The organism is Campylobacter bilis, assembly GCF_016806695.1.
GTDB lineage: Bacteria > Campylobacterota > Campylobacteria > Campylobacterales > Campylobacteraceae > Campylobacter_D > Campylobacter_D bilis.
On sequence record NZ_WUED01000005.1, the window covers coordinates 57,672 to 115,342 of the forward strand.

The 57,671-nt window shown below is 29.9% G+C and carries 56 protein-coding genes (2 of these 56 cut by a window edge); 22 read left to right on the forward strand and 34 right to left on the reverse strand.

Annotation, left to right across the window (positions count from 1 at the left end; translation table 11 throughout):
* Positions 1-1,085, forward strand: the 3' portion of a protein-coding gene (gene metG, locus GRQ01_RS03375) for a methionine--tRNA ligase (protein ID WP_158334429.1). The gene continues 796 nt to the left of window position 1, outside the view; the window shows 1,085 of its 1,881 coding nt (coding positions 797-1,881); its start codon lies beyond the left edge, outside the window; its stop codon occupies positions 1,083-1,085.
* Positions 1,086-1,087: 2 nt separating this feature from the next.
* Positions 1,088-2,029, forward strand: a complete 942-nt coding sequence (locus tag GRQ01_RS03380; protein ID WP_158334430.1) for a hypothetical protein — start codon at positions 1,088-1,090, stop codon at positions 2,027-2,029.
* On the opposite strand, the gene GRQ01_RS03385 is transcribed toward GRQ01_RS03380, so the two are convergent.
* The gene (locus tag GRQ01_RS03385) at positions 2,021-2,473 is read right to left on the reverse strand and encodes a methylated-DNA--[protein]-cysteine S-methyltransferase (protein WP_158334431.1); all 453 of its coding nucleotides are present in this window, start codon (positions 2,471-2,473) and stop codon (positions 2,021-2,023) included. The genes GRQ01_RS03380 and GRQ01_RS03385 overlap by 9 nt on opposite strands.
* 54 nt (positions 2,474-2,527) lie before the next feature.
* Here GRQ01_RS03385 and GRQ01_RS03390 point away from each other — a divergent pair, with 54 nt between their 5' ends.
* The 6 genes from GRQ01_RS03390 (at position 2,528) to ilvA (ending at position 11,204) form a co-directional block, all read left to right on the forward strand.
* Complete coding sequence (locus GRQ01_RS03390) at positions 2,528-5,074, forward strand: bifunctional aconitate hydratase 2/2-methylisocitrate dehydratase (RefSeq protein WP_158334432.1); 2,547 nt, start codon at positions 2,528-2,530, stop codon at positions 5,072-5,074.
* 41 nt (positions 5,075-5,115) lie between these two features.
* Positions 5,116-6,354 (forward strand): ankyrin repeat domain-containing protein, encoded by a 1,239-nt coding sequence (locus GRQ01_RS03395; RefSeq protein WP_158334433.1) that lies wholly within the window; start codon positions 5,116-5,118, stop codon positions 6,352-6,354.
* On the forward strand, positions 6,351-7,100 hold the full coding sequence (locus tag GRQ01_RS03400) for an SDR family NAD(P)-dependent oxidoreductase (protein WP_158334434.1): 750 nt from the start codon (positions 6,351-6,353) through the stop codon (positions 7,098-7,100). Before GRQ01_RS03395 ends, GRQ01_RS03400 begins: the two co-directional genes overlap by 4 nt.
* Complete coding sequence (locus GRQ01_RS03405) at positions 7,097-8,830, forward strand: Na+/H+ antiporter NhaC family protein (protein WP_158334435.1); 1,734 nt, start codon at positions 7,097-7,099, stop codon at positions 8,828-8,830. Before GRQ01_RS03400 ends, GRQ01_RS03405 begins: the two co-directional genes overlap by 4 nt.
* Positions 8,827-9,903, forward strand: a complete 1,077-nt coding sequence (gene trmA / locus GRQ01_RS03410) for a tRNA (uridine(54)-C5)-methyltransferase TrmA (RefSeq protein WP_158334496.1) — start codon at positions 8,827-8,829, stop codon at positions 9,901-9,903. Before GRQ01_RS03405 ends, trmA begins: the two co-directional genes overlap by 4 nt.
* An 89-nt stretch (positions 9,904-9,992) precedes the next feature.
* The gene (gene ilvA / locus GRQ01_RS03415; protein WP_158334436.1) at positions 9,993-11,204 is read left to right on the forward strand and encodes a threonine ammonia-lyase; all 1,212 of its coding nucleotides are present in this window, start codon (positions 9,993-9,995) and stop codon (positions 11,202-11,204) included.
* Here the strand turns inward: ilvA and truA are convergent.
* From truA to glmU, 7 genes are read right to left on the reverse strand one after another with little or no spacing between them, the layout of a single operon-like run.
* Positions 11,201-11,923 (reverse strand): tRNA pseudouridine(38-40) synthase TruA, encoded by a 723-nt coding sequence (truA, locus tag GRQ01_RS03420; RefSeq protein ID WP_158334437.1) that lies wholly within the window; start codon positions 11,921-11,923, stop codon positions 11,201-11,203. The two genes, ilvA and truA, sit on opposite strands and share 4 nt — an antisense overlap.
* The gene (locus tag GRQ01_RS03425) at positions 11,923-12,948 is read right to left on the reverse strand and encodes an LptF/LptG family permease (protein ID WP_158334438.1); all 1,026 of its coding nucleotides are present in this window, start codon (positions 12,946-12,948) and stop codon (positions 11,923-11,925) included. Before GRQ01_RS03425 ends, truA begins: the two co-directional genes overlap by 1 nt.
* Positions 12,945-13,724, reverse strand: coding sequence for a prepilin peptidase (locus tag GRQ01_RS03430; RefSeq protein WP_158334439.1), 780 nt, complete (start codon positions 13,722-13,724; stop codon positions 12,945-12,947). The genes GRQ01_RS03425 and GRQ01_RS03430 overlap by 4 nt, the downstream gene beginning before the upstream one ends.
* Entirely contained in the window at positions 13,721-14,389 is a 669-nt protein-coding gene (uppS, locus tag GRQ01_RS03435; protein ID WP_158334440.1) for a polyprenyl diphosphate synthase, read from the reverse strand. Before uppS ends, GRQ01_RS03430 begins: the two co-directional genes overlap by 4 nt.
* A 3-nt stretch (positions 14,390-14,392) precedes the next feature.
* On the reverse strand, positions 14,393-15,010 hold the full coding sequence (locus GRQ01_RS03440; protein ID WP_158334441.1) for a hypothetical protein: 618 nt from the start codon (positions 15,008-15,010) through the stop codon (positions 14,393-14,395).
* Positions 15,007-16,161 (reverse strand): bifunctional phosphopantothenoylcysteine decarboxylase/phosphopantothenate--cysteine ligase CoaBC, encoded by a 1,155-nt coding sequence (coaBC, locus tag GRQ01_RS03445; protein WP_158334442.1) that lies wholly within the window; start codon positions 16,159-16,161, stop codon positions 15,007-15,009. The genes GRQ01_RS03440 and coaBC overlap by 4 nt, the downstream gene beginning before the upstream one ends.
* The gene (gene glmU, locus GRQ01_RS03450; protein ID WP_158334443.1) at positions 16,136-17,446 is read right to left on the reverse strand and encodes a bifunctional UDP-N-acetylglucosamine diphosphorylase/glucosamine-1-phosphate N-acetyltransferase GlmU; all 1,311 of its coding nucleotides are present in this window, start codon (positions 17,444-17,446) and stop codon (positions 16,136-16,138) included. Before glmU ends, coaBC begins: the two co-directional genes overlap by 26 nt.
* Before the next feature lie 143 nt (positions 17,447-17,589).
* Between glmU and fliP the strand changes: the two genes are divergently transcribed.
* Positions 17,590-18,324: a flagellar type III secretion system pore protein FliP gene (gene fliP / locus GRQ01_RS03455; protein WP_158334444.1), complete on the forward strand. Its 735-nt coding sequence runs from the start codon at positions 17,590-17,592 to the stop codon at positions 18,322-18,324.
* Positions 18,325-18,336: 12 nt separating this feature from the next.
* Here fliP and kdsB read toward each other — a convergent pair whose 3' ends face one another.
* Genes kdsB through GRQ01_RS03475 form a run of 4 tightly spaced genes read right to left on the reverse strand, consistent with a single transcriptional unit; the run spans position 18,337 to position 22,129 of the window.
* Complete coding sequence (gene kdsB, locus GRQ01_RS03460) at positions 18,337-19,053, reverse strand: 3-deoxy-manno-octulosonate cytidylyltransferase (protein WP_158334445.1); 717 nt, start codon at positions 19,051-19,053, stop codon at positions 18,337-18,339.
* The gene (gene thrC / locus GRQ01_RS03465; RefSeq protein WP_158334446.1) at positions 19,050-20,462 is read right to left on the reverse strand and encodes a threonine synthase; all 1,413 of its coding nucleotides are present in this window, start codon (positions 20,460-20,462) and stop codon (positions 19,050-19,052) included. Before thrC ends, kdsB begins: the two co-directional genes overlap by 4 nt.
* Positions 20,459-21,385: a tetraacyldisaccharide 4'-kinase gene (locus GRQ01_RS03470; protein ID WP_158334447.1), complete on the reverse strand. Its 927-nt coding sequence runs from the start codon at positions 21,383-21,385 to the stop codon at positions 20,459-20,461. The genes thrC and GRQ01_RS03470 overlap by 4 nt, the downstream gene beginning before the upstream one ends.
* Before the next feature lie 3 nt (positions 21,386-21,388).
* Entirely contained in the window at positions 21,389-22,129 is a 741-nt protein-coding gene (locus GRQ01_RS03475; protein WP_158334448.1) for an NAD+ synthase, read from the reverse strand.
* A gap of 74 nt (positions 22,130-22,203) precedes the next feature.
* Between GRQ01_RS03475 and GRQ01_RS03480 the strand changes: the two genes are divergently transcribed.
* Positions 22,204-22,800, forward strand: a complete 597-nt coding sequence (locus tag GRQ01_RS03480) for an MBL fold metallo-hydrolase (protein ID WP_158334449.1) — start codon at positions 22,204-22,206, stop codon at positions 22,798-22,800.
* A gap of 11 nt (positions 22,801-22,811) precedes the next feature.
* Positions 22,812-23,114 (forward strand): hypothetical protein, encoded by a 303-nt coding sequence (locus tag GRQ01_RS03485; protein WP_203121170.1) that lies wholly within the window; start codon positions 22,812-22,814, stop codon positions 23,112-23,114.
* Between the two features lie 43 nt (positions 23,115-23,157).
* Here the strand turns inward: GRQ01_RS03485 and GRQ01_RS03490 are convergent, their stop codons facing one another.
* Genes GRQ01_RS03490 through murJ form a run of 7 tightly spaced genes read right to left on the reverse strand, consistent with a single transcriptional unit; the run spans position 23,158 to position 31,735 of the window.
* Positions 23,158-23,937 carry an enoyl-ACP reductase gene (locus GRQ01_RS03490; protein ID WP_158334450.1) on the reverse strand — a complete coding sequence of 260 codons (780 nt, stop codon included), beginning with the start codon at positions 23,935-23,937 and terminating at the stop codon, positions 23,158-23,160.
* Complete coding sequence (dapA, locus tag GRQ01_RS03495) at positions 23,937-24,833, reverse strand: 4-hydroxy-tetrahydrodipicolinate synthase (protein WP_158334451.1); 897 nt, start codon at positions 24,831-24,833, stop codon at positions 23,937-23,939. The genes GRQ01_RS03490 and dapA overlap by 1 nt, the downstream gene beginning before the upstream one ends.
* On the reverse strand, positions 24,826-26,076 hold the full coding sequence (locus GRQ01_RS03500; protein ID WP_158334452.1) for a M16 family metallopeptidase: 1,251 nt from the start codon (positions 26,074-26,076) through the stop codon (positions 24,826-24,828). Before GRQ01_RS03500 ends, dapA begins: the two co-directional genes overlap by 8 nt.
* Positions 26,073-27,131 carry a quinone-dependent dihydroorotate dehydrogenase gene (locus GRQ01_RS03505; RefSeq protein ID WP_158334453.1) on the reverse strand — a complete coding sequence of 353 codons (1,059 nt, stop codon included), beginning with the start codon at positions 27,129-27,131 and terminating at the stop codon, positions 26,073-26,075. Before GRQ01_RS03505 ends, GRQ01_RS03500 begins: the two co-directional genes overlap by 4 nt.
* Positions 27,132-27,163: 32 nt before the next feature.
* A complete protein-coding gene (locus tag GRQ01_RS03510) occupies positions 27,164-28,906 on the reverse strand; it encodes an ABC transporter ATP-binding protein (RefSeq protein WP_158334454.1) in 1,743 nt (580 codons plus the stop codon).
* Complete coding sequence (cysS, locus tag GRQ01_RS03515; RefSeq protein ID WP_158334455.1) at positions 28,899-30,284, reverse strand: cysteine--tRNA ligase; 1,386 nt, start codon at positions 30,282-30,284, stop codon at positions 28,899-28,901. The genes GRQ01_RS03510 and cysS overlap by 8 nt, the downstream gene beginning before the upstream one ends.
* A complete protein-coding gene (gene murJ / locus GRQ01_RS03520; RefSeq protein ID WP_158334456.1) occupies positions 30,284-31,735 on the reverse strand; it encodes a murein biosynthesis integral membrane protein MurJ in 1,452 nt (483 codons plus the stop codon). Before murJ ends, cysS begins: the two co-directional genes overlap by 1 nt.
* A gap of 106 nt (positions 31,736-31,841) precedes the next feature.
* On the opposite strand from murJ, the gene GRQ01_RS03525 reads away from it, so the two are divergent.
* Genes GRQ01_RS03525 through GRQ01_RS03550 form a run of 6 tightly spaced genes read left to right on the forward strand, consistent with a single transcriptional unit; the run spans position 31,842 to position 37,713 of the window.
* Complete coding sequence (locus GRQ01_RS03525) at positions 31,842-33,701, forward strand: flagellar assembly protein A (protein WP_158334457.1); 1,860 nt, start codon at positions 31,842-31,844, stop codon at positions 33,699-33,701.
* A complete protein-coding gene (ruvA, locus tag GRQ01_RS03530) occupies positions 33,677-34,228 on the forward strand; it encodes a Holliday junction branch migration protein RuvA (RefSeq protein ID WP_158334458.1) in 552 nt (183 codons plus the stop codon). The genes GRQ01_RS03525 and ruvA overlap by 25 nt, the downstream gene beginning before the upstream one ends.
* Before the next feature lie 9 nt (positions 34,229-34,237).
* Positions 34,238-35,278: a D-alanine--D-alanine ligase gene (locus tag GRQ01_RS03535; RefSeq protein ID WP_158334459.1), complete on the forward strand. Its 1,041-nt coding sequence runs from the start codon at positions 34,238-34,240 to the stop codon at positions 35,276-35,278.
* Positions 35,279-35,337: 59 nt separating this feature from the next.
* Complete coding sequence (locus tag GRQ01_RS03540) at positions 35,338-35,553, forward strand: type II toxin-antitoxin system Phd/YefM family antitoxin (protein WP_158334460.1); 216 nt, start codon at positions 35,338-35,340, stop codon at positions 35,551-35,553.
* A 1-nt stretch (position 35,554) separates the two neighbouring features.
* Positions 35,555-36,286, forward strand: coding sequence for an alpha/beta fold hydrolase (locus GRQ01_RS03545; protein ID WP_158334461.1), 732 nt, complete (start codon positions 35,555-35,557; stop codon positions 36,284-36,286).
* Positions 36,280-37,713, forward strand: coding sequence for a Mur ligase family protein (locus GRQ01_RS03550; protein WP_158334462.1), 1,434 nt, complete (start codon positions 36,280-36,282; stop codon positions 37,711-37,713). The genes GRQ01_RS03545 and GRQ01_RS03550 overlap by 7 nt, the downstream gene beginning before the upstream one ends.
* Here GRQ01_RS03550 and GRQ01_RS03555 read toward each other — a convergent pair.
* The gene (locus tag GRQ01_RS03555; protein WP_158334463.1) at positions 37,700-38,737 is read right to left on the reverse strand and encodes a fla regulon two-component system sensor histidine kinase FlgS; all 1,038 of its coding nucleotides are present in this window, start codon (positions 38,735-38,737) and stop codon (positions 37,700-37,702) included. The two genes, GRQ01_RS03550 and GRQ01_RS03555, sit on opposite strands and share 14 nt — an antisense overlap.
* Complete coding sequence (locus GRQ01_RS03560; RefSeq protein ID WP_228892777.1) at positions 38,730-39,470, reverse strand: DUF234 domain-containing protein; 741 nt, start codon at positions 39,468-39,470, stop codon at positions 38,730-38,732. Before GRQ01_RS03560 ends, GRQ01_RS03555 begins: the two co-directional genes overlap by 8 nt.
* Positions 39,471-39,643: 173 nt before the next feature.
* Here GRQ01_RS03560 and GRQ01_RS03565 point away from each other — a divergent pair, with 173 nt between their 5' ends.
* Positions 39,644-40,918: an aminotransferase class V-fold PLP-dependent enzyme gene (locus tag GRQ01_RS03565; RefSeq protein ID WP_158334465.1), complete on the forward strand. Its 1,275-nt coding sequence runs from the start codon at positions 39,644-39,646 to the stop codon at positions 40,916-40,918.
* Here GRQ01_RS03565 and purU read toward each other — a convergent pair.
* From purU to GRQ01_RS03630, 13 genes are all read right to left on the reverse strand, one after another.
* Positions 40,915-41,739 carry a formyltetrahydrofolate deformylase gene (gene purU / locus GRQ01_RS03570; RefSeq protein ID WP_158334466.1) on the reverse strand — a complete coding sequence of 275 codons (825 nt, stop codon included), beginning with the start codon at positions 41,737-41,739 and terminating at the stop codon, positions 40,915-40,917. The two genes, GRQ01_RS03565 and purU, sit on opposite strands and share 4 nt — an antisense overlap.
* Positions 41,687-42,853: a tRNA nucleotidyltransferase/poly(A) polymerase-related protein gene (locus tag GRQ01_RS03575; RefSeq protein ID WP_158334467.1), complete on the reverse strand. Its 1,167-nt coding sequence runs from the start codon at positions 42,851-42,853 to the stop codon at positions 41,687-41,689. The genes purU and GRQ01_RS03575 overlap by 53 nt, the downstream gene beginning before the upstream one ends.
* Positions 42,822-43,268 (reverse strand): effector protein CiaD, encoded by a 447-nt coding sequence (gene ciaD, locus GRQ01_RS03580; protein ID WP_158334468.1) that lies wholly within the window; start codon positions 43,266-43,268, stop codon positions 42,822-42,824. Before ciaD ends, GRQ01_RS03575 begins: the two co-directional genes overlap by 32 nt.
* The gene (locus tag GRQ01_RS03585; RefSeq protein WP_158334469.1) at positions 43,265-43,510 is read right to left on the reverse strand and encodes a hypothetical protein; all 246 of its coding nucleotides are present in this window, start codon (positions 43,508-43,510) and stop codon (positions 43,265-43,267) included. The genes ciaD and GRQ01_RS03585 overlap by 4 nt, the downstream gene beginning before the upstream one ends.
* A gap of 77 nt (positions 43,511-43,587) precedes the next feature.
* On the reverse strand, positions 43,588-43,761 hold the full coding sequence (locus GRQ01_RS03590) for a hypothetical protein (protein ID WP_193699215.1): 174 nt from the start codon (positions 43,759-43,761) through the stop codon (positions 43,588-43,590).
* 9 nt (positions 43,762-43,770) lie between these two features.
* On the reverse strand, positions 43,771-44,109 hold the full coding sequence (locus GRQ01_RS03595) for a chaperone NapD (RefSeq protein WP_158334470.1): 339 nt from the start codon (positions 44,107-44,109) through the stop codon (positions 43,771-43,773).
* On the reverse strand, positions 44,102-45,016 hold the full coding sequence (locus GRQ01_RS03600; protein WP_158334471.1) for a WD40 repeat domain-containing protein: 915 nt from the start codon (positions 45,014-45,016) through the stop codon (positions 44,102-44,104). Before GRQ01_RS03600 ends, GRQ01_RS03595 begins: the two co-directional genes overlap by 8 nt.
* A 3-nt stretch (positions 45,017-45,019) precedes the next feature.
* On the reverse strand, positions 45,020-45,529 hold the full coding sequence (locus tag GRQ01_RS03605) for a nitrate reductase cytochrome c-type subunit (RefSeq protein WP_158334472.1): 510 nt from the start codon (positions 45,527-45,529) through the stop codon (positions 45,020-45,022).
* The gene (gene napH / locus GRQ01_RS03610; protein ID WP_158334473.1) at positions 45,526-46,311 is read right to left on the reverse strand and encodes a quinol dehydrogenase ferredoxin subunit NapH; all 786 of its coding nucleotides are present in this window, start codon (positions 46,309-46,311) and stop codon (positions 45,526-45,528) included. The genes GRQ01_RS03605 and napH overlap by 4 nt, the downstream gene beginning before the upstream one ends.
* Positions 46,308-47,048 carry a ferredoxin-type protein NapG gene (napG, locus tag GRQ01_RS03615; protein WP_158334474.1) on the reverse strand — a complete coding sequence of 247 codons (741 nt, stop codon included), beginning with the start codon at positions 47,046-47,048 and terminating at the stop codon, positions 46,308-46,310. Before napG ends, napH begins: the two co-directional genes overlap by 4 nt.
* Positions 47,049-47,063: 15 nt before the next feature.
* Positions 47,064-49,835 carry a periplasmic nitrate reductase subunit alpha gene (napA, locus tag GRQ01_RS03620; RefSeq protein ID WP_158334475.1) on the reverse strand — a complete coding sequence of 924 codons (2,772 nt, stop codon included), beginning with the start codon at positions 49,833-49,835 and terminating at the stop codon, positions 47,064-47,066.
* Positions 49,836-50,070: 235 nt separating this feature from the next.
* A complete protein-coding gene (gene tpx / locus GRQ01_RS03625) occupies positions 50,071-50,604 on the reverse strand; it encodes a thiol peroxidase (protein WP_158334476.1) in 534 nt (177 codons plus the stop codon).
* Positions 50,605-50,884: 280 nt separating this feature from the next.
* Entirely contained in the window at positions 50,885-52,897 is a 2,013-nt protein-coding gene (locus GRQ01_RS03630; protein ID WP_158334477.1) for an ATP-dependent helicase, read from the reverse strand.
* A 123-nt stretch (positions 52,898-53,020) separates the two neighbouring features.
* On the opposite strand from GRQ01_RS03630, the gene GRQ01_RS03635 reads away from it, so the two are divergent.
* The 4 genes in view from GRQ01_RS03635 to GRQ01_RS03650 are tightly spaced (at most 39 nt apart) and all read left to right on the forward strand, a layout consistent with a single transcriptional unit that may run on beyond the window.
* The gene (locus GRQ01_RS03635; RefSeq protein ID WP_158334478.1) at positions 53,021-53,953 is read left to right on the forward strand and encodes a hypothetical protein; all 933 of its coding nucleotides are present in this window, start codon (positions 53,021-53,023) and stop codon (positions 53,951-53,953) included.
* Between the two features lie 39 nt (positions 53,954-53,992).
* Positions 53,993-56,605 (forward strand): valine--tRNA ligase, encoded by a 2,613-nt coding sequence (locus GRQ01_RS03640; protein ID WP_158334479.1) that lies wholly within the window; start codon positions 53,993-53,995, stop codon positions 56,603-56,605.
* A gap of 5 nt (positions 56,606-56,610) precedes the next feature.
* On the forward strand, positions 56,611-57,621 hold the full coding sequence (locus GRQ01_RS03645; RefSeq protein ID WP_158334480.1) for a methionine ABC transporter ATP-binding protein: 1,011 nt from the start codon (positions 56,611-56,613) through the stop codon (positions 57,619-57,621).
* Positions 57,618-57,671, forward strand: partial view of a methionine ABC transporter permease gene (locus GRQ01_RS03650; RefSeq protein ID WP_158334497.1) — the start only. It continues 858 nt past the right edge of the window; only the first 54 of its 912 coding nucleotides appear in the window; the start codon lies at positions 57,618-57,620; its stop codon lies beyond the right edge, outside the window. Before GRQ01_RS03645 ends, GRQ01_RS03650 begins: the two co-directional genes overlap by 4 nt.

Below are 57,671 nucleotides of genomic sequence, written 5' to 3' on the forward strand. Positions count from 1 at the left end.
ATTGGCCTGCTTTTTTAATGAGTGTAGATTTACCTTTGCCAAAATTCATTGGAGCACATGGCTGGTGGACTAAAGAAGGTGAAAAAATGAGCAAGTCTAAAGGTAATGTTATTAAGCCTCAAGAAATCATACAAGCTTATGGCAATGAATCTTTTAGATATTTTTTACTTAAAGAAGTACCTTTTGGTAATGATGGAGATTTTAGTGAAAATATGCTAATTAATCGCATCAATACTGAACTTAGCAATGAATTTGGTAATTTATTAAATCGTATTATAGGAATGAGTGCAAAATATTCTCAAAATAACATTTCAAAACAAAATATTTTAGAATTTTATAATGCAGAATTAAACCAAGCAAAAAACCATTTAAACCTAGCTATAGATTTTTTAGAAAATTTACAATGCAATCGTTATTTAGAAGAGCTTTTTAAAGCTTTAGGTGTTGCTAATTTAGCTATTAGCAAATACGAACCTTGGAAACTTATAAAAGAAAATAAAAACGAACAAGCATATGCCCTCATAGGACTTTGTGCTAATATTTTAGCCAAAGTAAGTCTTTTGCTAAGCCCTGTCTTACCACAATCTTGTCAAAAAGTAGCCAAGGCTTTAAATTTTGAAATTTCATCTACAAATTATAAAAAACTCCTTATAGATAATGAACTTTTAGATTTTAAAACCAATATTTGCGAGCCTTTATTTCCAAAAATAGAAAATCCTCTTTTAAATCAAAAACAAATAGTAATTAAAAAGCAAAATCCTAAAATTAAAATTGATGATTTTGCTAAAATTGAAATTAAAGTAGCTAAGGTGCTTGATTGTCAAAATATTCAAGGTAGCGAGAAACTTTTGAAATTTCAACTTGAACTAGACAATAAAGAAACCCGTCAAGTACTCTCAGGCATAGCCAAATATTATAAAGCAAGCGATTTAATTGGCAAACAAGTTTGTGTGCTAACAAATCTTAAAAAAGCTAAAATTTTCGGACATGAAAGCGATGGAATGATACTTTGTGCTAAAAGCCAAGATAGCTTAGTATTAATCACCCCTCAAAGCCTTGTACAAAATGGTTCTTTAATAGGCTAAAAATGCAAATTAGCAATCTTGGCGAACTTTTAAATGCAAGCTTAATCCACAAAGGCAGCATTTTAAGCGTAGAAGGTTTTGCTATAAATTTAAATAAAATCAAAACAGGCTTTGCTTTCTTTAGTAATAATGAAAAAGAAATTATCCAAGCCGTACAAAAAGGTGCTTATGCAATAATCACAGAAAATACTATAAAAATTAGCGATAAAGAAATTTTTTATTTTAAAGTTCAAAACCTAGAGCAAGCTCTTGTAAGATTATTACGTTTTCTTTGTGAGGATAAAAAATGTAAATTTTTACTTTTTCAATTTTATGAATTAAGCCTTTGTAAGGCTTTTTATTTTAATATTTTAAAAGGTAATATTTTCGCTGATTTTGAAACACTCATACAAGCAAAAAAAAATGCTGTTTTTTGCTATGATGATGAGTATTATTTAAGCAAACTCTGCGCTTATGCTTATAAATTAAAACAAGTTGATTTTACATTATTATCCCATTCTAGTTGCTTTTTTACAACTTTAATTTGTGAAAATTTATATTTTAAAAACCTTCATTTGCCCTTTTTTTATGCTAGTGGTTTTGCAAAAATCATTGCCTTTTTAAAAGAAAAAAAACAAAAAATCATCTTTAATCTTGATAAAATGGATGATTTTAAAATTTACTTTATTAACAATCAATTTAAAATCGTTCCTTTTGGAAGCAGTTCTCAAGCCTTTATAGTAAGTGATAATGAAAATACTTTTGAATTTTGGAAAGAAAAATTAAAAAATATTAAAGGCTTTAAAAATGCTTGTAAAAACTCTTTATTTTGCGATTTTTCCTACAATCAACTCTCAGATTTAAGAAAAATAAAAGATTTTAAATACTGCTTGATTTTTGAAAATTATTATAATTTTGAAAAAGAATTTGAAAATCAAAAAGATCAAATTCCAAGTTTATTTTAAATTATTTTTTTCATGTTCAAGCAAAAATTTTTTAATTTCTACCCCTCCTTTATACCCACCTATTGCGTTATTTAAAACCACTCTATGGCAAGGTATGATAATAGGAATGGGATTTTTAGAATTAGCATTTCCCACAGCTCGAAAAGCTTTAGGATGGTGAATTTTTTGTGCTATTTCCTTATAAGAAATGGTTTGACCATAGGCAAGATCTTTTAAGGCTTTATAAACCTTTAACTCAAAATCCGTACCTTGTAATAAAAGCGGAACGGTAAATTTTTTAAGCTTACCTGCAAAATACCTATCAAGTTCATCAAGTGCTAAATCAAGCACAACACAGCTTTTAGCTTTTGTATTGTCTTTGCAAAAATCAATACGAGTTAAAAATTTTCCATCACTGTGTAAAGATAGGTAACATAAAGACATTTTATAATAAACTTTAAACATTTTTTATCCTCTAAAAAGTTACAATTACAATAAAAGATACTTAAGGAGTTAAAAATGTCTTTTATACAAGAATATGATAAACTTGTCAAAGAAAGAGCGATTTTGGGTATTCCTCCTCTTCCTTTAAATGCGGAACAAACCCAAGAACTTTGCGAACTTCTCAAAACTCAAAATGATCCTAATTTAGTCAATCTTTTACAAAATCGTGTTAATCCAGGTGTTGATGATGCAGCTTTGATAAAATGTGAATTTTTAGATTCTATATTAAAGGGTAAAATCAACGCTCCAGGTATAGATAAAAAACATGCTTTAAAAATGCTAAGCACTATGCTAGGAGGATATAATGTTAAAGTTTTAATAGACGCTTTAAAAGATGAAAGCTTAGCAAAAGATGCAGCCCAAGTGCTTAAAAATATTATTTTTGTACATGATAATTTTCACACCATAGCAGAACTTAGTAAAACCAATCCTCATGCTAAAGAAGTTTTACAAAGCTGGGCTAATGCCCAATGGTTTGATGAAAAAGAAAAACTACCAAAAGTCATTTCCTGTATAGCATTTAAAGTTGCAAGAGAAACCAACACTGATGATTTAAGTCCTGCAAGCGATGCTTTTACAAGAAGTGATATTCCTTTACATGCAAATGCTATGCTCAAAGTAAGGCAACCAGGTTCTTTAGAAAAAATCAAAGAACTTAAAAAAAGCGGTCGTGAGGTAGTTTATGTAGGCGATGTAGTAGGTACAGGATCAAGTAGAAAATCAGCCATTAACTCCATACAATGGCATTTAGGAAAAGAAATTGAAGGCATACCTAATAAACACAGTGGCGGTATTATCATGGGTTCTACTATAGCCCCTATTTTCTTTAATACTGCCCAAGATAGTGGTGCCTTGCCTATTGTTTGTGATGTATCTCAATTAGAAATGGGAGATGAGTTTGAAATTTATCCTTATGAAGGTAAAATCATAAAAAAAGGTTCAGTAATTGCAGAGTTTAAATTGACTCCAAACACCCTTTTAGACGAAGTTAGAGCAGGAGGAAGAATTCCTCTTATCATAGGACGTGGACTTTGTGCTAAAGCAAGAGAATTTTTAGGCTTAGAAAACGAAAATATCTTTATCAAGCCTAAACAACCCCAACAATCAAGCAAAGATTACACTTTAGCGCAAAAAATATTAGGACGTGCTTGCGGCATTGAAGGAGTACTTCCGGGTATGTATATAGAACCACGCACTCTTACTGTAGGTTCTCAAGACACCACAGGACCTATGACTAGAGATGAAATTAAAGAACTTGCAAGCTTAGGTTTTAATGCAGATTTTGTAATGCAAAGCTTTTGTCATACTGCAGCTTATCCTAAAGTTAGCGATTCTAAATTGCATCAAAGTTTACCGCATTTTATAACCAGTCGCGGCGGGGTAAGCTTAAAACCTGGCGATGGAGTTATCCACTCTTGGCTTAATCGCTTTGTATTGCCTGATACAGTAGGCACTGGAGGGGATTCTCACACTCGTTTTCCTATAGGCATTTCCTTCCCTGCAGGAAGTGGACTTGTAGCTTTTGCTGCAGTTACAGGATCTATGCCTTTAAACGTACCTCAAAGCGTTTTGGTACGTTTTAGCGGAGAATTACAAACAGGAATCACTCTAAGAGATCTTGTAAATGCTATACCTTATTATGCTATTAAACAAGGTCAACTCAGCGTTGAAAAGAAAAACAAAAAGAACATTTTCGCAGGAAAAATTTTAGAAATTGAAGGTTTACCTGATTTAAAAGTAGAACAAGCCTTTGAATTAAGCGACGCAAGTGCTGAAAGATCAGCTGCTGCTTGTAGTGTGGATTTAAGTATACAAAGTGTAAGCGAATACATACAATCTAATATTTCTTTAATCCAGGCCATGATAAAAGCAGGCTATGAGAATAAAGCAACCCTTGCTAGAAGGGCTGAGAAAATGCAAGAATGGCTTAAAAACCCTAGTCTTTTAAAAGCCGATAAAAACGCCCAATACGCTTATATTATTGATATCAATCTTAACGATATTAAAGAACCTATTTTAGCTTGCCCTAACGACCCTGATGATGTGGCAACTTTAAGTGAAATTTTAGCTGATGAAAAACGTCCTAAAAACATTGATGAAGTTTTCGTGGGATCTTGCATGACAAATATAGGACATTATAGAGCTTTAGGCGAAATTTTAAAAGACAAAGGCATGTTAAAAACCAGACTTTGGGTAGTTCCACCTACTAAAATGGATAAGGCTCAGCTTATTAAAGAAGGATATTATAGCATTTTTGGTGCTGCAGGCGCTAGAATAGAAGTTCCAGGCTGTTCTTTATGCATGGGAAATCAAGCTAGAGTAGCAGATAATGCTGTGGTTTTTTCAACCTCTACAAGAAATTTTGATAATCGTATGGGCATGGGTGCTAAAGTCTATTTAGGAAGTGCTGAACTTGCAGCAGTTTGTGCAATTTTAGGAAAAATTCCAAGCAAAGAAGAATATTTACAAATTGTAAAAGATAAATTAAATGATGCACATAAAGCCAATATATACAAATATTTAAATTTTAATGAAATTAAAGATTTCGAACTTGAAGATTGATTCCAATCTAAATCATAAAATCAAATTTTCAAAGGAATAAATTGAAATTATTATTTATTTTGCTTTGTTGTTTTGCAAGCTTAATAGCTAATGACGCCATTAAGGGCAATGAAACCACAAACGATAAAACATTTTTTGATAATAATTTAAACACAGAGGATTGTAACGCAAATACAAAATGCAAAGAATCTTTAAAAAATCAAGATTTTATAAAAGAACTTTACCGTATTTCTAATAAAATTAGAGGCGATAATAGCTCTTGTAATGGCATAAGTTATTTATCAAAATTACAAGAATTTGATAAGTTGCTTTTGCAAATCTTTAAAAATCCTCTTGCATATCAAAAAGGCCTTAATACGACTAAAAATCTAGAAAAAAAATATAATATTTTAAAATCTTATTTTAGGTATTGGGCTTATCAAAGTATAGGAAATTTTAGACTTTATAAAGCTTTTTGGCAAGAATATAAACAAGCTAAAAAACCTTTAGAAAAATATTTTGAAAAAAAATTTAATTTCGATGAAAATAAAAGCATTTACTATACTAAAAATGCTTTAAATGAATTTTTAAATTGGGCTGTAGGACAAACAAAAATTTATAAAGACATCACTCCTTTAGCAAAAATCGTAGCAAATCAAAACCATTCTTTATCTTACATACAAGATTTTATCTTTGCAAACAATCCTACTCAAGATGAACTTACTATAGCTTTACAAGCAGCTTTACTTAATCAAAGAAGCCAAGATATTTTAGAACTTTTAATCCATTTTGGAGCTAAGATTGATGAGGGGTATGAAAGTGCTATTTTTTACGCTTTAGAAAATTATGAAAATACGAATTTTCTCATCCAAAAAGGTGCTGATGTCAATCAAGTTAATGCCTTTGGCAAAAGCCCACTTTTTTATGCTATAGAATTCAATCATACTGATATAATACAATTATTACTTCAAAATGGGGCTAATGTTAATCAAAGATATATTAATAATAACGAAAAATTAGCATTAAGTGCCAATATAGGATCCAATACGCCTTATTTTATTACATTTTGTGCTTTAGATCATAGTTCAAAAAGTGTTTTAATGCATGCTGCAACCTACGGTGATGTTAGTATTTTAAAACTTCTTTTATCTAAAGGTGCTGATTTAAATGCTACAGATGATTTGGGTTTTAATGCACTAGATTTTGCCTTAGCAGCCAATAAAAAAGAAAATGCTAATTATCTAAAAAGCTTAGGTTTAAAAGCAAATGAAAAATTATTTTATGGAGGAAATTTAGAATGAAAACTGCATTCATCACAGGTGCGAGTTCAGGATTTGGGGAGGCCTGTGTGGAAGCTTTTATACAAGAAGGCTATAAAGTCATTGCGCTAGCACGCCGTAAAGAACGTCTAGAAAAGCTTAAAAAAACTTATAAAGATAAAATTCACACCCTTTGTATTGATATAAGAGAACAAGATATTCTTTTAAAAAGCATAGAAGAACTCCCTCAAGATTTTAAAGCTATTGATGTTTTGTTTAATAATGCAGGATTGGCTTTAGGAATAGATGAATTTGATAAATTAAGCTTAGAAGATATCAATACCATGGTAGATACTAATATAAAAGGCTTTTTGTATGTTGCTAAAGCTATCATCCCCATACTTCGAAAACAAAAAAATGCCTATATTTTTAATCTAGGATCTGTTGCAGCACGCAATCCTTATTTTGGAGGCAATGTGTATTGTGGAACCAAGGCTTTTGTAAGACAATTTTCATTAGCTTTAAGAAACGACCTTAGAGGAAGCAATATAAAAGTTACAAATATCGCCCCAGGACTTTGCAAAACCGAATTCACCCAAGTACGCTTTAAAGGAGATATCCAAAAAGCAGATGCTGTCTATGAAAACACACAATTTATCAGTGCAAGTGATATTGCTAAAGTAGTTATGTCTATTATTAAATTGCCTAGTCATATTAATGTCAATGAAATAGAACTTATGCCTATAACACAAACTTGGAATGGATTTTATATAGAAAGAGATAAATGAGAAAATTTTTAATTTTATTTTTATTACCTTTAATCGCTTTTGCTAATTCTTCACAAGCAATTGCCAATGCTAATTTATTTGGAGCTTTTACTATCATACCGCCTTTAGTTGCTATCACTTTAGCCTTTATCACAAAAGATGTGATTTTATCACTTTTTGCTGGGGTTTTAAGTGGGACTTTTTTACTTAGCCTTTCTGAAAATATTTTCAAAACAAAAGAACTAGCCTTGATCAATTTTTATCATACTGCTGTAGATTCTTTTTCAAAAATAATTTCTTATATTTTAGGTTCAACCTCTGATCCTATTAATGCAGGCATTATCTTGCAAATCCTTTGTATAGGTGGTTTAGTAGCACTTATCACTAAAATGGGTGGTGCAAAAGCCGTAGCCTTAAAATTTGCTAAAAGATCTAAATCTGCTTTATCAGCTCAAATTAATACTTGGTTTTTAGGACTTTTAATCTTTTTTGATGATTATGCTAATTTATTAATTGTTGGACCTATTATGCGTCCTTTAGCAGATAAATTTAAAATTTCGCGTGAAAAATTTGCCTTTATTATTGATTCTACAGCAGCACCTGTTGCGGGAATAGCTGTGATTTCTACTTGGATAGGACTAGAAGTTTCTTTGATAAAAACCGCTTATGATCACATAGGCATTAGTGATATTAGTGCTTTTGGCATTTTTGTTGAAACCATACCTTATCGTTTTTATAATATTTTTATGCTTTTTTTTGTGGTCATGACTGCAATAATGGGACGCGAATTTGGTTCTATGTATCAAGCCCAAGTGCGTGCAAAAACCACAGGAGAAATCGCTCCTTTATCAAAATCTAGCACCTTAAATACTGCAGAACTTGAAGATCAATTTTTAGCTCCTAAAGAAAACATTAAAATCAGATCCTTTGATGCTATTGTTCCTATTTCTACTTTGATCACTTTAGCTATATTAGGATTTTATTTTAATGGACTTAGCACATTAGAAGGAGAGGAATTAATACAAGCAAAACTCCATCCTTTATCTTTTGAAACCTTTAGAATAAGTTTTGGCAATGCAGATTCTTCAGTAGTCTTATTTCAAGCTGCTTTATTTGCTGCTATTGTAGCAATTTTCATAGGTTTACGTCGCAAAATTTTCAATCTCAAAGAAGCCATAGAAACATGGATTTATGGGTGGAAAACAATGATTTTTACCATTGTTTTACTTTTATTTGCCTGGTCTCTTTCAAGTATAGTAAAAGATCTTGGAACTTCTTTATTTATCACAAGTTTGCTTGCAGATAAGTTACCTGAGTTTATTTTACCCGCTACAATTTTTGCTTTCGCTTCTGCGATTTCTTTTGCTATAGGGACAAGCTATGGAACTATGGGGATTTTAATGCCACTTGCTGTACCCTTAGCTCATGAAATTGCTAAACTCAATGGCATGGATGCTAATGCTATGCATCATTATATGATCATTAATATAAGCTGTGTTTTAACAGGAGCTATTTTTGGAAATCACTGTTCTCCAATTTCTGATAATGTTATTCTTTCCTCTATGAGTGCAAAATGCGATCATATGGAGCATGTTAGAACACAAATTCCTTATGCTTTATTTATTTGTATTATTTCTTTAATCACAGGCTATATTCCTGTGTCTTTAGGGATTAATGTATGGCTTATTATACCTTTAAATTTCATACTTATTGTCATTTTACTCAGACTCATTGGAAAGAAAATTCCATGAGTCTTGAAAAATTTGGAAATTTTACAAGCCTGGAAGAAAAAGCTTCTTTTATAAAAGAATATTTTAAAGAATTTTATCAAAAAGATTTTAAACTTTTTTCTTCAAAAAACAAGCATTATCGTACAAGAGCTGAATTTTCTTTCTACCATCAAAATGATGATCTTTTTTATGCTATGTTTAATCCTCAAAACAAAAAGAAAATCATCGTTGAAAATTTAGAATTTGTAGATGAAAAAATTTATGCTTTCATGCCTAAGCTTTTAAAATATTTGCGTCAACACCCTACTTTAAAAGAAAAGCTTTTTGCAGCGGAGTTTTTAGCTGCTAAAAAAGAACTCAGCACAAGCTTGCTTTATCATAAAAATATAGAAAATATTCAAAAAGATTTAGAACTTTTAAGCCATGATCTTCGTATCAATCTCATTGCAAGAAGCAAGGGCAAAAAATTGGTTTTTAAAACAGAAAATTTAAAGCAAAGTCTTTATATTCAAAATAAAGAAATATTTTATGAAGTTAATAATGATTGCTTTATACAGCCCAATACTGCCATAAATGAGAAAATGATTGATTGGGTATGTGAAATCTTACACACTCAAAAAAGAATGGATCTTCTTGAACTTTATTGCGGATATGGTAATTTTACCCTTGCTTTAGCACAATTTTTCAATAAAATTTTAGCCACTGAAATTTCAAAAAGCAGCATTCATTTAGCCTTGAAAAATTGCCTTATTAATAATGTTTCAAATATCCATTTTGCAAGGCTTTCAAGTCAAGAATTAAGCTCTGCTTTAAAAAAAGAAAGAGAATTCTTTCGTTTAAAAAATATTTCTTTAGATTCTTTTAATTTTTCTCATGTTTTAGTCGATCCACCCCGAGTTGGACTTGATAAAAGCGTAATAAATTTAATTAAAAATTATAAAAATATTATTTATATTTCTTGCAATCCCATCACCCTAAAAGAGAATATAAAAGAATTAAACCTTACACATAAGATAAGTGATTTTGCCCTTTTTGATCAATTTGTAAACACTCCTCATCTTGAATGTGGAGTGTTTCTTAGTAAAACATTATAGTTTTAATTAATTTTATTAAAAAGCCATGTAAAGATTGCAAAAACACTCTATTATGCTAAAATACCATGCTACAAATCCAAGGAGAAAACATGCTAGAATTAAACAAAATTTATAAAGCTAAGCAACAAATTTCAAACTTTATAAACAAAACTCCTTTTATATATTCTTCTTTCTTAAGTGAAATTTGTAAAAGCGATATTTATCTTAAAAATGAAAATTTGCAAATGACAGGAGCTTATAAAATCAGAGGTGCTTATAATAAAATAGCTAATCTTAATCAAGATCAAAAAAAACAAGGAGTAATCGCAGCAAGTGCAGGAAACCATGCCCAAGGCGTAGCTCTTAGTGCAAAGAAATTTGATATTAAAGCCATTATAGTAATGCCTGAATCCACACCTCTTTTAAAAGTATCTGCTACCAAAGCTTTAGGTGCAAAAGTCATACTTAAAGGTGATAATTTTGATGAAGCCTATGCCTTTGCAAACGCTTATGCTAAAGAAAATAATCTTAATTTCATCCATCCTTTCGAAGATGAATTTATAATAGCAGGTCAAGGCACTTTAATGCTTGAAATGCTTGATGAAATCAATGATCTTGATATGGTAATTGTCCCAGTAGGAGGCGGGGGCTTAATTAGTGGTATTGCAAGTGCTGCCAAGCAAATTAATCCTAATATTAAAATCATAGGAGTAGTAGCTAAAGGTGCGCCGGCAATGTATGAAAGCTTTCATGCTAAGAAAATCAAAAATTCTAAAAGCGTGCGCACTATAGCAGATGGCATTGCTGTGCGTGATGTCAATCCTATTAATTTTGATATTATTTTAAAATGCGTTGATGATTTTGTTCAAGTTGACGATGAAGAAATTGCTAATGCTGTGTTGTTTTTGCTTGAAAAACATAAAATCATCGTAGAAGGTGCAGGTGCTACGAGTGTGGCTGCTCTAATCCATCATAAAATCCGTACTCAAAATCATAAAAAAATTGGCGTAGTTTTAAGTGGTGGCAATATTGATGTTCAAATGCTAAATATCATTATAGAAAAAGGGCTTTTTAAAGCTTACAGAAAAATGCAAATTCATGTTACTTTAATCGATAAACCAGGTGCCTTACTTGATCTTACAGACAGTTTAAAATCAGCTCAAGCAAATATAGTAAAAATTGATTATGATAGATTTTCTACCCATCTTGATTATGGCGATGCTATGATTTCTATTACTCTAGAAACAAGAGGCAAAGAACATCAAGAAGAAGTAAGAAAAATTCTTAACCAAAAAGCTTTTAATTTTTACGAAAGTTTTTAATAAGAAATACGACTTAAATAAAGCCCATTTGGCGGTACTAAAAAGCGATTATATTGCTTTTTAGTTTCAATTTGATCTTTAAGTTCTTTTTCACTCATCTTTTCTTCTAAAACCCTCAAAACACTTGCCACACTCAATCTGATTTGCCCTCTTAAAAAACCATTAGCCTTAAAGCAAAATACGCTAAAATCTTTATACGCATAAGCTTTAGCAGAAAAAATTTCTCTTACAGTGCTTTTATTATTTCCTCCGCTTTTACAAAAAAATTTCAAATCTTTTTTTCCTACAAAAAGCTTTAAAAGGTCGTTAGCTTTAACAATGTCAAACTGGGGATAAAAATACACATAAGAAGCCATAAAAGGATTATAAGCTCTATGAGAAAAAATATAACGATACTCCCTACTTTTAACATCAAATCGCACTTCAAAATCGTCTTTTACTTTTTCAATTTTTTTAATATGAATAAAAGGATGGGCAAATTGATTGATTTGCTTTTGCAAATAGATAAAGTCTTTAAAATGCTTCCCGCACTCCACACTTGCTACTGCATAACTTGCATGGACACCTTTATCTGTTCTTGAAGCCATTAAAACAGAAGAAAAAATTCCTAAATGTGATAAAGCCATATTTAAAGTATCTTGAACACTCTTTTTATGCGGCTGCATGGCAGAACCTAAAAAAGCTGATCCATCATAAGAAAAAATAAGCTTTAATTTCATTAATAACGGCTTAAAATGATTTTATTAAAACACAAAAACGAAATCAATAAGCTTAAAGAAAAAATTCCTAAGCAAACCAAAATAGGAGGCTGAGAAAAGGAACTTAAAAGACTAAAATATACAGCAATTACCCCAAACATACCCAAATACACATAGCCTTTTTCGTAGCGGTAAGTTACCAAACCAAAACATAATGCAAAAAGTGCGCTAGCAAGGGGGAATAAAGCTATTGTCACATAAATTACAAATTCTCTTGCTCTTTGGGGATTTTCGTTTAAATCATTCCAATATTCATAAAATTTCTTTGTTTGAAGATCGTCTGCATTTAATTGAGTATTAACCACTAAAGTATCAAATTCTCCGCTAAAAACATCTTGTCCTTGCTCAAAACTATACATTCTGCCTTGATTTAAATTAAAAGCAAAACCATCATCTTTTCTTTGCACATATGCTTCTTTAGCGATAATTAATTGTTCTTTATCTTCTGCTTGATGTTTAGGTCTATACATAATGATATTTTCGTATTTATCATTATCTTGCTTTTCTATAAAAATCATCCAATCTAAAAATTTCTGCCCAAACTCACCTGTTTTATAATTAAATTTCACTCGAGTACTTTTATAATTTATAAAATTATTTTGAAGTTCAAATACTATAGGTATCATCACTAAAGCTACAATAAGCATCAAAGCACTAATTAAACCTGCGATTTTAAGAAAGAATTTTACCAAAATCATAGGAGAAAAACCCAAGGTAAAAAGTACTATGCTTTCATTTTCTTTAGAAAGTCTAAATAAAGCCAAGGTTAAAGAAATAAAAAAAGAAATAGGTAAAGTAAAAATTAAAATTCTAGGCAACATAAAACTATAAAGTTTTAAAAGATCTAAAAAGCTAATTTCTATACTTGAAGTGAGTTTAGCAAGCTGGATAAAAAACACCATAGAAACAATGGTAAAAAGCACAAAAAAAATAGATAAATTAGTACTTAAAAATTGATTTAAAACATATCTTAAACTAAGTCTCATGAAAATAATCCTGAATTTTTATAAAATAAAACTACTATAAAAGCAATGTTTAAAAAAGGTATCATAGCAAGTTCTTGAGTTTTGAGGGCTTTATTTTTTAAAAAAACAAAAAAAGGCAGGGTTAAAAGTGAAGCTAAAAAAAGTGTTAAAAAACCGTATTCAAAACCTAAAATTCCAGCTATACCTGCCATAATGATAATATCTGCATCGCCTAAATTATCAAAAATTTCATTTTTATTTTGAAAATGTTTTAAATAAAACACAAAGCTCTTAAGTAAAAATATAAATCCTGCAAAATTAAAAGCATTTAGAAAAAAGCCTTCTTTTAATTCTTTAAAAATTAAAAAATACTCTATTTCACCTGGCTTAAAACTATAAAATAAAGCAAATAAAAAAGCACTCCAAAGCAAGCTTTGAGGCACGGCTTTTAATTGCATATCAATTAAAGAAAGTAAGAAAAAATTAAATAAAAATAAAGATAAAAGCAAAAAATCATACAAACAAAAGCTTAAAAAATATACTAAAACAAGTAAAATTATGCCCAAAATTTCGTTTATAAGCAAAGAAAAAGGCAAAGCACATTTACAATTGCTACACTTTGCTCTTAAAAAAACATAAGATAAAATAGGAACAAGCTCATAAAATCTTATCTTCTTTCCACAAGAAAAACAAAAAGAATGCAATGTAAACAAAGGCTTTTTCTCCACTATTCTAGAAGCTAAACTCGCACAAAAAGAACCCAAACAAGCCCCTAAAATCATAATAAAAATAATCATTTACCAAATGTTCTTTCTCTATGATGAAATTCTTGAATGATTTTTTTAAATTCTTTTTTAGTTAAGGATGGAAACAAAGTCTCGCTAAAACAAATTTCAGCATAAGAACATTGCCAAAGCAAAAAATTTGAAAGTCTTTTAGCATTGCCTACGCGTAACATCAAATCCACATCTAAAGGCAAATCTAAATTCTGAGTTATATTTTCTTCATTTAATTCAAGGCCTTTTTCAACCACACGCTTAGCCGCTCTTATGATTTCATCCCTTGATCCATAGCTTATGGCCAAATTCACACAAAGTCCATTGCAATGTTTTGTTTTTTCTTCAACCAAGGCTATTTTTTGCCTTATTTTTTCATCTAAACGCAATAAATTCCCTATAGCTCTTAAACGCACATTGTTTTTTTCAAATTTTTCTAAAGCTTCATTTAAACAACGATCTAAAAGATCAAAAATGAAATCAATCTCATCTTTAGGTCTATTCCAGTTTTCTGTACTAAAAGCAAAAAGGCTTAAATGGGAGATTTTTTCCTCCACGCACACTTCCATAAGTTTTTGCATGGTTTTAACCCCCTGAGAATAGCCTAATTTACCCAAAAATCCTTTAGATCTAGCCCAACGCCTATTTCCATCCATAACAACAGCAAGATGTTTTAATTGATTCATTTTTTATCCTTTAAAATCAAAAAATCTTTTAAATATAAACAAAGGCTTAATATTATTTTTTTGCAATACATTAAAATCTAAATGTTCATTTAAAAATTGTTCTACTTTAGCAAAAGGTGTAAAAATACTTATTCCTTGAGAATCTATTAGAATTTTTAAAGCCCCAAAAACACTAAAATACAAATAAAGTTCTAAATATTTAGCCTTTTTACGCATTTGAAACAAGCAAGCTTTGTTTTCAAAAACAAAAGGAATATGATAAATGTTTTCATAACTTGCAAAAAGCATTTCTTTTAAAATTTGATAACGCTTCGCATCTTTACATTCTAAAAGACCTTGTATAATAAATTGTTTATAAGCAATTTTACCCTCTAAAAGTGCCATGATCAAAGATAAACCTTCTTCAAAAGGCTCAAAATTAGGGCATTTAAAAAGATGTTTAAACTGTATCACTCCACCTTTTTGCATATAAAGTTCTGCTAAATATTGTGCACCAATTTCAAGCTCTATCATGCTTTTAGTTTCAATCTTTTTATGATTTAATAAAAGCGTATAATGTCCATAACCTGATTTGGCTAAAACTTTCATGGGTATGGGCAAGGTAGCATTAATTTTATTCATAATTTTTCACACCTTTTAGCAAGTTCAAAGGCTAAAATTCCTTTATCTTCTAATATGCTTTTATCTTGAGTATGCGAAGTGATAAAATAAAGCTCATTTTGATCGCTTCCAAAATAATTATTTAAACCCATGATATTAAGACAAATCATATCTAAATTTTTATCTTGCAAACATTTTTTAGCATTTTCTAAGGCATTTTGGGAATCAAATTCCATTTTAAAACCTATTTTTTTACCCTTAAAATGACAATTTTTAAGCAAATCTTCATTTAGAGATAAGTGTAAATTTAAGCCTTGTAAATGATCATTTTTTTTGATTTTTCCTTTTGTACTTTGAGGTATGAAATCACTCACAGCAGCTGCCATAATTAAAAAATCATTTTCTAAATTCTCATCTAATAAATGTTTTAAATCCTGTGAACTTTCAAATTTACACAATTTATAAGGAGTATCAAAATCCATAGAACTAAGTAGCTTCACCCTAGCTCCTAGAAAATAAAAAGCATCAGCTATGGCTTTTGCCATTTTTCCGCTTGAAAAATTACTTATACAGCGTACATCATCGATTTTTTCTCTAGTGCCCCCTCCTGTGACAATCACACTTTTATCTTGCCAAAATTCTTGTTTTAAAAATTCTCTTTTGACAAGATCAAATATGCTTTTAACTTCAGCTAAAGCACCCAATCCTTTTTCTTTACAAGCTAAAACCTTGCAAATAGGTTCAATAATTAAAGCCTTATTTTTTTTTAATAATTTTAAAGAATTTTGCGTACTAAAATGATAATACATGTGAGTATTTGCCGCGGGGGCGATGAGTAAAGGTTTATTTGTAGCTATTAGGGTTTGGATAAAAAGATTATCAGCTATACCAAGGGCTAGTTTATTAATAGAATTCACACTTGCAGGTGCAAACAAAACAAGATCGACATCCTTGCTAAAATCGATATGATTTTTTGAGTTTTGCCAACTTTCATTTTCTTGACATAAAACTTCATCAGCCAAAGCTTCAAAACTCATTTTACTAGCAAATTTTAAAACCCCTTCAGAGAGTAAAACCTTTACTTTAAAACCTTCTTTCTTGAATAAAGAAATAAGTTCATAAGCCTTATAAAAAGCAATGCTACCACTAACGGCTAGAAGTATGGTTTTCATTTTTAAATTTCTTATAATAATAATCTTTAACCATCTTATACCCTGCTCTATTGATAAACAAAGCACCTTTTTTTACATCCACATTAACCGTGCTACCAGCTGCTATAATTGCCTCATCTTCGATTTTTACAGGAGCTATAAATTGCGTGTCTGAACCTACAAAAACATTTTTTCCTATGAAGGTTTTATGCTTTTTTATCCCATCATAATTGCAAGTAATCACCCCGCATCCTATATTTGTCCCACTTTCTATCTCACAATCCCCCAAATAGCTTAAATGTCCGGCTTTTACTGAGTCTAATTTAGCATTTTTACACTCGACAAAATTGCCTATATGAGTGTTTTTTAACTCACAATGGGGACGCAAATGTGCCAAGGGTCCTATATCGCTATTTTCTACAAATGAATTTTCAATCACACTAGAACTTTTAATAATAGAATTAATAATCTTACTTTGTCCTTCTATTCTCACATTTTCATAAACCTCACACTCCCCAACAAATTCCACATCTGATCCTATAAAAGTACTATAAGGCATATGAAAAATCACACCTTGCTCCATCCAATATTTTTTAATTTTTTCTTGCATCAAGCATTCTGCCTTACTAAGATCAAATTTATCATTTATCCCCATAAATTCATCTTCATCTACAAAAACTGCTTCAATGTCTATATTTGTTTTCTTAGCAAGTTTTACAATATCAGTTAAATAATACTCTTTAGCAGCATTATCATTATCAATTAAAGGTAAAAGTTTTTTTAAAAGCTTTGCTTGTACGACATAAACCCCACTGTTGCAAGTGTTAATCTCTTTTTCTTGTGTGCTTGCGTCTTTAAATTCAACAATTTTTTCAACCTTATTTTCCCTTATAACTACCCTGCCATAGCTTTTAGCATCTTTTGCTTTAAATACTGCTAATGCTAATTTTGCTTGAGTATCTAATAAGGTTTTTAAACTTTTTTGTTCTACTAAAGGCATATCACCGCAAAGGATTAATACCCTTTCATTTTTAGGTTTAAAATCCCTTAAAGCCCCAGCTGTTCCAGGATAGTTTTGTAAATCTTGTTCTATAATTTGGGTTTTGGGGAAATGTTTTAAAATTTCTTTTTCAATGCGTTCTTTTTGATGAGATAAAACCACACTCACATCATTACTGTTCGCAAAAGCTTTTTTTAAAATATGTAAAATCATGCTTTTTTGACAAAGCTCTTGTAAAACCTTTGGTTTTTGAGATTTCATTCTAGTGCCAAATCCTGCTGCTAAAATCAAAATAGAAGCTTTCATTTTTTACCTTTTAATTTTAAAAATACTATTTTAACAATTTAAACTTAAAATTCTAACCCCTTAAACTAGTTTTTAGTCATCAAAAGATAAAATTTAATTTTTATATAAAAATCAAAAAAAGAAGCAAAAAAGGTCTTAAAACTTTGAAAAAAATAATTTTATTTTTAATCTTAAGCATAAGCTTATTTGCCGCTGAAGCGACAATACCTACAGTTAATTTAAGCTTAAGCGCACCCAATACCCCTAATCAATTAGTCACTACTTTAAACATAATCATAGTTTTAACCATACTCACCCTAGCGCCAAGCATTATTTTTATTATGACTTCTTTTTTGCGTCTTATTGTGGTATTTTCTTTTTTACGTCAAGCTTTAGGGACCCAAAGCATGCCGCCTAATACCATTTTAGTCAGTCTAGCTTTAATCTTAACCTTTTTCATTATGGAACCTGTAGCAACAAAGTCTTATAATGAAGCAATCAAACCTTATTTAGCAGAAAAAATTGGCTATGAAGAAGCTTTCACAAGAGGAGTAAAACCCTTTAAAGATTTCATGCTTAAAAATACACGCGAAAAAGATTTGGCTTTATTCTACCGTATACGTAACCTACCTAATCCAAAAAGCATAGAAGATGTGCCACTTACAGTTTTAATGCCTGCATTTATGATTTCAGAATTAAAAACTGCTTTTGAAATAGGCTTTTTAGTTTATCTGCCTTTTTTAGTTATAGACATGGTCGTAAGCTCGGTTTTAATGGCTATGGGTATGATGATGCTTCCTCCTGTTATGATTTCTTTGCCTTTTAAACTTCTGATTTTTGTCCTTGTAGATGGCTGGAATTTACTCGTGCAAAAATTAGTAGAAAGCTTTGTCAATTAAAATATAATATTATTATTTTAAAAAGCTTTTCAAAGCTTTTTCATAATCTTTTTGAGTATCAATTCCCATACTTTTAGTTTCAATTTCAAGCATTTTAATTTTTTTACCACTTTCTATGGCTCTTAATTGCTCTAATTTTTCAGCTTTTTCAAGTGCAGAATTCTTTAAAGAACAAAAAGTTCTTAAAGCTTTAACTTTATAAGCATAAATTCCTAAATGTCCTTTAAAACTCTCTTCATAAACTGATCTTTCATAAGGGATTTTAGCCCTTGAAAAATATAAAGCAAAACCTTCTTTATCACAAAGCACCTTAACTAAATTAGGATCACAAGCTTGTTCTTGAGTGATTTTTTTATAACAACTTGCCATAAAAGCTTCTTTTTCCAAGCAAACACTTGAAAATTCTTTAAAACGAAATAAATTCTCACATTCTATAAAAGGCTCATCAGCTTGCACATTAATAATAAGCTCATCATCTTTTAAAGCCAATTTTTCACAAGCTTCATTAATCCTATCTGTGCCGCTTTCGTGATTTTTACTAGTTAAAACAGCATTTAAGCCATGTTCTTTAGCAATTTGCAAAACCCTTTCATCATCTAAAGCTATGCAAACTTCATCAACTTTACTTACTCTTTTTGCAGTTGCTACAAACATAGGAAGCCCTCCTATATCGCACAGAATTTTTTCATGTAAACGACTCGATTTTAATCTTGCTGGTATGATAATCATTTTCGCATCCAAGTTAAAATTTCTTCTTTAATCATATTTGCTTTAAACACTTTTTCTTCTTTACTTGTAAAATCAAATAAGGTTAAAATTTCTTCTTTAACTTCTGCATTAAATTCTTTAGCAATGAATTTTAAATCTTCTTTCTCATCTTTACAATCCCTACCATATAAAGCCTTTACCATACTAGGGGTGAATTTAGTCCACTCAGCTGTTGAAGTGATGAGAGTAGGCTTTTGCTTATTTAGCATTTTAAAGCAAGTTGCAGTATGAGGATCAATTAAAATTTTACTTTGTTTAATAAATTGCATACACTCTTCATCTTCACAAAAATCTGCTTCAAAGTCTTCTTGTAAGCTTTGTAATTCTTCTTTTTCAAGCTTGAAATATTTTTGATTTTTAAGCAAATTCATTAATTCTTTTGTTCTAAGATCTTTAAATTTTGCAAACAAAAGCCTCTCTATATTTGAAGAAATTAATATATCCATAGCTGGAGAAATAGTTTTTTTAAGGATTTTGCCGCGCAGATCATATACTCCTTGATTAAAAAATTCACTCAAAATATTATTAGCATTAGAAGCGATTTTGATTTTAGAAATTTTAGCGCCCATATTTTTAGCATAAAAAGCTCCTAAAGCATTGCCAAAATTTCCACTAGGAATGATAATTTCTACTTCTTCTTGAAATTCCTTATAAAGCTTTAAACTTGCATAATAATGATAGATAATCTGAAATAAAATGCGTCCAAAATTAACAGAATTAGCCGCACAAAGTTCATAATTTAAAGTTTTAATTTCTTCTTGAAATTCTTTTGAAGCAAGCATTTGTTTTAAAGTATTTTGCGCAGCATCAAAATCCTCATCTATAGCAAAAACTTTCAAATTCCCTTTGTCTAAAGCACGCATTTGTAGCTCTTGTACCCTGCTTGTACCATATTTTGGATACATACAAACTACTTTAATATTTTTCATATTTTCAAAACTTTTTAAAGTAGCAGGCCCCGTATCACCACTCGTAGCACAAATAATTAAAATATTTTTATCTTTTGAAAATTCTTTTAAAAGTACTCCAAAAGGCTGCAAAGCCATATCTTTAAAAGCTCTTGTTGGCCCATGCCAAAGCTCATTAAGATAAGTTTTTTCTCCAATTTTTTGCAAAGCAATAGGAGAGTTTTTATCATAAAAATTATCATAGCTTTTTAAAGCCTTTTTAAAAAGCTCTTCCTCACCAAAACCAAAACTCTCTATGAGTTTTAAAGCAAAATCCTTATAAGATAAATCAGCGTATTTTTCGCCTTCAAAAAAAGGCAAGGTCAAAGGTGAATAAAGCCCGCCTTCTAAGGCATTAGGATTGATTAAAGCTTGTTTAAAACTTGCAGTATTATTTACATTTGTGCTTTCAACTAAGTTCATGATTGAAACTCCTTGATATAAGTTTTTATTTTTTGTTTTAATGCGTCTTTTAATTCTATATTTAATTCTATGATTTGACATTTAAAACCAAAATCTTTTACTTTTGTAAAGTCCTTAAAAGTAAGCATTAGTGTATCGCAATTGTGTTTTTTTAGCAAATTTTTTAATTCTTCTTTTTTAAATTCGTAATGATCTTTAAAAAAATAGCAAGCCCTAGCCTTAATAAAATGCTCATGCAATCTAAAAGGCTTAGCAATAGCACTTACTAAAATGGCTTTAGGATTTTCTTTTACGAAAGAAAAACGCAAAAAGTCCCTATCTTCAAGGGCGATAAAATCTGCTTTTTTTTTATAAAATTGAGGCAAACGATAAGCTCCACTAGGCAAGGTAAAGTCAAAATATGGTTTGATTTTACTTTCAAGTAAAATATCTAATTTCTTAATATGAAATTGTGAAAAAGCATCATCAAGCAAGACAAGCTTAGCACCCAAATCAAAAGCTTTTTGAATGCCTTTTACCCTATCTTCACTTACAATCACTCCTTTTATATTATCTTCAAAAGCATACTCCATGGCTTCATCCCCACTTTGGGAAACTTCACATAAAATTTTATTATCGTTTTTAACAACAAGCAAGCCCTTGCTTTTTCTTTTATAACCCCTAAGTACTACAAAAACATCATCAAATTCCCTTGCAATAGCCTTACAAAGTGGGGTTTTTCCATTCCCTCCAAAGCTTAAATTCCCCACACTAATAATAGGTTTTTTAAAATCGATTTTTTTGCGAAAAAAAGTATTTAAAATCGCACATGAAGCATAAAGAATGCTTAGAGGTAAAAGCATATAAGCTAAGCTTTTTTGTAAAAAATTAGGTTTAAAAAAATAATTATCCAACCAAAGTTCGTATTTTTTTTCTTCACTCATGTTTTAAAATTCCAAGATTTCAGGCATTTTTCTTTTAAAAATATTCTTTTGCATTCTGTTTTTAAGCATATTTATTAAAGCAGGATCAAAAGATTTTAAAAGCCCTTCATCATTTGCTTTTAAAGCCTTTAAGCCCTCATCTATTTGCACATAAGCAAAACCTAACTCTGTTTCATCACTTTGATCTTCCCAAAGATCCGCACTGGGTTTTTTTGTGATAAAATTTTCATGTAAACCAAGATATTTTGCTAAATCATAAATTTCACTTTTATAAAGCCCACCTATAGGATTAAAAGCACAAGCTAAATCTCCATAAATGGTTCCATAACCTAAAAGCAATTCGCTTTTATTAGAAGTACCTACAACAAGAGAATTTTTCAAAGCAGAATAATCATAAAGCAAACTCATGCGGATACGTGCTGCAAAATTTCCTATGGCGATTTTATCAGTATTTTCGCTTTGCTTTATAAAAGCATCTAAAATATCTTGTATGGCTATGATTTTATATTCAAGTTTTAAATCTTTACAAAGTCTTAAAGCATCTTCTAAATTGCTTTGATTTGAACTTTGCGTTGGCATTAAAAGAGCAAAAACATTTTCTTTCAATGCATTTTTACAAAGTGTTGCTACCAAAGCAGAATCAATCCCACCACTAAGACCTAAAACAACACCTTTTGCTTGAGAATTAATCACTTTTTGTTGTATAAAATCACATATTTTTTGTGTAATCTTTTGCCAATGCATAAAGCTTTCCTTAGTAAATTTTAATGTATAATTATATTTGATTTAAAACAAATTTTTGATTAAAAAGGCAAAAAATGCAAATTATAAAACAAGCTTGTGGAATTTATGAAACAAACTGTTATATTTTATTCACTCAGCAAGGAGAATTCATTATAGATCCAGGATTTAATGCTTTTGATTTTATCAAAAAACATGTCAAAAATCCTTTAGCTATTTTAAACACACACGGACACCATGATCATGTATGGGATAATGCAAAAGTCAAACAAGTTTATAATATTCCTATTTATATACACAAAAACGACGCTTTTATGCTAGATGATCCTTTTAATCAAGGCTTTAAACCAAGCAAAGCAGATGTTTTAGTTGATGATGAAAATATATTAAATATAGCAGGATGTGATTTTAAATTTCATTTTTTACCCGGACACACTCCAGGATGTAGCATGATAGAAATCGTGGATGAAAATATAATGTTTAGCGGGGATTTTTTATTTTATAGAAGTATAGGAAGATGGGATTTTCCTTATTCTGATGCAAGTTTAATGAAACAAAGTTTAGAAAAGATTATGACTTACACACAAGATTATAAACTTTTACCAGGACATGGACAAGAAACAAAGCTTAAAGCAGAACAAGTCCATCTGCCCTCTTGGCTTAGATATTTTTAAGGAGGAATTTTGTGGATTTAGATTTTATATTATTTTGTTTTTTTATTTTTTTAAATGCTTTTGCTATTTTAGGTTTATTTTTTAAAAGCAAGCAAAAAAATCAATTCAACGAGAAAAAATTTTATAAAATTTGTCCTTGCAAAAAAATGGCAGAAAATGGAATTTTAAGCACTATTTGCATTTATTCAGCTGTAGGTGGATTTACCTACAGTGTACTTTCTATAGGGCTTATAGGCTTTGTAAATTGGGATATAAATCTTATTTTTCTTATGGGAATTTTAAGTGCATTTTTAGGATGGAAACTAAAACTTTAATTAAAATTGCTTTTAAGAAAAATCTTTAGATTTTTCTTGGCTTCTATTTAAAAGTTGTTCCTCCATCAACTATAAAAGTATGTCCAGTAACCCAGCTTGCTTTATCTGAACAAAGAAAAAGGCATGCACCAGCCAAATCTTGAGACTGTCCTATACGCTTTAAAGGACTTAAATTAATAGTAGCTTGCTTTACCTCTTCATAATTTGTAAAAGCTCTTAAAGCATCCGTTTCAATAGGCCCACCACTGACCACATTCACGCGGATGTTTTTTCCCCCAAGTTCTGTAGCTGCATATCGTGCCATGGCTTCTACAGCAGCTTTAGCCGTACCATGACCAGAATAATTTTCTATATAAACCAAATTTCCTGTAGAAGAAATAGAAATAATACTCCCTCCTCCTATTTTTTCCATTCTTTTAGCTGCCTCTTGAGATCCTACGACAAAAGCATTTACCGTAGCTGTGAAGATATTATTAATACCTTTAGGTTTTAATTTCATAAATTTAGTATAGCCACCTACAACTGCACGTCCTGAGATGATCGCATTGGAAATAAAATAATCCACCCTGTCAAAATCCTCATCAATTTTTTCAAAAAGTTCTTTATAGGTTTGAGGCTCTAAAATATTAAATTGATAGGCTTTTGCTTTAATTTTATAGTTTTTTTCAAGTTCATTTATTATATCTTGGGCGATTTGGACATTAGAATTATAAGTAAAAGCTATATTAACTCCAACCTTAGCAAATTCATAGACTATAGCCTTTCCTATACCACGTGTTCCGCCACTAATGACTAAAGTTTTTCCTTGAAATTCTGTATTCATTAAAATCCTTTGATATCGTATTTTTTCATAACTTCTTCAATTTTAGCAAAATTTTCCTTGCTTAAAGAACAAAGCGGAAGTCTAAATTCTAAACTTTCTACCAATCCTGCTATATACATAGCCGTTTTAATAGGAATAGGATTGCTTTCACAAAATAAAATTTTATTAATATTATAAAGCTCATCATTGATTTTTTTAGCTTCTTTATAATTTTCTTCTAAAGCATAATGAGTCAATTCACTAATCTTATTAGGCAATAAATTCGAAGTAACTGAAATAACACCTTTGCCACCATTAGAAAGTATAGGATAATTGATCGCATCTTCACCTGAAATTAAAACCATTCTAGACTCATGTGCAAGTAAATCTACACATTTATCAATATTTCCACTAGCTTCTTTTACACCATAAATATTTTCACAATCTTGAAAAAGCTTAATGATGGTATCAGTGGCAATCTCACAGCCTGTCCTGCTTGGAACATTATATAAAAGCACAGGAATATCCACGCTTTGCGCAATAGCCTTATAATGCTCATAAAGACCTTGTTGAGTGGGTTTATTATAATAAGGTGCAACGCTTAAAATTCCATCTGCTCCATGTTCTTTAGCAAACTGTGCTAAACCTATAGCTTCATGAGTAGCATTGCTTCCAGCACCGGCTAAAACCTTAACTTTAGTTTCTTTACACATTTGCACGGCTATTTCTATACAGGCTCTATGCTCTTCATGAGTTAAAGTCGCACTCTCACCTGTAGTTCCTACAGGAACTACAGCATCAATACCATTTTGAATTTGTCTTTGAATCAATCTAGCATAACTTTGCTCATCCACCTTGCCATTTTTAAAAGGTGTAATAAGCGCTGTCATGGCTCCAATAATGATATTTTTATCCATTTAAATCCTTTCGTAGAATTACTGTAGTTGAATTTTCTTCGCTAAAATATTTTTTAGCACAAGAAACCAAATCTTGCAATTGCAAATTTTGTATATTTTTCTCATAATTTAACAAAGGTTCCATGCTGCCTCTTGCTAAATAAGACCCGTAGACATTAGACACAGCACTAGCATTATTAAGTGAAAAAATAAAATCGCTTTTGACATTATTTTTTACCCTTTGTAAGTCTTTTTGAGAAATTTTACCCATTTTAAGCTTATTAAGGATCTTTAAAAGTTCTTTTTCTACTTTATTAGCATCAATATTAGGATTACAATTGCAAATAAAAATAAATAAATTCTCATCTATACAGTCATTAGCATAAACATAATAATCATTAATTAAATTAAGCTTATCAATCAAAATTGTATTGATTAAAGAACTTTTCCCACTTCCTAAAAGTTCAGATAAAGCATTTAAAGCTGGGATGTCTTTATGCTTAAAATGAGGGATTTTATAAGCAAGAGCTAGAAGTTCAGTGTCTGAGTTTTTATACAATTGTATTCTTTTAGCTCCTTCTTGTTTAGGTTCTTTAGTATGGATTTTTGGTATGGACTTGGTATTTTTAATTTTTTCAAAATGTTTCTTTGAAAGCTTAAAAACTTCTTCGCTTTGGATATCACCGCTTACAAGCAAAATAGCATTTTTAGGCTGGTAATAAGTATTATGAAATTCTTTAATATCTTCAATATTCCAATTTTGTATATCTTTAAAAAACCCTATAGGCGTCCAATGATAAGGATGATACATAAAAGCATGATTAAAAAGCCTAAAATATAAAAAACCCAAAGGATTATTATCCGTTCTCCATCTTCTTTCTTCTAAAACCACCGATCTTTCAGGCTGAAACTCTTCATCTTTTAAACTCAAATTTTCCATAAGTTCTGCAAAAAGTTCCAAAGCTTTATCTAAATTTTTTTTCGCACATTTAATATAATAATGCGTATAATCAAAACCTGTACTAGCATTATCCACACCGCCAAAGCCTTTAACCACTTCATCAAATTCGCCCGCTTTTAAATTTTTTGTACTTTTGAAATTTAAATGCTCTAACATGTGGGCTATGCCACTTTTTCCCATGATTTCATTTCTTGAACCTACTTTGTAAAAAATATCTACACTAATAACATCACTATTTTTATTTACAGGAAAGGCATAAACTTCAAGTTTATTTTTAAGTTGAATTTTTTCATAATTTATCATTTTAAATTTACTCCAACAGCTTCACTAATGTGTAAAAAACCATCTTTTCTCAAAAGCTCACTAAGATTTTGATTAATATCTCTTATCAAAGATGGACCTTTAAAAACTAAGGCGGTATAAACTTGTACTAAATTAGCTCCATTTTTAATGCGTTCATAAGCAATATTAGCACTATCAATCCCTCCACTTGCTATAAGTAGAGTTTTTCCAAATAGCACCTTGGCTACTTCTTTAAAGAAAATCCCACTTTTTTCTCCAATGAGTTTTCCGCTAATTCCTCCAAAAGTTCTATTATTGTCTAATAAAGAATAATCCACACTCGTATTAGCAAGTATAAAACCGCTTGCACCTTTTTTTATAGCATTCTCGCATAATCTTAAAGCACTATCAATTGGCATATCAGGAGCAATTTTTATGAAAATGGGTTTAGAGATGATTTTTTTAGATTCTTCAAGTAAAACATTTAAAAAATCATCATTTTGCAATTGTCTTAAACTCTTTGTATTAGGCGAAGAAATATTAACTACAAAATAATCGCATAAATCTTTAAAATCCCTAAATAAAGCAAAATAATCCTCTAAAGCCTTATCATTAGGAGTATTTTTATTTTTACCTATATTTACCCCTAAAGGCAAAACAAAAGGATAAATTTTAGCAAGTCTTAAGGCGATTTTTTGTGCACCTTCATTGTTAAAACCCATGGCATTTTGTATACTTTCTTGTTCTACAAGTCTAAATAAACGTGGTTTTTCATTGCCTTTTTGTGCTTTTAAAGTCAAAGTTCCTAATTCTAAAAAACCAAATCCTAAAGCACTCAAAGGTCTTATCATAGTCGCGTTTTTGTCAAAACCGCCTGCTAAACCCACAGGATTATTAAATTCTAATCCTAATAAATTTTGCTTTAAACTCTCATCATTGATTATATATTTATAAGCTAAAATACTCAAAGCTCCTGGAAAAGTAACATTTAAAGCCCTTAAACCATACTCAAGCAAAGCGTGTGCATGCTCAGGATTTAATTTAAAAAGTAAGGGTTTTATTAATTTATAAGCCATTTGTTAATCCTTTTTTAAAATTCTAACTAAAATTAACTAAAGTTAGACTTTGTTTTTTTCTTTCTTTTGAATTTTTGATACAAAGAACAAGTTTTCAAAAGTTCTTGATCACTACCTATTGCCAAAACCTTTCCCTTATCTAAAACCACAATTTTATCTGAATTTTCTATAGTACTTAAACGGTGCGCTACTACCATAATGAGTCTATCTTGTTTTAAATTTTCTATAGTTTTAACTATAGCTTTTTCACTTTCATTATCAAGCGCTGAAGTAGCCTCATCAAAAATAAGCACATCAGGATTTTTATATAAAGCTCTAGCAATGGCAATTCTTTGTTTTTGTCCTCCGCTTAAATTTTTACCATGCTCTTTAACCTCAGTCCAAATTCCACCCATTTCCTCGACAAAATCATAAGCATTAGCTAGTTTTAAAGCTTCAATGATCTTTTTTTCTTCTAAATCTTCACTATAAGCAATATTAGCAGCAAAACTATCATTAAATAAATAAATATTTTGAGTTACAAGCCCTATTTTAGCATGCAAACTCTCTATGGTAAAAGCACTAATATCCTCTTCATTGAGTAAAATTTTCCCTTTTTGTTTTTCATAAAAATACATCAAAAGATTAATAATAGAAGATTTTCCCCCTCCACTCACCCCAATAAGGGCAAGCATTTGACCTTTTTTAAAATCAAAACTTACTCCTTTTAATACATTTTTATGAGGATTTTCATAAGAAAACTCAACTTCTTCAAAAGCAATTTTTTCGATTTTTTTTAATTCTTTATTCCCACCTTTGATTTTAGGTTCTAAATCCAATAAATAAAAAGTCCTCTCACTAGCCGCAACCGCACCTTGAAGTCTTCCGTATAAAGAAGAAAGGCGCTTTAAAGGAGTATAAATTGCAAAAAGTGCTGAAACAAAACTCACAAAGCTACCCACACTCATACTCCCATTAATTACCTCCCTACCCCCTACAATAATCACAACTGCAACGCCTAGTGAACCCATCATATCCATTAAAGGACTTGTAAGCGCATCAATACGTGCAGATTTGAGATTTAAAATGCATAAAGTATCATTATGTTTAGCAAATTTATCGCTTTCTTTTTTTTCATTATCATTTGCTTTAATAAGTTCGATATTTGCAAAAATTTCGCCTAAATAAGAAAGCAAATCAGAATTAGTTTCTTGTATGTTTCTTGCATATTTTTTAAGTTTTTTAGCAAACCAAACCAAAGGGAAAATTGCCAAAGGGAAAATCACTAAGGCAAAAAAGGCCAAAGTAGGACTTTGATATAAAACCACTGCAAGCAAACCTATAGCCGTTAAAAGCTCTCTAAAAAAATCAGGAATGATATTTGCTACTATACTTTGAAGGGCATTTATATCATTAGTACAGCGACTTACAAGCTCTCCATTCCTATAGCGTTTAAAAAAATCCATATCCAAACGCAAAATATTTTTTAAAACCTTAGCCCGCAACACCCTTAACATATCTGTTCCTATATAAGAAACATAAAAACTTTGTAAATAAGTCCCAAGATTTTTAAAAAAATACATCAATACAAGTAAAAAAGGCACTGTATAAAGCAAAGATTGATTTTTTTCTACAAAAATATAATTTAAAATAGGCTCTAAAGCATAAAAACTTCCAGCAGTTCCCCCGCTTGCTAAAAGCATGCCTAAAATCACTATGACAAACTGCTTCCAATATCTTTTATAAAAGGGTTTAAAGCGAATTAAAACTTCTTTTAAAGTCATTTCCTTACGCATTAGCTTTCTCCCAAATCGTACCCTTTGGGGTATCTAAAAGAATGATTTTTTTCTTGCTTAACTCTTCTCTTATTCTATCAGCTGTTTGAAAATCTTTATTTTGTTTAGCTTGCTTTCTTTGTAAAATCAAATTTTCAATCTCTTTACGTTCTTTTTCGTCCACACCCCATTGAAAATATAAAGTCGCATCAATCAAACCAAAACCAAAAATTTGACTCAACTCACTCAATGCTTCTTTAATATTTTGTTTTAAAATTGGATTTTTATTTTCCTTATCAAGCTCTAAATTAGCATCATTTATAAACTCATCTAAAAGCGCTAAGGCTTTAGAGATGTTTAAATCATCGCTTAAAACGTCTAAAATTTGCATAGAAATCGTACTTTTCATTTTAATAGGGTTTAAGGTATCAAAATCAGAAATTACCTCCATTTGCAATCTCTTTTTAAGACGATAAAATTTATCCAAGCGTTTTTTAGCATTTTGTAAATCATTTAAAGAATAATTAAAATGCGATCTATAATGAGAACTCAAAAGATAAAATCTTAAAGCTTCAGCACAAATTTCTTTTAATGCATCTTTGATAAAAAAACTATTATTTAAACTTTTACTCATTTTTTCATCATCAATTTTAACAAAACCATTATGCAACCAAATTTTTGCTAAAGCCCTCTCACATCCACAGCGGCATTGTGCTGCTTCATTTTCATGATGAGGAAAAAACAAATCCATCCCTCCAGCATGTATATCAAGTGTATTTTTAAAAATATCTTCTATCATCGCAACACATTCAGTATGCCAACCAGGGCGTCCTGTTCCAAATTCACTTTGATAAAAATTCTCATCAAATTTCCAAAGTACAAAATCGCTTTGATTTTTCTTTTGTATTTGACTATCAAGGCGAGAAATATTTTCAGTACTTTGTCTTGATAAACTTAAATATTGCTTATCTTTATGAGTGTCAAAATACAATCCATCATCTAAAGCATAAACAAAACCTTTTTTATCAAGTTTTTTAATCAAATCAAGCATAGAATTTATATAAGCAGTTGCGCGGGGTTTACGATTAGGATCTAAAACATTTAAAGCTTTCATGTCTTCTTCATAGCTTTTTATATAAAAGTCTGTGATTTCTTGCAAGCTTTTTCCACTTTGTGAGATTTTTTTTAAAATTTTATCATCAATATCAGTATAATTTCTAACAAATTTCACCCTATAACCATAAGAAAGTAAAACCCTATGTAAAAGATCAAAACAAACACTACTCCTTGCATGCCCTAAATGTGCATGATCATAAACTGTAGGACCACATACATAAATGCTAATATCTTTTTTATCAAGTTCTATTTTCTCTTTTGTCACGCTGTCTAATAATCTCATTAAAAAACTCCTTGAAAACTTGCAAAAACATCCATGAAAAAACTTACAATATAAGTTTTAAGCAAAAAAAGTAAAATTGTAAAAACCACTAAAGCCACTATAGCTAAAAAACAAAATTTAATAGATATTAAAGCAAAAAAATTCTTAAAACCAAATTCTTTAATATTTGCCCCAAGCAAATAAAAAGCACTAATAGAACTTGAAAGTGCCACAGCCACAACCTTTAAATTTTCATCCTTAATCAATAATATAAAAGCCACAGAAAAAACAGCACTAATAATTAAAGATTTTAAAGCGATAAAAGCTGCTATTTTTTGCTTGAATTTAGCATAAAGCCATAAAGAAAAAAGCTTTTGCAATCCAAAAGGTAAAAGCCCTATAAGATAAGCGATTAAAACATAAGCAGTAATAATACTATCTTCATGTGTGAAATTTCCCCTTCTAAATAAAAGCTCCGAAATTTCTAAAGCAAACACCGATCCTATAATACTTGAAACTATAAGCAAAATGCTTAAAAATGCTAAAACTCTTTGCATAAAATGAAAAGCCAAAGCTTCTTGATCGCTCTTTAAATACTTTAAAATCTTAGGAAAAGAAACCTGGGTTAAAGCGATCGCAAAAAGTGCAAGAGGTAGCTGAAAAACACGATTAGCATAATAAAGGTAAGAAATACTCCCACTCACTAAAAAACTTGCAATAGTAGTATCTAAAAGAGAACTAAACTGGGTTGCAGAAGATCCTAAAACTCCATGAAAAAAATTTCCATAAAAATTTTGCAATTTTGCCTTGGTTCTTTTAAATTTCACACTTAAAATCATAGCACGAATAACAGAATTGTTTTTTAAAACCAATAAATGTAAAATAAGCTGTGCTACTCCGCTTAAAACCGTAGCATAAGAAAAATAATAAAGCGTATTTTGCGGATCTTGTTTATCTACGAAAAAAGCGGCTATAACAATACTTAAATTAAAAAGTGCTGCTGAAAAAGAAGTGATGAAAAATTTTTGCCTATAATTTAAAATTGCTCCCAAAAAAGTAACCAAAAAAATAAAAAACAAATACCAAAAATTAATAGCCACTAAAGGCGCAGCCAAAGCTATAGTATCTTTGCTAAAGCCAAAAGCAAAAAGTTTAGTAAAAAAAGAAGAAAAAAAGCTAACTAAAAGGCAAAATAAAAACACAATCAAACTAAATTGTATCATTATATTAATACAAAAAGCACCCTTTTTCTTAGCCTTAACAAAACTAGGTAAAAAACTTTGTCCAAAGGCTCCTTCAGCAAAAATCCTTCTAAAAAAAGCTGGCATTTTTAAAGCCACAAAAAAGATATCACTATAAAGCCCTGCCCCTAAAAAAAGTGCTATTAAAACATCCCTAGCAAGTCCTAAAATCCTTGAAAATAAAATCCCTAAAGCATTAATAATAAAATTTTTAAATACTACATTCTTCATTGAAAATTTTTCACAAAAATCAAACTATAAAAAGCATTATTTTAACTAAAATTGATTAAAAATTGACTATAATTATTTACTTAATTCTTACAACAAGGGGAAAGTTTTGACCTTAGATGAAGCTATTATTACCTATACAGACAATCCAGCTCGCGAACTTTTAAACATAGCCTCGCAAAAAAATATTAATTTAAACGAACTTGATTTTAATTTATTAGCCTTTAATACCCAATATCGCTTTGAAGATTTACAATGGAATAAAATCCCTGAAACAAAACTCACGCTTTTTGAAAACGATGAGATTTTTTTAAAACAAGATCTTCAAATCAAACAAGAATACAAAATCGCAATTTTTCATACTACACATCCTAGTCAAACATCCCAAGCAATCAAATTAATCGCAAATCAAAATTTAACTAAAATAATAGCCCAAATTGATTTTAAAGATTTAAAATTTCATGAAAAATTAGCATTAGAACTTTTACAAAATATTTATAAAAAAATGCTAAAACTTGGGTTTTTAATAGGCATTCGTATTTTTGATTTTAAAAAAAATTTGCTTTCCTTTTGTAAAGAACATAAAAATACACCCTTAAATAAAACAGTACAAATTACAATTGCTAAAGGTATTGATCCTATTAAAACTCAAGATGAAGCCTTAATACTAGTGTATAAAGACAAAACAAAAAACTACACCATAGATGAAAAACGTTCAGGCATAATAGTCGTAGATGAAAATGAAGTTGTTTTAAAACACACCCAATTTAAACAAGGTAAAGAAGGTAAAAATCTAAATCTTCATACCCTAAAAGTCCTAGCCCCTAATGAAAATAAGGTCCAATTTTCTTGCTCTAAAGCCTTTAAAGAAGTGCAAAAAGACGACCATACAGAATATATAGCTTTAAAAAAAGGCTATGTTGTCCAAGATGGAAATAAATTTGACATTGCTAATGACTTAGAATTTAATGGAGTAGATTTTAAAAATATAGGGATTATTAAAGCAGGATGGGATAAAAATGTTAAGATCAATATAAAATTATCTTCAGAAATGAAAGATGCAGTAAATTCAGGCGTTGGAATAGAATGCGAAGAATTAAACATCCTTGGCAATGTAAGCAGCAATACCCAATTAAGTGCAAAAACAATGAAAATTGAAGGCACAACCCATTCTAAAGCCAAAATTCAAGCAAAACAAGCTTATATAAAAACCCACAGAGGATTTGCACAAGCTGAAAGCATAGATATAGATTTATTAGAAGGTGGGACCATTAAAGCCAAAGAAGTTAAAATCAAAAAAAGTCTAGGTGGGAATATACAAGCAGACAAAATTTACATACAAAATTTACAAAGCAATAATTCTTGCGTTTTTTTTGAAAATACCACAATAGAAAATTTCCAAGGAGACAATAATAAATTCCATGCTAAAATAAAAAGCACTGATAAAAATTATGATGAAGAATTGATGATTTTAGAAAAACAAATCTCTAAACTCAATCATCAAATAAGTAAAATCAAACAATACATCTTATCTAGCAAAAATGGAATCCATGATATAGAAAAAAAACTTGAAGAACTTACAAAACAAGGACAAAGCATTCCTGTGCAATATAAAAAAGCTCTTAAAAACTTTTCTTTACAAAACTTGCAATTAAATAAATTACAAAATAAAGAAAAAGAACTTCTTGAACGCAAAAAAAATTTGCAATTAGAATTAAATCAATTGCAAAAATTGCTTTTTAATGCAAGTTTTATAAACAAAAGTGGAAAATGGACTGATATGAATGAAATAAAATTTTCTCTTTTAGAACCTAAAAAAGATATTTTTTATTCTTCATTTACTAATGAAAATGCCAAATTCATAGGCATTACAAAAATCATACAAAATAATCAAACCCGTATACAAATAAACAAAAAACTAGATTATGAACAAAAGGATATACAATGGTTGTTGCCATCGAAGGAATAATTACAAAAAAAGAACCTGCTTTTATCATCATTAAAAGCTCAAGTGGTTTAAGCTATGGGATCTTTGTTTCGCTTTTTTGCTCATCTAAGCTTCAAACTCAAGAAAAATATGAACTTTTCATCACTCAAATCATTAAAGAAGACTCTAATAAATTTTATGGTTTTTTAGACAAAGAAGAACAAAAAATCTTTGAAATGCTTTTAAAAGTCAATGGGGTAGGAGCAAGCACTGCTATGGCTATTTGTTCAACTCTTGATGTAAATTCTTTTTACAAAGCCTTAAATTCAGGTGATGAAAGCATGTTAAAAAAAGTACCTGGTATAGGGGCAAAAAGTGCAAAACGCATCATAGTAGAACTTTCAGATGTCAAAACCAAACTCGAAAGCACAAACGATGATAAAAACCAAGCCTTATCTGCTTTATTAAGCTTAGGATTTAAACAAGATAAAATTATAAGCGTTTTAGCAAATTGCAAAGCAGACAATGCAAGCGATCTTATCAAAGAAGCTCTTAAAAAATTAGCATAAAGGAAAAAAATGAAATATGCAATACTTTTTGGCGGAAATTCTTACGAACACGAAATCAGCATAGTAAGTGCTGTAGTACTTAAAAAAGTTATCTCTAAAAATTTAGAATTTATTTTTTGTGATGAAGAGAGAAAATTTTATCATATTCGAAGTCAAAAAATGAATTCTAAAACCTTTAGCTCCAAAGCATATCAAAAAGAAAAAGAACTTTTTTTAAAACAAAATGGCTTTTTCTACAAAAAGTTTTTTAAAGAAAAGAAATTAGATTTTGATTGTGTGATCAATCTTATCCATGGTAGGGATGGTGAAGATGGAAAGGTAGCTGCCTTGCTTGATTTTTACTCTATTAAATTCATAGGCCCTAGGCTTGAAGCAAGCGTATTGTCTTTTAATAAAGAATTCACCAAACTTTACGCACAAAGCGTAGGAGTTAAAACATTAAATTACACTATGCTAAGAAAGGCACAAAATACCCATGAAAATATTCCCTTACCTTGCATTATAAAACCTGCTAGATTAGGAAGTAGCATAGGCATTAGCATTGTTAAAGACAAAAAAGATTTAGAATACGCTAAGGATGTAGGCTTTGAGTTAGATAATGATCTTCTTGTGGAAGAATTTAAAAGTGATATTAAAGAATACAATCTTGCAGGGTGTATGATCAAAGATGATTTCATTTTTTCCCTTATAGAAGAACCTAAGAAAAAAGAATTTTTAGATTTTGAACAAAAATATCTTAGCTTTTCAACACATACTAAAATCACACAAGCAAATCTTACTCAAGAGCTTCAAGAAAAATTAAAAAATAGTTTTGCTAGAATTTATAATCCTTTATTTAAAGGTGCCTTAATACGCTGCGATTTTTTTATCCTTGATAATGAAGTGTATCTTAATGAAATCAATCCTAATCCTGGTTCTTTAGCAAATTATCTTTTTGAAGACTTCAACGCTACTTTAGATGCCTTAGCTAATCAAATTTCTTTAGAAGAAAAAATCAAAATCGATTATAATTTTCTTCATTCTATCAATGGACAAAAAGGCAAATTATAAGTTTTTAAGCAAAAATACGCTAAATTATACATAAAATTTAGCGTATTTTAGGATCAAAAATGCTTTCTTTCAAACAAGATGAAATTTACACTGCTACAGAAGTAGTAAGAAATTTTAGTCCCATTATGGAAAAACTCAAAAAAAGCCAATCAGGCAAAATAGTCGTTTTAAAAAACAATAAATTTGAAGCTGTCATACTCAATATGAAAGAATTTGAACGCTTACAAAATGCTGTGCAACTTTTAGAAAATATTTATAAAAATCAAAAGGTTTAAAATGGCTCAAACACAGCTTGTTTATAAAGACAAAAACTATCAAATTTCTTATGAAATCATAGGCGAAATTTTCTTACCACAAATACTAATTTTACACGGTTGGGGTGCTAATAAAGAACTCATGAAACAAAGCTTTTGGCCTTTTTTAAAAGACTTTTGTCAAATTTATATAGATTTGGCTGGATTTGGCAAATCAAGCATTGCAGAAGTTTTAAATACTCAAGATTATGCTAATATCATAAAACTCTTTTTAAAACAAAAAAAATTAAATGTCTGTTTTTTCATGGGCCATTCTTTTGGGGGTAAAATAAGTGCTTTATTAGCTAAAGAGCAAGACACACTCATCTTGCTTTCAAGTGCAGGAATTTTAAAGCAAAAGTCTCTTAAAATTCGGTTAAAAATCCGTATTTTTAAGATTTTAAAACGCCTGGGTTTGGGGAAATTTTATCCTTATTTTGTCAGCAAAGATGGAGTAAATCTTAATCCTATTATGTATGCAACTTTTAAAAAGGTTGTAGATGAAGATTTTAGTGAAATTTTTAGCCAACAAAAAGCAAAAAGTCTTATTTTTTGGGGGAAAGAGGATAAGGCTACGCCTCTAGCTTGCGGCCAAATCCTTCATGAACTCTTACAAAATAGCACTTTTTATCCTCTAGAAGGAGATCACTTTTTCTTTTTAAAACATTCTGCTTTTATAGCGCAAAAACTCCTAGCTGAAAGGAAAACATGCTAGATTTTTTATATTTTGCTAACACTTTAATTTTTAATTTTTGCATAGCTTTTTATTTTATTAGTGCTTTACAATGGTATTCTTATAAATTCAAGCGCGTTATTTTTCATTATCATAGATATTTTTGGCATGTATATTTTTTACTCATTCCTTATTTTATTTATATTTTATCATTTGGTTTTTCTTGGGCATCTTTGATATATTTTTCTCTTATTCATACTAGTCTTTTATTTCTTTGGAATAAAAAAATCGATAAAAAACTTGTTTTAACCAATAAAATCAAATGGTTTTTTGTCTTTGTTTTTATTTATAATGGAATTTTTTCTTTGCTTTCTTTGCAGTTTTCTTTTCTTTTTAATCTTGCTTGCTTGCCTATAAGTTTATTAAGTTTAAAAATTTATGATTTTTTTACTAACTTATATTTTAAACGCCAAGCCCAAGCAAAAATTATGCACAATGAAAATCTTAAAATCATACTCATCACTGCAAGTTTTGGAAAAACAAGTATGAAAAATTTTTTATATGATCTTTTAAAAGATGATTTTTTATGCTATAAAACCCCAAGAAGTGTAAATACTCTTATGGGCATAGTTAAAGATATTAATGAAAATTTGCAAAAAAACACTCAAATTTATATCGCCGAAGCAGGAGCTAGGGTAAAGGGAGATATTTTAGAAATTACACGTTTTTTAAACCCTCATATTTGTATCATAGGCGAAATAGGCAATTCTCATTTAGAATATTTTAAAAGCATAGAAAACATTAAAAACACTAAATTAGAAGCCCTTCATTCAAAAAGATTAAAAAAAGCCTTTTTACACTCTAGCACACAAAAAAAAGAAGAAGGCATAATAAGTATTTATGATGATAAAATAATTAATGTCCAAGCAAGCCTTGAAGGCTTAAATTTTAAAATACTCTTCCAAAATAAAGAAGAAACATTTAAAAGCCAAATTTTAGGTTCTTTTAACGCACAAAATCTTTGTGCTTGTATACTTTGTGCTGATTTTTTAGGCGTTAGCTTAAATAAAATCAAAGAAAACTTAGAAAAAATTACTTCAGTACAACACCGCCTTTGTGTGATTTCTAAAGAACCTAAGTTTATTATCGATGATGGATTTAATGGGAATTTTAAAGGCATGAGTCAAAGCTATGAATTATGCAAGAATTATCAAGGTAGGAAAGTTTTAATCACTCCTGGCATACTTGAAGTCAATGAAGAAGAAAATAAAAAACTTTGCCAAGTTATCAATAAATGCTTTGATTTAGCTATCATTAGTGCTCATGTCAATGCAGAAATTTTCAAAAAAGAGTTAAAAATCAAAACCCTTATACTAAAAGACAAAAACGATTTAATCCAAACCCTTGCTAAAGAAACAAAACAAGGAGACTTGATCCTTTTTTCTAATGATACTCCTAGTTATCTTTAAATTCAGGGCTTATAGGCAAGGTAAAATAAAAATTTTTAGGCTTAAGTTCAAATCCTAACTTTCCTTTGTGTGCATCAATAATCTCTTTAGAAAGAGACAATCCAAGACCATTGCCTCTAAGCTTGGTTGTTTTAAAGGCTTCAAAGACCATGTTTTCATCTTTGATTTCACAACCATTATCATAAACTCGCACGCACAAAATATTTTTCTTACAAGAAGCTAGAATTTGAATTTTTGGGTTTTGAAGATCTTGTTCTTCTACAGCATCAATAGCATTGTAAATCAAATTTTGCAAAACCACACTCAAAAGATCCTTATCTGCATAAATTTGCATATCTAAAAAACGGATAACAAAATCAATAGGTGTAGAAAAATTATAAGAATTAATAGCACTTTCACACTCTTCTTTTAGTTCTAAAAGATTAAAATAACTAGCATTAATATGAACGCCCTTAGTAAAAAGCAAGGTAGAATTAACTATGCGTTCAACTCTAGCAATGGCTTTTTGAATTTCAAGGACTATGTGCTTGTTTTTAAGTTCACTACGCGCAAAAAGCATGGAAGTAAGCAAAGAAATAGAACCTATAGGATTTCTTATTTCATGGGCTAAGCGTGCAGCCACACTTCCCATGCTTGCAAGTCTTTCATTACGCTTTTCATCACTAATGTCAATAGCAGAAACAATGGTTTTTTCATTATGAGCTATAATTTTTATAGCATAAAAACTTCCTTCAAACTCTAACTCATCACGCATTTTTTCTAAACTGATAATATTTAATAATTTAGGGTTTTTTAAAGCTTCTTGATTTTGTAAAATAATATGCTTATGCTTATCTAAAATCCAAAGAGCACTAGGCAACACCTCTATGATTTCATCAACCATAGCACGTAAAAAATTATAATTTTCGTTTAAAATTTTATATTCATTTTCTATAACATAAGTTTGTTCAATCAAACTCTCAAGACCTTTTTGTAAAATTTCTTTTTCATTAGAATCTAAGCTTTTTAAAATACTTTCATTCATTTATCATTCCTTTAAAATCATTCAACTCAAATAAAAACAAACCTGATTCACAAATTTTATGCATTTCTTTACTAAAACCATTTTTTGAAATTATAATATAATAATGAGGCATTAATTTTAAATTTTTGGCTTTTAATTTCAAAAGATTTAAAATATTTTTGCAAATTTTTTTATTTTTAAATTTAGCCTCTCCAATGATACATAATTTTTCATCTTTATAATAAAGATCAATTTCCATATCTTTATCCCAATAACTCTGCACTCCTTTTATCTTAAACCAATTTTCTATAAATTCACAAGAAAGCTGCTCAAAACAAAAACTTTGATAAAGTTCAAATTTATCTTTTATTTTCTTTAAAACTTCCTCATATCTTCCTTGTAAAATCAGTTTTTCATTAGGTTTTAAAAAATAAAAGAAAAAACGTGTAAAATGATTTGCAAATATAATTTTATCTTGAATAACATAAGATCTTAATTCTTTTTTTAATTTTTGTCTTTTGCTTTTATCTTTTTTAAGCTCTTTGCTTATTTCAAGCTTTAAAATACCTTTTTTTAAAAGAAATTGAAGTGCGGATAAAGCTTTAAAATGTTGAATTTTTTTATTGATGGAAAAACGTTTGCGATTATTTTTAGCTAGCAATATCAAAGCATAAGAAATAATCTCATCAAAATCAAATTGATTTTTTATAAAAAAATAATTTTTCAACAACCTTTCTTCAATAGTTTCAAAAATATCATTTTCTAAGTTTAATCCTTCTAAAGGTTCAAAACCATCAAAAACGCTATAAAAATCAAAAAGCTTATCCAAACTAAGCTTTTTATATAAACTTGAAAAATCTTTAAATTTTATATTTTTCCTTTTTTAAAAGTATTTTTATAGTATAATTTTAGCAAAATTTTAAAGGATTGCAATTGCAAATTTCAGATTTGAAAAAAGAAATTATTTTAAAAAAAGGAGTTTTACATTTTGATTTCGCAGCAAGTGCTCTAGCCCTTAAATGCGTAGAAAAAGAATTAGCCAAAATCCTTCCAAGCTATGCTAATACACATTCTGATAGCTCTTTAAACTCCTTTAAAACTCAAGAAATTTACGAACAAGCAAGACAAAATATAAAAAAAAGCCTATTACTTGATGAAAATTTTGCTCTCATAGCCTGTGGGGTAGGATCAAGCGCTGCGATTAAGAAATTTCAAGAATTACTTGGAATTTATATCCCTCCTATATTAAAAGAAAAGTATTTTACCCAAATAGACAAAACCACACTTCCTTTGGTTATCGTAGGGCCTTATGAACACCATTCTAATGAACTTTCTTTTCGCGAGGGTTTGTGTGAGTGCATAAGGATTCCTTTAGACAAAAATGGTGAAATTGACTTTGATTTTTTAGAAAAAATACTACAAAAAAACAAAACAAGAAAAATCATCGCTAGCTTTTCTTTAAGCTCAAATGTCACAGGGATATTAAGCGATTATAAACGCATTTGTAAAATGATACGCCAAGTCAAAGGAATAATTGCTTTTGATGCATCAAGTTTTATTCCTTATAAAAATATACCGTGTAAATATTATGATGCTTTATTTATAAGCTCTCATAAACTCATAGGCGGTATAGGAGGATCAGGAATTTTAGTCATTAAAAAAGAATTTTGTGGTACTAAACCTAGCTTTGCTGCTGGAGGCACTGTAGGCTACGTTTCTCGCACTTCTCAATGCTATCTTTGCAATGAAGAAGCCTTAGAAGAAGGTGGCACACCAGGAATTTTACAACTCATCCGTGCAGGCTTAGCCTTTAAAATCAAAGATGCCATAGGGGTAAAACAAATACAACAAAAAGAAGAAATTTTAAAAGATTATTGTTTTAAGAAACTAAAATCCGTACCCAACCTCATATTGTATGCAAGGAATTTAAAAAAGCGCTTGCCTATTTTTGCTTTTAATATCAAAGGAATTTCTCCTTTTGATATCGCTTATGAATTAAGCAAAAAATACCGCATAGAAACACGTGCAGGTTGTGCTTGTGCAGGTCCTTATGGGCATGATTTATTAGGATTAAAAGACAATGAAAAGTTAAAAACAAAACCAGGTTGGCTAAGAATAAGCCTACATTATACTCACGAAAAAGAAGATCTTGATTATTTTTTCAATGCACTTTATAAAACTATAGCAAAATTATCACATTAAAATATTATAGTTTTATTATTGTGTATAAAAATTCTATCTTCAAAAACCAAATCAAGTGCCTTTGAAAGAACATCTTTTTCTATATTTCTTCCAGCTTGTTGCATGTCTTGCCAAGTATATTCATGGTTAATAGATAAAACCGCTTGAGTGATGATAGGCCCTTCATCAAGATTATTATTAACAAAATGTGCTGTTGCACCAATGATTTTAACCCCTCTTTCAAAAGCTTGCTTGTAAGGATTTGCTCCTATAAACGCAGGTAAAAAAGAATGATGGATGTTAATAATCTTGCCTTCAAAATGCTCTACAAAATCAGGCGATAAAATTCTCATATATTTTGCTAAAATCAAATAATCAAATTGATATTGCTTCAAACACTCTAAAACTTGTTTTTCTTGCTCTTCTCGACTTAAATCTTGTGCACTTATATGATGATATGCAATGTTAAATTTTTCTACCAAGCCCTTAAGCACATCATGATTTGAAATCACAGCTTTAATGTCAGCTTGAAGCTCATTACTATAATGCCTTATTAATAAATCGCCCAAACAATGGCTTTCTTTAGTCGCAAAAACAACAATATTTTTCTTTCTTTTCTCACAAAGTTCGATCAAAGCTTCTTGACCTAATACAACCTTAAGGGTTTGGATAAATGCTTCTTTTTTAAAATCACCTTCTAAAATAGCACGAAAAAAGAACATTCCTTCGCCTACAAATTCATCATTTTTAACTATATTAATATGATATTTAAAAATAACATCAGAGATTTTATAAATCAATCCTTTTTGATCTTGAGTGCAAATCTTTAAGACACGAACCATCAATCCCACCTTCTATATATTCTTTTAACTCATTTTCTTTTGCTTGTTGGAGTTTTAAACCCAGCATTTTACCATAAATCCCAGCATTTAAAAAATCTTTCGCTAAAATTTTACTTTTAAATTTATTCTCATAAAGCTTTAATTTTTTAGCTTGCTTGATACGTTTTTCATCCCAAAGCCCAAGCCATTCTTTCAAAGGTATATCCAAAGCAATTTTTGCTAATTCAAAATCACTCATATTGTTTAAATAAAAAGCTTGATTTGCTTTTTTCGAATATTCTTTTTTAAGCTTAGTATTTTTAAAAAATACCTCTTTATCTAATTGAAAATAATTCAAATACAAATACAAAAACAAAGCATCATCTTTAATAAAAACCCTTGTATCTCTAAGTAAATTTTGAAATTCCACACCCTTAAAAGAATTTTCAAAACCAAAAATCGCTTGTTCTAAACCAAGTTCTTGTAAATATTTATAACCCACATCAAGCTTAGAACTTTTAAAAAATTTATAAAGTTCAGTATTAATCCTATCTTTACTAAGATCTTTTATGGACATATTTTTCATTAAAGCTAAACTTTCTTTAGCTATCTTAAAACCAAATCTCGAAGCAAAAACCACTGCTCTTAAAACTCTTAAACTATCTTCTTGAAAGCTTTGTTCATCAATATGTCTTAAACAACCCTTTTTAAGATCTTGCAATCCTCCATAAAAATCTAAAAACTCATCATTAAAAAGATTTATCATCATAGAATTAATAGTAAAATCGCGCCTTTTTGCCGCTAATTTTTCATCATGACAAATTTTTACTTCAAAACCTGCATGACCATAACCTGTTTTATTCTCTGTTCTAGCAAGTCCAAGATCGTAATTTTTAAATTTATATACAAAAAAACTTTTTCCAAAACCTTGCGCGCCTAATTCTTGCATGATTTTTTCAAAATCTTTGGGCTTTATATCATAAAATTCTATATCATAATCATTGATTTTTAAACCCAAAAACAAATCCCTAACACTACCCCCAACCAAATAAGCCCTTTGGGTATAGGGCCTAAAAAAATCAGCGATAAAACGCAAATGAGTATTATTTTTTAAGCTTATATTCAATGTTTGCAAGCAAAAACTCTAAGAAATTTAAGGTTAAATTTAATCTGCTTTCAAGCTCTTCTTCTTTTATGCTATTTAAACCTTCAAAAAGTACTAAAATCCTCTCTCTAAGGCGCTGTAAAAATATATCTTCATTTAGACTTTGAACTTCTACTACGAGGTTTGAATTCTCATTTTGAGAAAATTCTTTTTTATTTTCTGTAGAAGTATTTTCTATCTTATTTTGTATTATTTCTTCCTCTTCTAATTTCGCTAAAGAAATTTTATCTTCTAGTTCTTGTTGCTCATGCAATTGTTTAGGATGCAAAGAGTGTAAATTTTCTTGCGCACTATCATTAAAATCTTGTTGGCCTTGTTTTCTTTGCTCTTCCATTATAGAACTTACTTCATTAATGGTTTTTTTAGCTAAATCTTCCAAATTCATATTTTTATTAACCACCTTTTAAATTCGTTAAATTCTTCATCACTTTTCATATTAATAAAAAAATCTAACATTTGAGTGTTTAAATCCCTATGTTTAGACCTAAAACCACTAAGACGACGTATAGCATCAATGGCATTTTGATTATGAGGATCTTGTTTTAAGATATTTTTATAAATTTCTAAAGCCTCATCTTTAAGCCCTTGAGCTTCATAAATAGAAGCTTCAGTGACTGTATTTTTCATTTTTTTTCCTAAATATTTTTCTTGATTTTATCAAAAAGCATTTTAACTTATCTTTAAGAAAAAATAAAAGCTTAATACTATTTTGTCTTAAATAAATCTTTTATATATTGTTTTCTTTGTTCTTCTAAACTAGAATTAAAATCTTGTTCTTTTTTATCAATTTGAATAAGCTTATCTTGATCTTTAAAATATATATAATCAAGCCCAAAAACAATAGCTATTATAACAAGCAAAGGGATTAAAAATACCATAAAACCCGCTTAAGAAAATCGGTTAAAAATACTACCATAATAAAAAATATCCTTAGCATCTTCATTTTTTTCTATAGTTTGCATTGCTTTACTGTGGGTAGCCTTTTGTATATCTTCTTCTAGATTCTGGTAAGAAAAGACCATGTTAATGCTAATAATATTGGGCAATTTTTCAAGCATTTTATAAGAATTTAATTCCTCTTCTAAATTTTCACTTTCAATAACAACTACTATTTTTCCTTTTTCACAAAGCTCTACTGAACACAAAGGAAGCTTTATGATGGCTTGCTTTAAATCCTGCATGTGCTCTTCTTTTGCTAAAATCAAAACACTAGAAAGATTATTCATCAATACTCCTAAACATTATACTCTGACCAAAACCTGAAAAAACAAAGTCTTTATAATTTAAAAAAACAATAAATTCCACCATCAAATTCTTATTATCAAAAACCTTAAGACTCTTAAAAGTGTTCGTATCAAAAACTTCACAAATTCCAGCTTCATTGTCACTATAAATAGCTAAATTACCACTAGGATCTAAGGCACAAGCATAAATTAAAAAATCTTTTTGCAAGAAATTTTGCCTTCCATCTTTTATCAAAACTATACGCCTATCTGTTCCACAGCTTAAAATAGTATTATTTTTAAAATCCACTTGATAGATATTATCTTTATGCATTTTATCATAGTTTTTAAGTATTTTCCAATTTTTTAAATCAAAAAGCTCCACTTCTCCACTTTCAAAACCCGCAAGCAATTTGCTTCTATCCTCACTTAATACCGCATCATTAAGACTAGAATGAGAAAAACTAAATTCTTTTATATAAAATAAGTTTTTATCCACTGATTTAATTTCAGATCCCATAGAGACTAAAAGATAGGTATTTTTATCTATAAAAAATGCTTTAATTATACCATTATCTTTGAGTTTGTTAATTTGCAACTCATTATTATAAAAACTTAAATTTTTTGTCCCAAAATCACCTTCGCTTAGTACTAAAAGCGTATTTTCAAAAATATCAATACTATAAATCTTGCTAAAATCCTCTCCATAATAATTTTTAATTTTGGCTAAAGATAAAAGTTTTTTTAAATTTTTATTTTGTATATGATATTTTAAAACTTCGCCTTTATCTGTGCCTATATATAAATTTTGCTCATGAAATTTTAAGGCCGTCACATTAGAATTTAATTTTAACTCATAAGCAAAAGATAAAATATATAAAAAACTTAAAATAAAAAAAATCTTTTTCATTATTTATTTAACGCCTTCATTAATGACATCAATTAAATTAGAATGATTTTTTAATTGTTCGTTTTTAAATTCAGGTTTAAAACTATTTCCCACTAAAGGCTTAGCATCACTTTGTGGAACATGACATTGTGTGCAATTAAAGCGCGTATCGCTGATTTTATCACCCGTGCTTTTATTCTGTCTAAAATCATAATAATGACTTGGAGGAAGTGGAGTTGCACCCATGCTTGCTGCTAGGGCTTTATCATGACAGCTTAAACAGGTATTATTCTCTCTAGTAATAGGCAAAAAATCTTCAATAGCATGCGGTATGAGTGGGGGTGCATTCTCATAAGCACGATCAAAACGGGTAGATTCTCCAGGCTGTAATTTTGTAAAATTAGCCTCAAGTAAATTTACCTTATTTTCATTCTCTAAACTTGCTTTTCTAAGTCCAATTTGCTCTGAACTTAGTCCATTAGCTATTCCATAAACCATTGCAGCACTTAATAATAAAATCGCTTTCTTTTTCATCTTTTCTTCCTTAAATCAAATATATTAAAATTCAAAGCATCATCATTGCAAACTTCTATGCATCTTGCACACCTTATACATTCTCCTGATTTAACACTAGCACTTTGTTTGCCAATCATCCATAAAACCTGTTTTTCAGGACAAACAAGCATGCATTTATAACATTGGGTGCATTTATGGCTATCATGTTTTATCTTCAATAAAGCAAAACGAGAAATAAAAGCATAAAAAGCCCCTAAAGGACAAAAATGCGAACAAATCGCCCTAGGACTTAAAAAAGTATCAATACAAAAAAGCATAAAAGCTACAAAAAGCCAAGAACTAGTAGCAAAAATAATCCCCCTATGAATCACTCCTATATAAGAAAAGCTTTCAAATACAGGTAAAGATAATACAAAAGAAAGGATTAAAACCCCAAGTAAAACAAAATAGCGTAAATTCCTAGGCAAAATAAAAACTTTATTCTTTAAAGCCAATAAGGTTCTTATAAAAGCGGCAAAATCAGTGATTAAATTCACAGGGCATACCCAAGAGCAAAAAGCCCTTCCTAAAAAACACCCATAGATAAAAAACACAATCAAAGCCCCAATTAAAGCTACAAAATCAACACTCCAACTTGCCAAAACAATTTGTAAAAACGCAAAAGGATCGCTTAAGGGCACAGTATTAAAAAGCTTAGAAGCACTTAAATTACCTTTTAAAATAAAATCCGTAGTTTCAAAATTAAAAAGAGTTAAAATTCCAATTTGAACCATGCGTCTAGCGATTAAATACCTCATCATAATTCCTCATCATTTAAATAATCTGTGATTTTTTTAGCATCAAAATGCTTAGAAGTATCCAAGTCCTTTATGCGTGCTTCATCTTTTTTATCCCAACCTTTAACATAATAAGATCCTGCCTTGCCTAAAACATACTCCCTTGGTAAAACGCGAATAGCAGGCTTTTGAGTAATGCAAGCAAGTTCACAAAGACCACACCCTACACACACTTCATGATCCACACTAGGTAATAAAAAGGCATGTTTAGCACTACGCTGATTGCGCTTAAGATCAAGCTTTAAAGCTCTATCTATCAAAGGACAAGCCCTATAACAAGCATCACACTGAATCCCCCAATGTGCCACACAAGAAGCACTATCAACAATAGCAATACCCATTTTTAAAGACTCTATTCCTTGTTCTAAATGCCTTTTATCTAAAGCATCGCTAGGACACTCCTTAATACAAGGCATATCTTCACAAAGATAACAAGGAATTTCCCTTGCCTTAAAATAAGGCGTACCATTTTTAGCACTATCAAATAAACTAGCAAGCTTTAAAGTATCATAAGGGCAAGCTTTCACGCACAATCCACAGCGAATACATCGGCTTAAAAATCTTTCCTTATCTTCAGCCCCAGGTGGACGTAAAACATAGCTATCATCAGCCTTTAAAATAAAGCTAACAAAAACCCCAGCTCCTGTACAAAGGCATAAAGTTTTAAAAACACTAGCAAAAAACTCTCTTCTGTTTTTCATTATTAAGCCTTATAGCTAAGCCTTATAAATTTTTACTGCACATTTTTTAAAATCAGTTTGTTTTGATAAAGGACAGGTCGCATCTAAAGTCACTTTATTAATATAAACATTTTCATCAAACCATGGCACATAAACAAGTCCTACAGGCGGTTTATTCCTTCCGCGCATATCTATTCTTGCTTTGACTTTTCCCCGGCGTGATTGTATCCATACTAAATCCCCTTGTACTAAACCTAAATTTTGTGCATCCTTTTCATGCATATAGCAAAGTGCTTCAGGCACCGCACGGTAAAGCTCAGGCACGCGCATAGTCATAGTCCCACTATGCCAATGCTCTAAAACCCTTCCTGTAGCAAGCCAAAAAGGATATTCCTCATTAGGTCTTTCAGGGGCTTTCATAAACGGTCTGAAAAAAATTTTTGCTTTGTTTTTAATACTGTGTTCTTTTTCTTCCCTAGGTTCTATTAAATCACCCTTTAAAAGCATTTTATTAAAATCTCCATAGAAAGCAAAATCAGAATCAGGGGCTGATTTTTTAGCATAATAATCAAATTTAGTATTAAACCTCCATTGAGTTTCTTTACCATTAACCACAGGCCATCTTAAACCTCTTACCTTATGATAAGTATCAAAATCAGCCAAATCATGCCCATGTCCTAAACCAAATTTACGATACTCTTCCCAAAGATATTTTTGGATAAAAAATCCATAGCCTTGAAATTCCTTTCCATCACTGCCTATAATTTTTCTTTCATCACCCTTAACATCTGTGTTATCAAAACCCTTAGCAATAGCATCATTAGCATGAAAACTTTTTGCTTCTTTATTTGCAAACAACACATCAAAAAGCGTATCATCCTCACTATAACCCATAGCCTTAGCTTCTTTTAAAACATTTGGTAAAATAAGCTCATCGTCTACTTTTTGCTCTTTCCACACTTCTTTAAGTTTAAAACGCTTTGCAAATTCTAAAATTTGCCAAGTATCACTCATTGCTGCTCCTACAGGCAAGACTTGCTGTCTCCAATGCTGCGTTCTTCTTTCAGCATTGCCATAAGAACCCCATTTTTCATAAATCATAGCACTTGGTAAAATAAGATCAGCCACCTTAGCCGAAATTCCAGGATAGCAATCACTCACAACGATAAAATTATCCTTATATCTGGCTGCATTGATCCAGTGATTAGCATTAGCAGTGTTTTGCCATGGATTATTAACTTGTACCCAAACAAATTTAATCTTTCCATCTTCTAAATCTCTCATGATATTAAGATAAGGCGATCCTGGTTTTGGATTGATAGTTTTTGCAGGTATTTTCCAAATTTTTTCTGAAATTTCTCTGTGCTTTGGATTTGCAACAACCATATCTGCAGGCAAACGGTGTGAAAAAGTCCCCACTTCCCTAGCTGTTCCACAAGCACTAGGCTGACCTGTTAAAGAAAAGGCTCCATTACCAGGCTTAGCTTGCTTTCCAAGTAAAAAATGCACCATATAAGCTTGTTCATTTACCCATGAACCTCGCGTATGTTGATTAAACCCCATAGTCCAAAAACTCACCACTTTACGATCTTTTTCAATATATAAATTTGCTAATGTTTGAAGTTTTTTCTTAAAATCTTCTAAAGACTCATTCTCATCGCCTTTAGCGACTTTGGCTGTATATTCTAAAGTATAAGGATCTAGTGCTTTTTTAAATTCTTCAAAGGAAATTTCCCAATTTAAATCTGCAAGATTTTGATGCTTCATTTCTAATTTATCCCCCATCTTAAGTCCAAGATAGGCAAGAGATAAAGCTTCTTCTTCATCTAAAATGATAGAATTTTCTTTCTCTACTGTATCTTTTTCACTTTGTTTAAATGAAGGATGATTAGCATTATTTCTCATACCATAGCCAATATCAGCATAACCTGTTGCAAATACACAGTGTTCTTTGATAAATTTTTCATCCATAGCCTCAGGATGATTATAGACTATCTCTCTTGCTATATAATTCCAAATGGCTAAGTCTGTATTAGGCTTAAAAATAATCTCTTCATCAGCAATATTTGAAGTTCTATTAGAAAAAGTACTTAAATTGATAATTTTAACCTTATCAAGATTGCTTAATTTTCTATCACTTACCCTTGACCAAAGTATAGGATGCATTTCAGCCATATTTGCTCCCCAAGTGATAATAGTATCAGTAAGCTCAATATCATCATAACATCCTGATGGCTCATCACTCCCAAAAGTTTGCATAAAACCAACAACAGCAGAAGCCATACAATGCCTTGCATTAGGATCAATATTATTTGTTCTAAAACCTGCCTTTGCAAGCTTTAAAGCCGCATAACCTTCTTGAATAGTGTATTGGCCACTAGCAAAGATTCCTACCCCTTTAACGCCTAAGTCATTATAAGCTTTTTTAAATTGTTTTTCCATTTCATCAAAGGCTCTTTGCCAAGAAACTTGCTGGAATTTACCCTGTTTATCAAACTCACCTTTATCATTCATACGTAATAAAGGCATAACAAGGCGATCTTCTCCATACATTATCTTAGCATTAAAATACCCTTTAATACAATTAAGCCCACGGTTTACAGGTGCTGCGGGATCGCCTTTTATAGCTACAATCTTGCCTTCTTTTTTAGCCACCATAATCCCGCATCCTGTCCCGCAAAACCTACAAACAGCCTTATCCCATTTCCACTCTTCTTGTGCCCCAAGCATAGTGTTTGGCATGCTCAATCCTGCAACACTAGCAGCACTAGCAATAGCAGTATTTTTAATAAAATCCCTTCTATTCATCTTTTCCTCCAAGATAAAAAATCATTTCATTATAAATAATAAAAAATAAAAATATCTTGAAATTTTTTAACTTAAAAAATAATTTTAAAGCTCTATATTATAGGAGTTTTATTGTCCTTTTTTTATTCATCATGACATAATATTGTAAAAAAGATTAATAAAGAGGTTTTATATATAAATAAGCAGATTTTAAAAATTACAAACAATGAAATAAAGCCCTTTATAGGGCCTTTAATCAATGACAACCACAACCGCCACCGCAGCAACTTGTTCCACCAGCTAAAAAAGCATCAAGCTTAGCAATATCTGGCATTTGAGTGATCTCATCTACAAGTTCTTTATAGACTATTTTACCTTCTTTAATCACAAATACAGCACGAGCTAAAAGTCCTTCTAAAGCACCTTCAGCGATCAACACTCCATATTTCTCACCAAATTCTTTAGAAACAAAATCACTAGCAACACTTAAATTTTCTATACCTTCTGTAGTACAAAATCTACCCATAGCAAAAGGTAAATCCATACTTACAACAATAACTTCAGCATTTTGATAGCTTGCTACTTTTTTATTAAATTCTCTTGCTTCATTAGCACAAACTGGTGTGTCTAAACTAGGAACGCTTAAAACAATTTGCGTTTTACCCGCAGCACCAATTTCAATTGTGCTTAAATCTTTAGTCTTAAGTACTATTTTAGGCGCATCGTGTCCAAGTTCTAATGAAGTACCTTTAAGCTTGAGAGGACTTCCTTTAAAATTTACTGAATCCATTTTATTTCCTTTTAGTCATAATTTAAACATTATCATAATTTAATGTTCAAGATTAATTATATCTTATAAATATTAATTATTTTATTATTTTATTTTTTTGTTTTTTATCAAATTATACGAGAATTTTAGATATCTTTTAGCTCTTAATATAATGAGTATTTACAAAAGAATAAAATTATTTTATATTTAATGTTTTATTTTTTAAATATTTTAAAAATTTATTTATATTAACAATACCTTTATCTTTGGATGCGAAATTATTTTTAAAAACTCTTTAAGCTTATTTACAAAACCCTGCTTCTATAAGAAAACAAGAAGGCTCAAAAGAACTTTTTTTATTCTTATCATATTTAGCATAACTAAGATAAAGTATATTTTTTGCCCTAGTAACCGCAACATAAAAAAGTCTTCTTTCTTCTTCTAAACTTCCACCCATACTCATAAGCTTTTGATTAGGAAAGCGTCCTTGCACCAAATCTATAATAAAAACAAGTTCAAATTCTAAGCCTTTACTTGCATGCACACTTAATAAATTCACCCCTTTGCCGCTACTCATTTCATTAGCACCCAAAGTAAGAAAATTATAATATTTATGGATATCACCATAATGCTGTGCTAATTCTTTTAAAACATTAAATTTAGTTTGTATTTTATCTAAATTTTCATTTTTCCTTAATAAATCAACCTGCCCTGCTTTATTTGTCGCTCTTTTAATAGCAAGTTCTTCACAAATTTCTTTATAAAAAGAATTTTCACAAATCAAACAAATCAAAGCTAAAGAATGCTTTGATTTTATGGCTTTTTTAAGAAAAAAATAAATTTTCTCTAAATTTTTAGCACACAGTTCATTGATTTTTGAAAGTTTTAAAATAGGATGAGCATGAAATTCACTCTCAAAGTGAAAGCGATTTTCATTGGCTAATTCTTCTAAATCTGCAAAAAGTCCAAGTTGATAATTTCTTTTTTGATGATTTTGTAAATTCACGCTTTTATCAGGATCTAAAAAGCCTTTTATCAAGCTTCCATGCCCTAGTTTTAAAAGCGCATCAAAAATTTCTTTTGCCAAAACACCTCCAACACCTTTAGTATACTGAACCAAATGGATAAAAGCCATAATATCTTTAGGATTAACAACAAGAGCAAGCATAGCACTAAAGGCTTTTACTTCCAAACTTTCAAAAAAACTTCCGCCTCCTTTTCTCACACTTGCAATGCCCTGTTCTCTTAATGCCACTTCAACACCATCTGCACTAGAATTATTGCGAAAAATCACAGCAATTTCTTCTAGTTTCACCCCGCTTGTAAGTATCATTTTAGCTATATTTTGATATTGATCAAATAATTCTTCAAAAACAAGTAAAGAAGGTACTTTAAAATCATCATTTCTAGTAACAATAAGTTCTTTAGGATACAATCTTTCATTATTTAAAATAACTTTATTAGCTAAAGCTAAAATACTTTTTGATGAACGATAATTTTTATTTAAAGAAAAAATTTGCGCATCTTTAAAGCGTTCTTTAAACCCTCCAATAATATTAATATCTGCTCCATTAAAAGCATAAATGCTTTGATCATAATCTCCCACGCAAAACAAACTTTTACTATCAAAAGCTTCGATTAAAGAACTTTGCAAAGTATTTGTATCTTGATATTCATCCACTAAGATCTCATCAAATTCATATTGCTGATCTTTTAAAAGTTCTTTAAGATAAATAAGCAAATCATTAAAATCTAAATAATTAAAACGTTTTTTTTCATTATCATATTCTTTTAAAATATCTTCATAAATTTCAGCATAAACACTTTGTTCTTGATAATTTTGACAAAACCAAGTATAAAAATCTTGCTCATAAGCTTTGTTTTGAAACAAAGAATAAAGATCATATAAATAGCTAGATTGATAAGGCTTAATATCGCTTAAATGCATAAAAGTTCTTTTCTCATACACGCTTTTTAATAAAGTTTTAAGCTCACTTGCCTGCTTTAAAACAATATCTTTATTTGCATTCTTAAGCAAAGTATAAGCCATACTATGAAAAGTGCCTGCAAGTATTTTACTAGTAATATTTTTATCAAAAAACCTTCCCAAACGCCTTATCATTTCTTTGCTAGCTTTATTAGTAAAAGTAAGAAGCATGATTTTTCTAGGATCAACACCCTGATTTAAAAGATAAGAAATCCTTGCGACAATAGTAGAAGTTTTACCTGTCCCTGCACTTGCAATTATAAGATTATGTCCAAAATTCGCAGTAGCAGCCAGATATTGCTCTTTATTTAAATGTGAAAATGGCATTTTTTTCCTTAAAAAAGCCAAATTATAGAAAAAAATTGCTTAAAAATATAAAAATTTAAAATTACTTTATATTAGATTATAGTATAATAAAAAATATTTTATATTTTATGCTAAGGGATAACAATGAATTTTAAAATTTTTGCTATTATTTTTGGTGCTTTAATTAGCGTGGTTGCAATACTTGGAGGCACTTATTTTTATCTTTTTGAATATTCCAAGCCAAAAAATTATACCTCAAACACTCATGATTATTTTGAACAAAAATCCTATACTCATAATGATAATATTGCAAATAAAATCCATAATAATTCCTCATATGATTTAAACACTAGCAAAGAAATCATACCACCAAAACAAGATCAAAATCCTATTAATGACACAATGGCAAATAATCAAATTCAAGAAAACCTACACAAAGACCACAATACAAGCAATCAAAACCAAGAAAATCCAGATACAACAAAAGCAAATCTAATAAACAACCAAACTGAAAAAGAAATTCATAAAAACCCAAAAACTTTGGAAAAAAAACAAACTCAAAACAAACAAGTAAAACAAAATAAAAAGCTAAGTGCAGCCCAAGAATACCTAACTATAGGGAAAAATAGTCGTCTAGAGCCAAAGCTTAGCACAAAAAATATGAAAGTTTATATTTTAGATGGGAAATTTCTTAGTCAATACAGAATCAATCTTTTAAAAAATATGCTAAGCACTATACAAGATCGGTCTAAAGACTATTATTTAAGTGTCTTTGTCAAAATGCTACCAAAAGGCGAAATGAAACTCAATATTTATAATAAAGACATTATTTTTTCAAACATGAAAAAAGCTTATAAATATATAAATTTAGAACAATTAAGGGCTTATTTAGATAATCCAGAAGAATTAAACCGACACGTAGCACGTGAGGAAATTTTAAAAAGGCTAAGACTTCAAATTAAAAAAGATGGCATAGGAAGTGAATTTTCTAAACACATAAAAAGCTTAAAAACAGGGCTTGATACAGCACAATACTTTTTTCCATTTTGCGAAATTATAGAAATCACTTCTGTTTAAGAATAAGAATTTTTAAATAAAACAATTTAAAGAAATCCAATGTATGATAAAAATTTAGAAAAAGAATATTATCAAATTTGCGAAGAACGAGGATATTTCGAAATTGACGGAAATAAAAACTTGCAAGAAAAAGATAAAAATTTCTGCATCATGATGCCCCCGCCTAATGTTACAGGGGTATTACATATAGGACATGCTTTAACCTTTACCTTGCAAGATATTATCACTCGTTATAAAAGAATGGATGGTTATAAAGTACTTTACCAACCAGGACTTGATCATGCTGGTATTGCCACGCAAAATGTCGTAGAAAAACAACTTCTAGCTCAAGGTATCAAAAAAGAAGAATTAGGAAGGGAAAAATTCATAGAAGAAGTTTGGAAATGGAAAGAACAAAGCGGTGGGAAAATTTTAGACCAGATGAAAACGCTAGGCATCACTCCTGCATGGAGTCGTTTGCGTTTTACTATGGATGAAGGTTTAGCTAATGCGGTAAAAAAAGCCTTTGTTGATCTGTATGATAAAAAACTCATCATACAAGCAAATTATATGATAAATTGGTGCACTCATGATGGCGCTTTAAGCGATATAGAAGTAGAATACAAGGAAAATAAAGGCAAGCTTTATTATATTAAATATTTTTTAAAAGACAGTGATGAATTTTTGGTTGTAGCTACAACACGCCCTGAGACCTTTTTTGGCGACAGTGCCATCATGGTACATCCTGATGATGATCGCTATGCTCACTTTATAGGCAAAGAAGTTCTTTTACCTATAAGCAATAAAGCCATTAAAATCATAGCCGATAAACACGTAGAAAAAGAATTTGGAACAGGGGTTGTAAAAGTCACTCCTGCACATGATATGAATGATTATGAAGTAGGCCTTAGGCATGATTTAGAATTTATTAATGTCTTTGATGAAAAAGGCATTTTAAATGAAGCTTGTTTGGAATTTCAAGGTTTAGAACGCTTAGAGGCAAGAGAGAAAATTGTAGCTAAACTAGAAGAATTAGGTTTTATAGAAAAAATAGAAGAATACCATCATCAAGTAGGATATTGCTATCGTTGTAATAATATTGTAGAACCTTATATATCTAAACAATGGTTTGTAAAAAAAGAAATCGCTAAAGAAAGCATAAAAAAAGTCGCGCAAGATCAAAGCAAATTTTATCCTCATCATTGGATCAATAGTTTTAATGCATGGATGAAAGATTTAAAAGATTGGTGTATTTCAAGACAATTATGGTGGGGGCATCAAATTCCTGTTTATTATTGCGAATGCTCTCATGAATGGGCGAGTGAACACACACCAAAAGCTTGCCCAAAATGTCAAAGTCAAAATTTCAAACAAGATCAAAATGTATTAGACACTTGGTTTTCATCGGGCCTTTGGGCTATGAGTACCTTAGGATGGGGAAATGAAAATTGGGGTAAAAATAAAATTTGGTTTGAAAATGATTTAAAAGAATTTTATCCTAATTCTTTATTAATCACTGGTTTTGATATTTTGTTTTTTTGGGTAGCAAGGATGATGTTTCAAAGCACTAATGCCTTAAATGAACTTCCTTTTAAACACATCTATTTACACGCTCTTGTCAAAGACGAACAAGGCAGAAAAATGAGTAAAAGCCTTGGAAATGTCATTGATCCTAATCAAAGCATTAAAGAATACAGTGCAGATATTTTACGTTTTAGTTTAGCTTTACTTTGTATACAAGGACGCGATATTAAACTTAGCAATGATAAGTTATTGCAAGTAAGAAATTTCACAAACAAAATTTACAATGCGGCAAATTACCTACTTTTAAATGAAAATCAATTTGAAAATTTAGAAAATATTCAACTCCAATCAGAACTTGCAAAATATATTTATCTCCGCTTTCAAACCTGTGTTAAAGACCTCAGGGACAATTTAGATAATTATCGTTTTAATGATGCAGCAAATACACTTTATAAGTTTTTTTGGGATGATTTTTGTGATTGGGGTATAGAACTTAGCAAGGCTGAAAAATCAAGCATTAAAGAACTAGGAAGCATTTTTAAAGAAGCTTTAAAACTTCTTAGTCCTTTTATGCCTTTTATTAGTGAGTATTTATACCATAAATTAAGTGCTACAACACTCCAAACTAGTCCATCTATAATGATAAGCAAATATCCAAAATTCATTCCACAAGATAAAAATATAGAAAAAATCTTTTCTTTACTCGTAGAAAGTATCATCAGTATACGTCGTGCTAAAAGCTTAATTGATCTAGGAAATTCTAAAATACAAAAAGCTTACATCAAATTATCTGATATAAAAATGCAAAACACATTAAAATCTTATATGCATTTTATCACAATGCTTGCTAAATGCGAACAAATAGAATTTAGCGAAGAAAAACTGCCAAAAGCAATATGCGATGTCAGTGAAAATTTAGAAATTTTCATCACACTTGAAAATGTAGATTTAAAGGGTATTTTAACAAGACTTGAAAATCAAAAAAACAAACTTGAAAAAGAAAGTGCTAAACTTAATTGCATGCTTTCAAACGAAAAATTTATTGCCAATGCACCTAAAGATGTAGTCGAACAAAACAAAAATGCTTTAGCAAATTTAAAAATTCAACTTGAAAAAATATCCATTGAACTTGAAAATTTAAGAGGTTAAAAATTTTGATAAAAATAAAAAATTTAAAAAAATATTATGGCAAGGAACTTGTTATTAATGATGTTTCTTTAGATATTAAAAAAGGGGAAATCTACGCCATTGTAGGACATAGTGGAGCTGGAAAGTCCACACTTTTAAGGTGTATTAATGGACTTGAAAACTATCAAGAAGGCAGCTTAAAAGTGCTTGATCATGAAATCAAACACTTAAGCCAAAAAAACCCAAAAGCATTAAGAATGCTAAGAAAAGACATAGGCATGATTTTTCAAAATTTTGCTTTAATGGAGCGCAAAAATGTATTTGAAAATGTTGCTATGCCTTTAAGAACGCACTATACTCAATGTAAATTTTATGCCAAACTTTTAGCTAAAGAATACATGAGTGAAAAAGAATTAACTCAAAAAGTAAATTCTTTGCTTGAAATCGTAGGACTTAGCCATAAAAATAAAGCATACCCTAAAGAACTTAGCGGAGGACAAAAACAACGCGTAGCCATTGCTAGAGCCTTATCTTTAAACCCAAAAATTCTACTTAGCGATGAAGCAACTTCAGCCCTTGATCCTAATACCACAAAAAATATTTTAGAACTTATTTCCAAAATCAATGCTGAATTTGGTATCACCGTTGTTTTAGTCACTCATGAAATGGATGTTGTAAAAGACATAGCACAAAAAGCTTTATTGCTTGAAAACGGACAAATTATAGGAAGCGGTGCTATTGAAGAGCTTTTTTTAAAACCTAGTGAGAAGATGAAAAAATTCTTAGGCGAAAACGATTTCTTGCCTCAACACGGACTTAATATTAAGCTTTACTTTCCAAAAGAAGTGGCAGAAAATAGCATCATCACCCATATGGCAAGAACACTAGATATTGACTTTAATATAGTTTGGGGTAAAATTGAAAAACTCAATGGAAAAGCTTTAGGGAATTTAGTCATAAACATAGATCAAAAAGATAAAAACAAAGTTCTTGATTACATAGAAAAAAGCGGGGTATTATGGGAGATAGCATCATGAGCGAAGAAAATCACTCTATTTTCAATGCTTTTTACCATAGAATCTCGCAG

Coding starts and splice junctions, on each gene's coding strand:
- GRQ01_RS03380 (WP_158334430.1), top strand. CDS start 1,088: ATGCAAATTAGCAATCTTGGCGAACTTTTAAATGCAAGCTTAATCCAC.
- GRQ01_RS03385 (WP_158334431.1), bottom strand. CDS start 2,473: ATGTTTAAAGTTTATTATAAAATGTCTTTATGTTACCTATCTTTACAC.
- GRQ01_RS03390 (WP_158334432.1), top strand. CDS start 2,528: ATGTCTTTTATACAAGAATATGATAAACTTGTCAAAGAAAGAGCGATT.
- GRQ01_RS03400 (WP_158334434.1), top strand. CDS start 6,351: ATGAAAACTGCATTCATCACAGGTGCGAGTTCAGGATTTGGGGAGGCC.
- GRQ01_RS03405 (WP_158334435.1), top strand. CDS start 7,097: ATGAGAAAATTTTTAATTTTATTTTTATTACCTTTAATCGCTTTTGCT.
- trmA (WP_158334496.1), top strand. CDS start 8,827: ATGAGTCTTGAAAAATTTGGAAATTTTACAAGCCTGGAAGAAAAAGCT.
- ilvA (WP_158334436.1), top strand. CDS start 9,993: ATGCTAGAATTAAACAAAATTTATAAAGCTAAGCAACAAATTTCAAAC.
- truA (WP_158334437.1), bottom strand. CDS start 11,923: ATGAAATTAAAGCTTATTTTTTCTTATGATGGATCAGCTTTTTTAGGT.
- GRQ01_RS03425 (WP_158334438.1), bottom strand. CDS start 12,948: ATGAGACTTAGTTTAAGATATGTTTTAAATCAATTTTTAAGTACTAAT.
- GRQ01_RS03430 (WP_158334439.1), bottom strand. CDS start 13,724: ATGATTATTTTTATTATGATTTTAGGGGCTTGTTTGGGTTCTTTTTGT.
- uppS (WP_158334440.1), bottom strand. CDS start 14,389: ATGAATCAATTAAAACATCTTGCTGTTGTTATGGATGGAAATAGGCGT.
- GRQ01_RS03440 (WP_158334441.1), bottom strand. CDS start 15,010: ATGAATAAAATTAATGCTACCTTGCCCATACCCATGAAAGTTTTAGCC.
- coaBC (WP_158334442.1), bottom strand. CDS start 16,161: ATGAAAACCATACTTCTAGCCGTTAGTGGTAGCATTGCTTTTTATAAG.
- glmU (WP_158334443.1), bottom strand. CDS start 17,446: ATGAAAGCTTCTATTTTGATTTTAGCAGCAGGATTTGGCACTAGAATG.
- kdsB (WP_158334445.1), bottom strand. CDS start 19,053: ATGATTATCATACCAGCAAGATTAAAATCGAGTCGTTTACATGAAAAA.
- thrC (WP_158334446.1), bottom strand. CDS start 20,462: ATGAACTTAGTTGAAAGCACAAATGTAAATAATACTGCAAGTTTTAAA.
- GRQ01_RS03470 (WP_158334447.1), bottom strand. CDS start 21,385: ATGAGTGAAGAAAAAAAATACGAACTTTGGTTGGATAATTATTTTTTT.
- GRQ01_RS03475 (WP_158334448.1), bottom strand. CDS start 22,129: ATGCATTGGCAAAAGATTACACAAAAAATATGTGATTTTATACAACAA.
- GRQ01_RS03480 (WP_158334449.1), top strand. CDS start 22,204: ATGCAAATTATAAAACAAGCTTGTGGAATTTATGAAACAAACTGTTAT.
- GRQ01_RS03490 (WP_158334450.1), bottom strand. CDS start 23,937: ATGAATACAGAATTTCAAGGAAAAACTTTAGTCATTAGTGGCGGAACA.
- dapA (WP_158334451.1), bottom strand. CDS start 24,833: ATGGATAAAAATATCATTATTGGAGCCATGACAGCGCTTATTACACCT.
- GRQ01_RS03500 (WP_158334452.1), bottom strand. CDS start 26,076: ATGATAAATTATGAAAAAATTCAACTTAAAAATAAACTTGAAGTTTAT.
- GRQ01_RS03505 (WP_158334453.1), bottom strand. CDS start 27,131: ATGGCTTATAAATTAATAAAACCCTTACTTTTTAAATTAAATCCTGAG.
- GRQ01_RS03510 (WP_158334454.1), bottom strand. CDS start 28,906: ATGCGTAAGGAAATGACTTTAAAAGAAGTTTTAATTCGCTTTAAACCC.
- cysS (WP_158334455.1), bottom strand. CDS start 30,284: ATGAGATTATTAGACAGCGTGACAAAAGAGAAAATAGAACTTGATAAA.
- murJ (WP_158334456.1), bottom strand. CDS start 31,735: ATGAAGAATGTAGTATTTAAAAATTTTATTATTAATGCTTTAGGGATT.
- ruvA (WP_158334458.1), top strand. CDS start 33,677: ATGGTTGTTGCCATCGAAGGAATAATTACAAAAAAAGAACCTGCTTTT.
- GRQ01_RS03535 (WP_158334459.1), top strand. CDS start 34,238: ATGAAATATGCAATACTTTTTGGCGGAAATTCTTACGAACACGAAATC.
- GRQ01_RS03540 (WP_158334460.1), top strand. CDS start 35,338: ATGCTTTCTTTCAAACAAGATGAAATTTACACTGCTACAGAAGTAGTA.
- GRQ01_RS03545 (WP_158334461.1), top strand. CDS start 35,555: ATGGCTCAAACACAGCTTGTTTATAAAGACAAAAACTATCAAATTTCT.
- GRQ01_RS03550 (WP_158334462.1), top strand. CDS start 36,280: ATGCTAGATTTTTTATATTTTGCTAACACTTTAATTTTTAATTTTTGC.
- GRQ01_RS03555 (WP_158334463.1), bottom strand. CDS start 38,737: ATGAATGAAAGTATTTTAAAAAGCTTAGATTCTAATGAAAAAGAAATT.
- purU (WP_158334466.1), bottom strand. CDS start 41,739: ATGGTTCGTGTCTTAAAGATTTGCACTCAAGATCAAAAAGGATTGATT.
- ciaD (WP_158334468.1), bottom strand. CDS start 43,268: ATGAATTTGGAAGATTTAGCTAAAAAAACCATTAATGAAGTAAGTTCT.
- GRQ01_RS03585 (WP_158334469.1), bottom strand. CDS start 43,510: ATGAAAAATACAGTCACTGAAGCTTCTATTTATGAAGCTCAAGGGCTT.
- GRQ01_RS03590 (WP_193699215.1), bottom strand. CDS start 43,761: ATGGTATTTTTAATCCCTTTGCTTGTTATAATAGCTATTGTTTTTGGG.
- GRQ01_RS03595 (WP_158334470.1), bottom strand. CDS start 44,109: ATGAATAATCTTTCTAGTGTTTTGATTTTAGCAAAAGAAGAGCACATG.
- GRQ01_RS03600 (WP_158334471.1), bottom strand. CDS start 45,016: ATGAAAAAGATTTTTTTTATTTTAAGTTTTTTATATATTTTATCTTTT.
- GRQ01_RS03605 (WP_158334472.1), bottom strand. CDS start 45,529: ATGAAAAAGAAAGCGATTTTATTATTAAGTGCTGCAATGGTTTATGGA.
- napH (WP_158334473.1), bottom strand. CDS start 46,311: ATGATGAGGTATTTAATCGCTAGACGCATGGTTCAAATTGGAATTTTA.
- napG (WP_158334474.1), bottom strand. CDS start 47,048: ATGAAAAACAGAAGAGAGTTTTTTGCTAGTGTTTTTAAAACTTTATGC.
- napA (WP_158334475.1), bottom strand. CDS start 49,835: ATGAATAGAAGGGATTTTATTAAAAATACTGCTATTGCTAGTGCTGCT.
- tpx (WP_158334476.1), bottom strand. CDS start 50,604: ATGGATTCAGTAAATTTTAAAGGAAGTCCTCTCAAGCTTAAAGGTACT.
- GRQ01_RS03630 (WP_158334477.1), bottom strand. CDS start 52,897: ATGCCATTTTCACATTTAAATAAAGAGCAATATCTGGCTGCTACTGCG.
- GRQ01_RS03635 (WP_158334478.1), top strand. CDS start 53,021: ATGAATTTTAAAATTTTTGCTATTATTTTTGGTGCTTTAATTAGCGTG.
- GRQ01_RS03640 (WP_158334479.1), top strand. CDS start 53,993: ATGTATGATAAAAATTTAGAAAAAGAATATTATCAAATTTGCGAAGAA.